This is a genomic window from Pseudomonas sp. H2_D02, from assembly GCF_054677635.1.
Genome location: NZ_CP162816.1, coordinates 1,730,001 through 1,787,671, shown reverse-complemented (window position 1 = coordinate 1,787,671; position 57,671 = coordinate 1,730,001). Strand labels below are relative to the sequence as shown.

The 57,671-nt window shown below is 58.9% G+C and carries 39 protein-coding genes, 4 tRNA genes, 3 rRNA genes and 5 pseudogenes (2 of these 51 cut by a window edge); 28 read left to right on the top strand and 23 right to left on the bottom strand.

Annotated elements, in window-relative coordinates:
- On the bottom strand, positions 1-878 hold the 5' portion of the coding sequence (gene hemA / locus AB4N42_RS08175; protein ID WP_030138580.1) for a glutamyl-tRNA reductase. Its footprint begins 412 nt before the window's first position; 878 of the gene's 1,290 nt are visible here — the first part of the coding sequence; it begins with the start codon at positions 876-878; its stop codon lies beyond the left edge, outside the window.
- A 181-nt stretch (positions 879-1,059) separates the two neighbouring features.
- On the opposite strand from hemA, the gene AB4N42_RS08170 reads away from it, so the two are divergent.
- The 8 genes from AB4N42_RS08170 (at position 1,060) to ychF (ending at position 7,977) form a co-directional block, all read left to right on the top strand.
- Positions 1,060-2,784 carry a tetratricopeptide repeat protein gene (locus tag AB4N42_RS08170; RefSeq protein WP_334598313.1) on the top strand — a complete coding sequence of 575 codons (1,725 nt, stop codon included), beginning with the start codon at positions 1,060-1,062 and terminating at the stop codon, positions 2,782-2,784.
- Positions 2,785-2,788: 4 nt separating this feature from the next.
- Positions 2,789-3,406, top strand: a complete 618-nt coding sequence (lolB, locus tag AB4N42_RS08165) for a lipoprotein insertase outer membrane protein LolB (RefSeq protein ID WP_030138578.1) — start codon at positions 2,789-2,791, stop codon at positions 3,404-3,406.
- A gap of 1 nt (position 3,407) precedes the next feature.
- The gene (gene ispE, locus AB4N42_RS08160) at positions 3,408-4,259 is read left to right on the top strand and encodes a 4-(cytidine 5'-diphospho)-2-C-methyl-D-erythritol kinase (protein ID WP_460116068.1); all 852 of its coding nucleotides are present in this window, start codon (positions 3,408-3,410) and stop codon (positions 4,257-4,259) included.
- Positions 4,260-4,296: 37 nt separating this feature from the next.
- Positions 4,297-4,371, top strand: a tRNA-Gln gene (locus AB4N42_RS08155).
- Positions 4,372-4,418: 47 nt separating this feature from the next.
- Complete coding sequence (locus tag AB4N42_RS08150) at positions 4,419-5,360, top strand: ribose-phosphate pyrophosphokinase (protein ID WP_003171603.1); 942 nt, start codon at positions 4,419-4,421, stop codon at positions 5,358-5,360.
- Positions 5,361-5,501: 141 nt separating this feature from the next.
- On the top strand, positions 5,502-6,104 hold the full coding sequence (locus AB4N42_RS08145; protein ID WP_030138576.1) for a 50S ribosomal protein L25/general stress protein Ctc: 603 nt from the start codon (positions 5,502-5,504) through the stop codon (positions 6,102-6,104).
- Positions 6,105-6,269: 165 nt separating this feature from the next.
- Positions 6,270-6,854 (top strand): aminoacyl-tRNA hydrolase, encoded by a 585-nt coding sequence (pth, locus tag AB4N42_RS08140; RefSeq protein ID WP_030138575.1) that lies wholly within the window; start codon positions 6,270-6,272, stop codon positions 6,852-6,854.
- A gap of 22 nt (positions 6,855-6,876) precedes the next feature.
- Positions 6,877-7,977 carry a redox-regulated ATPase YchF gene (gene ychF, locus AB4N42_RS08135; RefSeq protein ID WP_217860324.1) on the top strand — a complete coding sequence of 367 codons (1,101 nt, stop codon included), beginning with the start codon at positions 6,877-6,879 and terminating at the stop codon, positions 7,975-7,977.
- 54 nt (positions 7,978-8,031) lie between these two features.
- On the opposite strand, the gene AB4N42_RS08130 is transcribed toward ychF, so the two are convergent.
- Positions 8,032-10,107 (bottom strand): calcium-binding protein, encoded by a 2,076-nt coding sequence (locus AB4N42_RS08130; protein ID WP_460116065.1) that lies wholly within the window; start codon positions 10,105-10,107, stop codon positions 8,032-8,034.
- A 389-nt stretch (positions 10,108-10,496) separates the two neighbouring features.
- Between AB4N42_RS08130 and AB4N42_RS08125 the strand changes: the two genes are divergently transcribed.
- The 9 genes and pseudogenes from AB4N42_RS08125 (at position 10,497) to AB4N42_RS08085 (ending at position 23,594) form a co-directional block, all read left to right on the top strand.
- On the top strand, positions 10,497-12,875 hold the full coding sequence (locus AB4N42_RS08125) for a type VI secretion system Vgr family protein (protein ID WP_460116064.1): 2,379 nt from the start codon (positions 10,497-10,499) through the stop codon (positions 12,873-12,875).
- Between the two features lie 32 nt (positions 12,876-12,907).
- The gene (locus tag AB4N42_RS08120) at positions 12,908-15,553 is read left to right on the top strand and encodes a hypothetical protein (RefSeq protein WP_460116063.1); all 2,646 of its coding nucleotides are present in this window, start codon (positions 12,908-12,910) and stop codon (positions 15,551-15,553) included.
- Positions 15,554-15,556: 3 nt separating this feature from the next.
- On the top strand, positions 15,557-15,967 hold the full coding sequence (locus AB4N42_RS08115; protein ID WP_334598322.1) for a hypothetical protein: 411 nt from the start codon (positions 15,557-15,559) through the stop codon (positions 15,965-15,967).
- A 551-nt stretch (positions 15,968-16,518) separates the two neighbouring features.
- The gene (locus AB4N42_RS08110) at positions 16,519-17,085 is read left to right on the top strand and encodes a hypothetical protein (protein ID WP_460116062.1); all 567 of its coding nucleotides are present in this window, start codon (positions 16,519-16,521) and stop codon (positions 17,083-17,085) included.
- Positions 17,086-17,331: 246 nt separating this feature from the next.
- Positions 17,332-17,916 (top strand): lysozyme inhibitor LprI family protein, encoded by a 585-nt coding sequence (locus AB4N42_RS08105; RefSeq protein ID WP_460116061.1) that lies wholly within the window; start codon positions 17,332-17,334, stop codon positions 17,914-17,916.
- On the top strand, positions 17,913-18,683 hold the full coding sequence (locus AB4N42_RS08100; RefSeq protein ID WP_460116059.1) for a hypothetical protein: 771 nt from the start codon (positions 17,913-17,915) through the stop codon (positions 18,681-18,683). The genes AB4N42_RS08105 and AB4N42_RS08100 overlap by 4 nt, the downstream gene beginning before the upstream one ends.
- 48 nt (positions 18,684-18,731) lie before the next feature.
- A complete protein-coding gene (locus tag AB4N42_RS08095) occupies positions 18,732-18,995 on the top strand; it encodes a PAAR domain-containing protein (protein ID WP_258648268.1) in 264 nt (87 codons plus the stop codon).
- 107 nt (positions 18,996-19,102) lie between these two features.
- Complete coding sequence (locus AB4N42_RS08090; protein ID WP_460116058.1) at positions 19,103-20,230, top strand: hypothetical protein; 1,128 nt, start codon at positions 19,103-19,105, stop codon at positions 20,228-20,230.
- A gap of 9 nt (positions 20,231-20,239) precedes the next feature.
- Positions 20,240-23,594: pseudogene (locus AB4N42_RS08085) on the top strand (ImcF-related family protein).
- Positions 23,595-23,754: 160 nt separating this feature from the next.
- Here the strand turns inward: AB4N42_RS08085 and AB4N42_RS08080 are convergent.
- From AB4N42_RS08080 to AB4N42_RS08065, 4 genes and pseudogenes are all read right to left on the bottom strand, one after another.
- Entirely contained in the window at positions 23,755-24,342 is a 588-nt protein-coding gene (locus AB4N42_RS08080; RefSeq protein WP_181289747.1) for a hypothetical protein, read from the bottom strand.
- Positions 24,343-24,346: 4 nt separating this feature from the next.
- On the bottom strand, positions 24,347-24,790 hold the full coding sequence (locus AB4N42_RS08075; protein WP_198796238.1) for a DUF3592 domain-containing protein: 444 nt from the start codon (positions 24,788-24,790) through the stop codon (positions 24,347-24,349).
- Positions 24,791-24,860: 70 nt separating this feature from the next.
- A complete protein-coding gene (locus AB4N42_RS08070; protein ID WP_198796237.1) occupies positions 24,861-27,026 on the bottom strand; it encodes a methyl-accepting chemotaxis protein in 2,166 nt (721 codons plus the stop codon).
- 478 nt (positions 27,027-27,504) lie between these two features.
- Positions 27,505-28,724 (bottom strand): annotated as a pseudogene (locus AB4N42_RS08065) (MFS transporter).
- Positions 28,725-29,046: 322 nt separating this feature from the next.
- Between AB4N42_RS08065 and AB4N42_RS08060 the strand changes: the two are divergent.
- Both AB4N42_RS08060 and AB4N42_RS08055 read left to right on the top strand, forming a co-directional pair.
- Positions 29,047-31,104 carry a methyl-accepting chemotaxis protein gene (locus AB4N42_RS08060; protein ID WP_431144511.1) on the top strand — a complete coding sequence of 686 codons (2,058 nt, stop codon included), beginning with the start codon at positions 29,047-29,049 and terminating at the stop codon, positions 31,102-31,104.
- 103 nt (positions 31,105-31,207) lie between these two features.
- Positions 31,208-31,284: transfer RNA gene (locus tag AB4N42_RS08055), tRNA-Met, on the top strand.
- A 128-nt stretch (positions 31,285-31,412) separates the two neighbouring features.
- On the opposite strand, the gene AB4N42_RS08050 is transcribed toward AB4N42_RS08055, so the two are convergent.
- Positions 31,413-32,738 carry an APC family permease gene (locus AB4N42_RS08050; protein WP_198796234.1) on the bottom strand — a complete coding sequence of 442 codons (1,326 nt, stop codon included), beginning with the start codon at positions 32,736-32,738 and terminating at the stop codon, positions 31,413-31,415.
- A gap of 221 nt (positions 32,739-32,959) precedes the next feature.
- Positions 32,960-33,781 (bottom strand): carbon-nitrogen hydrolase family protein, encoded by an 822-nt coding sequence (locus AB4N42_RS08045; protein ID WP_198796233.1) that lies wholly within the window; start codon positions 33,779-33,781, stop codon positions 32,960-32,962.
- Positions 33,782-33,906: 125 nt separating this feature from the next.
- On the opposite strand from AB4N42_RS08045, the gene AB4N42_RS08040 reads away from it, so the two are divergent.
- On the top strand, positions 33,907-34,707 hold the full coding sequence (locus AB4N42_RS08040; protein WP_181289754.1) for a helix-turn-helix transcriptional regulator: 801 nt from the start codon (positions 33,907-33,909) through the stop codon (positions 34,705-34,707).
- Between the two features lie 107 nt (positions 34,708-34,814).
- Positions 34,815-36,653, top strand: coding sequence for a gamma-glutamyltransferase (gene ggt, locus AB4N42_RS08035; RefSeq protein WP_431144508.1), 1,839 nt, complete (start codon positions 34,815-34,817; stop codon positions 36,651-36,653).
- Here ggt and AB4N42_RS08030 read toward each other — a convergent pair.
- The 4 genes and pseudogenes from AB4N42_RS08030 to AB4N42_RS08015 all read right to left on the bottom strand — a co-directional run.
- Positions 36,635-36,868 (bottom strand): helix-turn-helix domain-containing protein, encoded by a 234-nt coding sequence (locus AB4N42_RS08030; RefSeq protein ID WP_258648279.1) that lies wholly within the window; start codon positions 36,866-36,868, stop codon positions 36,635-36,637. The two genes, ggt and AB4N42_RS08030, sit on opposite strands and share 19 nt — an antisense overlap.
- 7 nt (positions 36,869-36,875) lie before the next feature.
- On the bottom strand, positions 36,876-37,430 hold the full coding sequence (locus tag AB4N42_RS08025) for a DUF2975 domain-containing protein (RefSeq protein ID WP_217860336.1): 555 nt from the start codon (positions 37,428-37,430) through the stop codon (positions 36,876-36,878).
- A gap of 95 nt (positions 37,431-37,525) precedes the next feature.
- A pseudogene (locus AB4N42_RS08020) lies at positions 37,526-37,957 on the bottom strand (methyl-accepting chemotaxis protein); the annotation flags it as partial.
- 108 nt (positions 37,958-38,065) lie between these two features.
- Positions 38,066-38,752, bottom strand: a pseudogene (locus AB4N42_RS08015) (PAS domain-containing protein); the annotation flags it as partial.
- Between the two features lie 310 nt (positions 38,753-39,062).
- Here AB4N42_RS08015 and AB4N42_RS08010 point away from each other — a divergent pair.
- The 3 genes and pseudogenes from AB4N42_RS08010 (at position 39,063) to AB4N42_RS08000 (ending at position 42,457) form a co-directional block, all read left to right on the top strand.
- Positions 39,063-40,482 (top strand): annotated as a pseudogene (locus AB4N42_RS08010) (short-chain fatty acid transporter).
- Positions 40,483-40,592: 110 nt separating this feature from the next.
- Positions 40,593-41,753, top strand: coding sequence for a hypothetical protein (locus AB4N42_RS08005; protein WP_323155796.1), 1,161 nt, complete (start codon positions 40,593-40,595; stop codon positions 41,751-41,753).
- Between the two features lie 176 nt (positions 41,754-41,929).
- Positions 41,930-42,457: an SET domain-containing protein gene (locus AB4N42_RS08000; RefSeq protein ID WP_217860340.1), complete on the top strand. Its 528-nt coding sequence runs from the start codon at positions 41,930-41,932 to the stop codon at positions 42,455-42,457.
- Positions 42,458-42,467: 10 nt separating this feature from the next.
- On the opposite strand, the gene can is transcribed toward AB4N42_RS08000, so the two are convergent.
- A complete protein-coding gene (gene can, locus AB4N42_RS07995; RefSeq protein ID WP_181289760.1) occupies positions 42,468-43,112 on the bottom strand; it encodes a carbonate dehydratase in 645 nt (214 codons plus the stop codon).
- Positions 43,113-43,245: 133 nt separating this feature from the next.
- On the opposite strand from can, the gene AB4N42_RS07990 reads away from it, so the two are divergent.
- Positions 43,246-43,650 carry a serine kinase/phosphatase gene (locus AB4N42_RS07990; RefSeq protein ID WP_217860341.1) on the top strand — a complete coding sequence of 135 codons (405 nt, stop codon included), beginning with the start codon at positions 43,246-43,248 and terminating at the stop codon, positions 43,648-43,650.
- A 173-nt stretch (positions 43,651-43,823) separates the two neighbouring features.
- Here the strand turns inward: AB4N42_RS07990 and rimI are convergent, their stop codons facing one another.
- Both rimI and AB4N42_RS07980 read right to left on the bottom strand, forming a co-directional pair.
- Positions 43,824-44,276 (bottom strand): ribosomal protein S18-alanine N-acetyltransferase, encoded by a 453-nt coding sequence (gene rimI, locus AB4N42_RS07985; protein WP_039594544.1) that lies wholly within the window; start codon positions 44,274-44,276, stop codon positions 43,824-43,826.
- Positions 44,269-45,054: an energy transducer TonB gene (locus AB4N42_RS07980; RefSeq protein ID WP_258648283.1), complete on the bottom strand. Its 786-nt coding sequence runs from the start codon at positions 45,052-45,054 to the stop codon at positions 44,269-44,271. Before AB4N42_RS07980 ends, rimI begins: the two co-directional genes overlap by 8 nt.
- 181 nt (positions 45,055-45,235) lie before the next feature.
- Between AB4N42_RS07980 and mksB the strand changes: the two genes are divergently transcribed.
- From mksB to mksF, 3 genes are read left to right on the top strand one after another with little or no spacing between them, the layout of a single operon-like run.
- Entirely contained in the window at positions 45,236-46,516 is a 1,281-nt protein-coding gene (gene mksB / locus AB4N42_RS07975; RefSeq protein WP_217860343.1) for an Mks condensin complex protein MksB, read from the top strand.
- Positions 46,506-47,207, top strand: coding sequence for an Mks condensin complex protein MksE (mksE, locus tag AB4N42_RS07970; protein ID WP_014340217.1), 702 nt, complete (start codon positions 46,506-46,508; stop codon positions 47,205-47,207). The genes mksB and mksE overlap by 11 nt, the downstream gene beginning before the upstream one ends.
- Positions 47,204-50,044, top strand: a complete 2,841-nt coding sequence (gene mksF / locus AB4N42_RS07965; protein ID WP_460116057.1) for an Mks condensin complex protein MksF — start codon at positions 47,204-47,206, stop codon at positions 50,042-50,044. Before mksE ends, mksF begins: the two co-directional genes overlap by 4 nt.
- 64 nt (positions 50,045-50,108) lie before the next feature.
- Here mksF and AB4N42_RS07960 read toward each other — a convergent pair whose 3' ends face one another.
- The 8 genes from AB4N42_RS07960 to AB4N42_RS07925 form a co-directional block, all read right to left on the bottom strand.
- Positions 50,109-52,412: a PqiB family protein gene (locus AB4N42_RS07960; protein ID WP_258648286.1), complete on the bottom strand. Its 2,304-nt coding sequence runs from the start codon at positions 52,410-52,412 to the stop codon at positions 50,109-50,111.
- Entirely contained in the window at positions 52,405-53,028 is a 624-nt protein-coding gene (locus AB4N42_RS07955) for a paraquat-inducible protein A (protein WP_217860346.1), read from the bottom strand. Before AB4N42_RS07955 ends, AB4N42_RS07960 begins: the two co-directional genes overlap by 8 nt.
- Complete coding sequence (locus AB4N42_RS07950) at positions 53,015-53,674, bottom strand: paraquat-inducible protein A (RefSeq protein ID WP_217860347.1); 660 nt, start codon at positions 53,672-53,674, stop codon at positions 53,015-53,017. Before AB4N42_RS07950 ends, AB4N42_RS07955 begins: the two co-directional genes overlap by 14 nt.
- 148 nt (positions 53,675-53,822) lie before the next feature.
- A 5S ribosomal RNA gene (gene rrf, locus AB4N42_RS07945) occupies positions 53,823-53,938 on the bottom strand.
- Between the two features lie 156 nt (positions 53,939-54,094).
- Positions 54,095-56,986, bottom strand: a 23S ribosomal RNA gene (locus AB4N42_RS07940).
- A gap of 242 nt (positions 56,987-57,228) precedes the next feature.
- Positions 57,229-57,304: transfer RNA gene (locus tag AB4N42_RS07935), tRNA-Ala, on the bottom strand.
- 10 nt (positions 57,305-57,314) lie between these two features.
- A tRNA-Ile gene (locus AB4N42_RS07930) sits at positions 57,315-57,391 on the bottom strand.
- Between the two features lie 123 nt (positions 57,392-57,514).
- A 16S ribosomal RNA gene (locus AB4N42_RS07925) occupies positions 57,515-57,671 on the bottom strand; it runs 1,380 nt beyond the window's last position.
- The 16S, 23S and 5S rRNA genes sit together here with 2 tRNA genes alongside, the layout of an rRNA operon.

Below are 57,671 nucleotides of genomic sequence, written 5' to 3'. Positions count from 1 at the left end.
ACGTCGTCCAGTTCGCCGACTTCCGGCTCGATGTCACGCGGCACGGCAATGTCGACCATGAAGATCGGCTTGTGCTTGCGCAGCTTCAAGGCGCTTTCCACCGCGCCCTTGCCAAGAATCGGCAACTGGCTGGCGGTGGAACTGATGACGATGTCGCTGTGTACCAGCTCGGCGGGAATGTCGGACAGCAGCACCGCGTGGGCGCCAAACTGTTCGGCCAGGGTGCTGGCGCGCTCCAGCGTGCGGTTGGCGACCACGATGCGTTTCACGCCCAGGTCATGCAGGTGGCGGGCAACCAGGGTGATGGTCTCGCCGGCACCGATCAGCAACGCCTGGCTGCGCTGCAGGTCACTGAAAATCTGCTTCGCCAGGCTGACCGCGGCAAACGCCACGGACACCGGGTTCTCGCCAATGGCGGTGTCGGTGCGCACCTGCTTGGCGGCATTGAACGTGGCCTGGAACAGCCGCCCCAGCAGCGGGCCGACGGTGCCTGCCTCGCGCGCCACGGCGTACGCCGATTTCATCTGGCCGAGGATCTGCGGCTCGCCCAACACCAGCGAATCAAGCCCCGAGGCGACGCGCATCATGTGACGAACGGCCGCATCATCTTCGTGCACATAGGCGCTGGAGCGCAGCTCTTCAAGACTCAAATCATGGTATTCGGCCAGCCAGCGCAGCACTGAATCGGCCGAAACGTGATCCTGTTCTATATAAAGTTCGCTGCGATTGCAGGTGGAGAGGATCGCAGCTTCGCGGCTGTCGGTGAGTCGGCAGAGCTGCTGCAGGGCCTCAACCAGCTGCTCAGGCGTAAAGGCCACGCGCTCGCGGACGTCTACTGAAGCAGTCTTGTGGTTAATACCAAGTGCAAGGAAGGCCATTCAAGGTCGCTGATGGTGACGTGAAGCCGGCAATTGTCCTACTTCGCCAGATCCAGAACAACCACCCCCGACTATTGTCACAATTACCTGTGCCTATAAAGCATCCGCCGAGACTCGGTTATGTTTGACCGATGGCTTGTGTCATGATGATCCGACCGCAGGTTAGTCGTCCTCTTCCTATATGAATAGATCCTTTGCGTTGCTCCTCGCTTTTGCCTTCCTCGGCGGCTGCCAGTCCATGGCCCCCGTTTCGACGGACGGTACGCCACCGGTCGAAGACAGTTCCCCGACCCCCGAAAAGCCCAAGGTCTACGGCTCGTTCAGCGAGGAGACCATCTTCAGCCTGCTGAGTGCCGAGCTGGCGGGCCAGCGCAATCGCTTCGATATTGCGCTGGACAACTACGTCACCCAGGCCATCAATACCCAGGACCCGGGGATTTCCGAGCGCGCGTTTCGCATCGCCGAATACCTGGGCGCTGACCAGCCTGCATTGGATACTGCGCTGATCTGGGCGAAGAACGCCCCGGACGATCTGGAAGCGCAACGCGCTGCCGCCATACAACTGGCACGTGCCGGACGCTATGACGATGCCATGACGTATATGGAAAAAGTCCTGCAGGGCAAGGGCGACACCCATTTCGACTTCCTCGCGCTGTCCGCGGCCGATACCGACCAGGAAACCCGCGCCGGCCTGATGAAGAGCTTCGACCGCCTGCTGCAGCGTCATCCGAACAATGGGCAACTGATTTTCGGCAAGGCATTGCTGCTGCAACAGGACGGCGACTCCCAGGGCGCCCTCACCCTGCTGGAAGACAACCCGCCAGAGGCAGGCGAAGTAGCGCCCATCCTGTTGCGTGCACGGCTGTTGCAAGGCATGAATCGCGGCGACGAAGCCCTGCCGCTGATGGAAAAAAGCATCAAGAAATATCCGGACGACAAACGCCTGCGCCTTACCTATGCGCGCATGCTGGTCGAGAACAACCGCATGGACGACGCCAAGGTCGAGTTTTCCAGCCTGGTGCAGCAGTACCCGGAGGATGATGACCTGCGTTATTCCCTGGCACTGGTCTGCCTGGAAGCCAAGGCTTGGGAAGAGGCCAAGGGCTACCTGGAAGACCTGATCGCGCGGGAAAGCCATGTCGATTCGGCCCACCTCAACCTCGGTCGCATCGCCGAGGAGCGCAACGACCCCGAGAGTGCCCTGATCGAATACGCCCAGGTCGGCCCGGGCAATGATTATCTCCCGGCGCAGTTGCGCCAGGCCGACATCCTGATGGGCAACGGCAGGACGGCCGAGGCCCAGAGTCGCCTGGCCATCCAGCGCGACACCCAGCCGGATTATGGTATCCAGCTTTTCCTGATCGAGGCCGAGACCCTGTCGGCCAACAACCAGGGCGACAAGGCCTGGGGCGTGTTGCAACAAGCCTTGAAGCAATACCCGGACGATCTGAACCTGCTGTATACCCGCGCCATGCTGGCGGAAAAACGCAATGACCTGGCCCAGATGGAGAAAGACCTGCGCCTGATCATCCAGCGCGACCCGGACAACGCCATGGCCCTCAACGCCCTTGGCTACACCCTGTCGGATCGCACTACCCGCTACGATGAAGCCAAGGCGCTGATCGAGCAGGCCCACCAGATCAACCCGGAAGACCCGGCGGTACTCGACAGTCTCGGCTGGGTGAACTTCCGCCTGGGCAACCTCGACGAAGCCGAACGCCTGTTGCGCCAGGCGCTGGAGCGCTTTCCCGATCAGGAAGTCGCCGCTCACCTGGGTGAAGTGTTGTGGGCCAACGGCAAGCAACGCGAAGCCCGGCAGATCTGGGACAAGTTCCTCAAGGAACAGCCCGACAGCCCCATCCTGCGCAGCACCATCAAACGCCTGACCGGATCAGAGACTCTTTAAGATTATGTTTTTGCGCCATTTCATCGTTTTCAGTTTCATCGCCCTGCTCGCCGGTTGCGCGGGCTTCGGCGCCCGTGAATCCGTCCAGGGCCAGGGCAACCAGGCCCAGTGGCGCGAGCACAAGCAACAATTGAGTGGCCTCGATGGCTGGCAGATCGACGGCAAGATCGGTATTCGCGCGCCGAAGGATTCGGGCAGCGGCACCTTGTTCTGGCTGCAGCGCCAGGATTACTACGACATTCGCCTCTCCGGGCCGCTGGGCCGTGGCGCCGCACGCTTGACCGGCCGGCCGGGCCAGGTTTCGCTGGAAGTCGCCAACCAGGGACGCTACGAGGCGCCAACGCCTGAAGCGCTGCTGGAAGAACAATTGGGCTGGAAACTGCCGGTGTCGCATCTGACCTGGTGGGTTCGCGGCCTGCCGGCACCGGACAGCAAAAGCCGCTTGACCCTCGACGCGGACAGTCGCCTGTCCAACCTGGAACAGGACGACTGGCAGATCGAATACCTCAGCTATGCCCAGCAGAACGGTTATTGGTTGCCGGAACGCATCAAATTGCACGGCAGCAACCTCGACGTCACGCTGGTCATCAAGCAATGGCAGCCGCGCAAGCTGGGGCAATGACATGAGCGCGACACGCCTGACGCTCCCCTCCCCGGCCAAGCTCAACCTGATGCTGCACATCCTCGGCCGGCGACCGGACGGTTACCACGAGCTGCAAACGATCTTTCAGTTCCTGGACTACGGCGACGAGATTACTTTCGCCGTGCGCGACGATGGCGTGATCCGCTTGCACACCGAATTCGCTGGCGTTCCCCACGACAGCAACCTGATCGTCAAGGCCGCAAAACAACTCCAGGAACAATCCGGTTGTTCGCTGGGCATCGATATCTGGATCGAAAAAATCCTGCCCATGGGCGGCGGTATCGGTGGCGGCAGCTCGAATGCGGCGACAACTTTGCTGGGCCTGAATCATTTGTGGCAACTGGGCTGGGACTTGGATCGGCTGGCGGCCCTGGGCCTGACGCTAGGCGCCGACGTGCCGGTTTTCGTGCGGGGCCACGCGGCTTTTGCCGAGGGCGTGGGGGAAAAACTCACGCCGGTAGAACCCGAAGAACCCTGGTACTTGGTGCTGGTGCCGCAAGTATCTGTAAGTACAGCAGAAATTTTTTCAGATCCACTGTTGACACGTAACTCTCCTCCCATTAAAGTGCGCCCCGTTCCCAAGGGAAACAGTCGAAATGACTGCTTACCGGTGGTAGCAAAGCGTTATCCAGATGTTCGTAACGCATTGAATTTGTTAGGTAATTTTACCGAAGCAAAACTCACCGGAACTGGAAGTTGTGTGTTTGGGGGCTTCCCAAGCAAAGCTGAAGCTGATAAAGTCTCGGCCCTTCTGACAGAGACCCTTACAGGGTTTGTAGCAAAAGGAAGCAACGTTTCGATGTTGCATCGCAAGCTGCAAAGCCTGCTCTAAAAGGAATCGAGTGCTGGGCACTCGCAGCAACAGATACAGGGGCGTCGCCAAGCGGTAAGGCAGCAGGTTTTGATCCTGCCATGCGTTGGTTCGAATCCAGCCGCCCCTGCCATTTTCCTATACTCATCCAGGTATACCCTCAGCCTTCAGGTACTGCGCGTGTCCAAGATGATGGTCTTTACGGGGAACGCCAACCCCGATCTGGCTCGGCGTGTCGTACGTCAGCTGCATATCCCTCTCGGTGACATTTCTGTCGGTAAGTTCTCCGACGGCGAAATCACTGCCGAGATCAATGAAAACGTTCGCGGTAAAGACGTCTTCATTATTCAGCCGACTTGCGCTCCGACCAACGATAACCTGATGGAACTCGTCGTGATGGCTGATGCCTTCCGCCGCTCCTCGGCTACTCGTATCACTGCTGTTATTCCTTACTTTGGTTATGCCCGCCAGGATCGCCGTCCGCGTTCCGCACGTGTGGCTATCAGCGCGAAAGTCGTCGCCGATATGCTGACCGTAGTCGGCATCGATCGTGTACTCACGGTCGATCTGCATGCTGACCAGATTCAGGGCTTCTTCGATATTCCCGTGGATAACATCTACGGCTCCCCAGTCCTGGTGGATGACATTGAAGATCAGCGCTTCGAAAACCTCATGATCGTGTCCCCGGATATCGGCGGCGTCGTGCGTGCACGGGCCGTTGCCAAATCCCTGGGCGTTGATCTGGGTATCATCGACAAACGCCGTGAGAAAGCCAATCACTCCGAAGTGATGCATATCATTGGTGACGTCGAAGGGCGTACCTGCATTCTGGTCGATGACATGGTCGATACCGCCGGCACCCTGTGCCACGCGGCCAAGGCCCTGAAAGAGCATGGCGCTGCCAAGGTCTTTGCCTACTGCACACACCCAGTGCTGTCCGGTCGGGCGATCGAAAACATTGAAAATTCCGTGCTGGACGAGCTGGTGGTGACCAACACCATCCCGTTGTCCGCTGCAGCACAAGCCTGTGCGCGTATCCGTCAACTGGATATCGCACCGGTGGTTGCCGAGGCGGTTCGCCGCATCAGCAATGAAGAATCGATCAGTGCGATGTTCCGCTAAGGGCCCTGCCCTTTCCTGAATGTCTCGTTGACGAAAAGCGCCCCGCCCCAACACTCATGTTGGGGCGGGGCTTTTTTTGCCCATACCGCTTTGGCGTCGGTCGCAGACGTCATTCGGAAATGGCTATTTTGGAGATACAACATGAACGATTTTACTCTGAATGCTGAAGTGCGTTCCGACCTGGGGAAAGGTGCGAGCCGCCGCCTGCGTCGTCTCGCAAGCCTGGTTCCAGCTGTAGTCTACGGTGGCGAAAAAGCCCCTGAGTCCATCAGCATGCTGGCCAAGGAAGTTGCCAAACTGCTCGAAAACGAAGCGGCCTACAGCCACATCATCGAGCTGAACATTGGCGGCACCAAGCAAAACGTCGTGATCAAAGCCCTGCAGCGTCACCCGGCCAAAGGCCACGTGATGCACGCTGACTTCGTCCGCGTTGTTGCCGGTCAGAAGCTGACTGCTGTTGTTCCAGTGCACTTCATCAACGAAGCTGCCCCGGTCAAGAAAGGCGGCGAGATCTCGCACGTGACTTCGGAAATCGAAGTTTCCTGCCTGCCGAAAGACCTGCCTGAATTCATCGAAGTCGACCTGGCTGACGCCGAAGTCGGCACGATCATTCACCTGTCCGACCTCAAGGCTCCTAAAGGCGTTGAGTTTGTTGCCCTGGCTCACGGTGATGACAAGGCTGTTGCCAACGTCCACGCTCCACGTGTTGCTCCAGAAGCTACTGAAGAAGGCGCTGCAGAGTAATTTCACTCTGTCGCCGGAGTGACCGGAAACATCGCGGACTGGAACGTAGCGAGACAACGGGCAAGAACGCGAAGTTTACTTAACGGTAGATCCGCAATTTTCGTTCGTTGTCGCCACACCGTCTGACGCGACATGTTATCCACCACTCCAGGAAGGGCCCCTATCGTGACTGCCATCAAACTGATCGTTGGCCTGGGTAATCCAGGCACCGAATACGAACAGACCCGGCATAACGCAGGGGCCCTTTTTGTTGAGCGCATCGCGCACGCCCAAGGCGTCAGCCTGGCCGCCGATCGCAAATATTTCGGCTTGACCGGGCGCTTTTCGCACCAGGGTCAGGATGTTCGCCTGTTGATTCCCACCACCTACATGAACCGCAGCGGCCAGGCCGTGGCGGCATTGGCCGGTTTCTTTCGCATCAAGCCGGAAGAAATCCTGGTGGCCCACGACGAACTCGACCTGCCTCCGGGCGTCGCCAAGCTCAAGCAGGGCGGCGGCCATGGCGGTCACAACGGGTTGCGCGACATCATCGCGCAACTGGGTAATCAGAATACCTTTCACCGCCTGCGGCTCGGCATAGGCCACCCGGGCGTTGCCAGTATGGTTTCAAACTTTGTCCTGGGTCGTGCGCCTCGCGCCGAACAGGAAAAACTCGATGCCAGCATCGACTTCGCCCTCGGCGTGCTGCCGGATATCCTCGCCGGTGAATGGAACCGCGCGATGAAAAACCTGCACAGCCAGAAGGCCTGACACTTATCCGAGGGGAAACACCATGGGATTCAATTGCGGCATCGTCGGCCTGCCTAACGTCGGCAAGTCCACCCTGTTCAACGCCCTGACCAAATCCGGGATCGCGGCCGAGAACTTCCCCTTCTGCACCATCGAGCCGAACAGCGGCATCGTGCCGATGCCCGATCCACGCCTGGAAGCCTTGGCGGCGATCGTCAATCCCAAGCGTATCCTGCCGACCACCATGGAATTCGTCGACATCGCTGGCTTGGTGGCCGGTGCGTCGAAAGGCGAAGGCCTGGGTAACAAGTTCCTGGCCAACATCCGTGAGACCGATGCCATCGCCCACGTGGTGCGCTGCTTCGAAGACGAGAACGTGATTCACGTTTCCAACAGCGTCGACCCAAAACGCGACATCGAAATCATCGACCTGGAACTGATTTTCGCCGACCTCGACAGCTGCGAGAAACAACTGCAGAAAGTCGCTCGAAACGCCAAGGGTGGCGACAAGGACGCCGTCGTCCAGAAAGGCCTGTTGGAACAGCTGATCGCCCACTTCACCGAAGGCAAGCCTGCGCGCAGCCTGATGAAGAACATGAGCACCGACGAGAAACAGGTGATCAAGGGCTTCCACCTGCTGACCACCAAGCCGGTCATGTACATCGCCAACGTCGCTGAAGACGGTTTCGAGAACAACCCGCACCTGGACGTGGTCAAGGCCATTGCCGAAGAAGAAGGCGCCATGGTCGTTCCGGTCTGCAACAAGATCGAAGCGGAAATCGCCGAGCTGGACGACGGTGAAGAGAAAGACATGTTCCTCGAGGCCCTGGGCCTGGAAGAGCCTGGCCTGAACCGCGTGATTCGCGCCGGCTACGAAATGCTCCACCTGCAGACCTACTTCACTGCCGGTGTCGAAGAAGTCCGCGCCTGGACCGTTCGCGTGGGTGCTACCGCCCCGCAAGCCGCCGGCGTCATCCACACCGACTTCGAGAAAGGCTTCATCCGCGCCGAAGTCATCGCCTACTCGGATTTCATCCAGTACAAGGGCGAAGCGGGCGCCAAGGAAGCCGGCAAATGGCGTCTGGAAGGCAAGGAATACATCGTCAAGGACGGCGACGTGATGCACTTCCGCTTTAACGTCTGAAGTGAAAAAAACCGCGTGGCAGCGTCTGTCTGCCACGCGGTTTTTTTGTGCCCGTCAACTCAGCAAATGCCATTGATCGACATCTGGCGCCACCCCGATCAGGCCTAATTCGGCGTCGGGCGTCGCTGCGGGAGCAAAGACCATGTTGTCTTCGCCAAGGCTTTCCCGCCAGTCCCCAGCCAGTGCGATCTGGAACGAATGGCCTTGGGCGTCCGCTTCCGCATCCTTCAGGTAAGTGCGGTCCAGTGCCTCGTTGTAAACCAACTTCAGCGTAGTGTCCGTACCCTCTCCGAAACCGGTGTAGCCCAGCGCCGACACATCGATCTTGTCGTCAACCGTGAAGCCTTCGATCAGGTCGGCAAAGCTCTGGCTGTCAGTCCGGTAGCTGTCCTCGGTGGAGAGATAGCGGAACACGTCGGCATTTTCCCGATTGTCCGTCCACAACGAAATGTCGGCCCGGTCTCCGCCGTTGAGACGGTCGGCGCCCGCGCCACCGATGATGACATCCGCTCCGGCGCCGCCGTTGATACGGTCATTGCCGTCGAGGCCACGGATGATCTCCGACAAGGCAGAACCGCTGATCGTATCGTTGGCAGACGTCCCTTCGACGGTGGGCGCGGTAAACACCAGGTTGGTGCTGTTCAACTGCCCGACCAGATTACCGTCCAGGGCCAGTTCAAAACGTTGCCCGGCGGCATCGGCGTCGAAGCTCTTGAGGTACGTGCGAGTGCCGTCCGCGCTGGCCTGGATGGCCAACGTACCGTCATGCCCGTCGCCAATCCCGGTGAAGCCCAAGCCGATCAGGTCAATGCGGTCCTCAGAGACATCGAAGTCCTGGATGCGGTCGCTGTTGTTCAATGTGGCGGTGCGGAAACTGTCGCCCAATTCGGCAAAACGGAAAATGTCCGCGCCTGCGCCACCTTGCAACACGTCACGTCCGCCGTCGCCCTGGAGCACATCGTCGCCCGCCAGGCCATGGATGATTTCGGCGGCATCGGTGCCGCGCAGGATTTCCTCGCCAGCGTACCCATCCACGTGGAGCTTGCCATCCTGGCTGCCGAAGCTGGTGTCCAGGCTGCCGTCGGCGTTCAGGCGGATGACATTGAAATCTCCGCTGTTCGTGCCGGCAGCCAAAATCCGGCCATCCGCTTGTACCGTCAAAGCCACCGGCGTGTCGGCCTCGAAGGTCACCAAGCCATTGCTGCCAAAGCTGCTGTCGAAGGATCCGTCAGCGTTGAGCCGCGCCACGGTAGCCAAGCTATCGCCCTCGCCATGGCCCATCACGATAATCTTGCCGTCAGCCTGCACGGTGACCACCGAGTCTTCGCCAAACCCCATGGTGGCGTTCAAATGCAGGACGCCATCATCACCGAAACGGGTGTCCAACTGACCGTCGGCGTTGAAACGCTGCAAGGCGAACGTCGGATCGCCCACACCAGCGGCGTTGTAGGCAGCCCCGACCACGACGCTTCCATCCGCCAGCACGGCAGTTGAGATCCCGCCGTTGAAGAACGGATCTTCGGAAATATCGACGGTCAGCACGCCATGGTTGCCAAAGCCGTCGAACAAGCTGCCGTCATTGCCAACCTTGGTCACGGTCGCCTGGTCAAACCCGCGGGCACTGACCTGAAAGGTGCCGTCCGTATTGGCCGTCAGGTCGATATCCTTGAAGTCATGGCCGATGTCGACCGTCATGACGCCGTTCTGACCAAAGCCAGCATCGCGCGTCCCGTCGCTGTTATAGCGCTCCACCTGTATGCCGGTGTTCAGCGCCACAGCGACAAGCACCTTGCCATCGAACTGCACCGCCGTCAGCTCATAGCGGGACGCTGGCGCTGTCGTGGCCGGTACCATGTCGACGCCACCGTCATGAAAGCCGGTATCCAGGCTTCCATCCGCATTCAGGCGGATAACGGAATGGTTCTGTTCGTAACCGTAGCTTTCCTCACCTGGCGCCCCGGGGTATCCCCATGCCAGGTACTCGGTATAGCCGCCAATCAATATCTTGCCGTCCGACTGGACAGTGATGCTCTGGGCATCATCGAACTGGCCGGTGAGGTCGACCTGGACAGTGCCCGGGCCGGTTCTCACGGTATGGGAATCCACTTTCGTACTATCGAAGGTTGTCATGGTTTAGTCCTTTAAATAAATGCCGGATTCGTCACTCTGGAAGAGCCACAACGCTTTGCACGCTTCCGATCATTGGCTTGACCGGTGGCTTGCAGCCGTCAGCAGGCTGGATGGCCCTTTTGCTCGGAGGCATCAACGAGCGGCAAGTTCACTTCTGGCTGGGGGATGACGACAGATGGCCAATAACCCTCCCCTTCCCACTTATTTCCCTAGGCAATCGGCTCCCCTGTAGGCAACTTCCTAAGGAAGAGGAACGCGCCTTTATAGGACGTTTCTGAATTTTCAGAACGGGCGGTTTGCCTATGGTATCTGCCCTTCGCCGTGAGCCAATCTGGTCCCCTCGACAACAAAAAACCACGCGCCATGAGCGTGGTTTTCCAGGGGCATCCATGACTAACCCACTCCCGACCTTCTTCGACCACAGCCGCCACACCCTGCGAATCTCCGGCGTCGACACTCACCTCGACGTCCTGGCGTTCACCGGCGAAGAACACCTGAGTCGTCCCTACCTCTACCGCATCGAATTCACCTGCACCGAGCGCGACCTGGCGGCCACCGACGTGCTCAACCGGTGGGGTTATTTCAACCTGTACGCCGTGCCGCCACCGCCGACGCCCAAGGGCTTCACGCCGCCGGTGATCAAGCCGCTGCGCGCCTTTCATGGCGTGATCTCAGGCTTCAAGCGCCTGTCCGGTTCCAACGACGAAGCCCGCTACGAAATCACCCTGCAACCGCGTTTCGCGCGGCTTGGGCGCGGCAAGCAATTTCGCATCTACCAGCAGCAGTCGGTGCCCGAGATCGTCGAGCACATCCTGCGCACGCGCCACGATTTTCGTGGCGAGGAGTTCTATTTCAACCTGGTGCGCCAGTACCCCCGGCGCGAACAGGTGATGCAATACGACGAGAGCGACCTGGCCTTCGTCGAGCGCCTGCTGGCCGAGGTCGGCATCTGGTACCGCGTCACCAGCGACGATCGCCTGAACATCGACGTGGTGGAATTTCACGACGATCAGCGGCACTACCAGCGCGGCGTCACGTTGCCGTGCCGCCCGCCGTCGGGCTTGTCCGCCGATGGGCAGGATGCGGTCTGGAACCTGCAGACCGCCCACCGGATGGTCGAGCAAAGCATCAACTTTCGCGCCTACCATCACCGCGAGGCCCACGCCTTTCTGGACGGTGAAGTCGACCACACCCGAGGCGCCAAGGGCACCTACGGCGAGGCCTATCACTACGGCGAACCCTACACGGTGCTGGGCGAGCGCTACGCCCTGGACGAAGACCTGCAAAGCGAAAGCGGTTTCTTCTACGCCCGCCTGCGCCACGAGCTCTACCTCAACGACCAGACCCGCCTCAGCGGCACCACCAGCAGCGCCATCCTGGCCCCGGCGCAGCGCCTCGACATCACCGGCGGCGCGCCGAAGGCCTTCGGGACCGGCGCGGTGATCGTCAGCCTGCGCACCGAAGCGGCCCGCGACCGCAGCTTCGTCGCCCACTTCCAAGCCATTCCCTACTCGGAAACGGTGTGCTTTCGCCCAGCGCTGCTGCCCAAGCCGCGCATGAGCGGCACCATCCCCGCCCGCGTCAGCCACCCGGTCGTCAACCCGCCGTACGCCGACCTCGACTTCGAGGGCCGCTACAAAGTGCGCTTCCTGTTCGACCGCGACACCTGGCAACCCGGCCGCGAAAGCGCCTGGCTGCGCCTGGCCCGACCCTACGGCGGCGACACCCACGGCCTGCACTTCCCGCTGCAGGCCGGCACCGAAGTGGCCATCGCCTTCGAACACGGCGACCCCGACCGCCCCTACATCGCCCACGCCCTGCACGATGACCGCCACCCCGACCCGGTCACCGCCCGCAACGAACGCCGCAACGTCCTGCGCACCCCGACCAACAACAAACTGCGCCTGGACGACACCCGCGGGGAGGAACACATCAAGCTCAGCACTGAACACAGTGGCAAGAGCCAGTTGAACCTGGGGCATCTGGTGGACGCCGCGCGCAAGAAACGTGGGGAAGGGTTTGAGTTGCGCACCGATGGCTGGGGCGCGATTCGGGGTGGCAAGGGGGTGTTTATCAGTGCGGATGAGCAGGTCCGTGCCCAAGGCCAGGTGCTCGATATGAGCGAGGCGACAGGTCGGTTGCAACAGGCCGCCGATCAGTTGGAAAGCCTTTCCAATGACGCGCAGGCGAGCCAGGCCGACCCCGCCGACGTGCAGGCGCAACTGGCCTTGCTCAGGCAAGACCTCGAACAACTCAAGTCCTCCGTCCTGCTGCTCAGCGCCCCGCAAGGCATCGCGCTGACCAGCGGCAAGCACCTGCAACTCGCCGCGCAACACAACCTGATGCTCAACGCCGGCGGCCAGGCCGACCTCAGCGTGGTCAAGCGCCTGTTCATCGGCGTGGGCCAGGGGGTGAGCCTGTTCGTGCGCAAACTGGGCCTCAAGCTGATCGCCAACCAGGGGCCGGTGATGGTGCAGGCGCAGAACGACCGATTGGAACTGATGGCGCGTCATGGGCTGGACATCAGCAGCACCGAAGACGAGATCCGCATCGTCGCGAAGAAAAAGATCACCCTCAACGCAGGCGGCAGCTACATCACGCTGGATGAGGGCCTCATCGAGTCGGGGACGCGGGGGGACTTTGTCGTGAAGTCGGCGAATTTCGAATATGTGCAAGAGGCTGCCGAACAGGCCGCACCGCTGAAAACACTGCCTGAGCTGGCTGAACACGACGCCAGATCCGCAGCGCTAACGGACTTCTCCGGTTGATCCCCTCCACGAAACCAAAGGCCAAATAAACCATGCTCAACTCACTGCTTCGCCTTTTCGAACGCTCCGACAATCGCAGGGGTTCAAGACCCGATCAAGCGGGTCCTCCCATCTGGCCGACGCCGGATACCAGGCCCATCAACGCCCCTTCGCCGCTTGAACATCAGGATGTCGGGCTGTCGCCAGTCAACACCTGGAGCCATCCCTTCAAGGACAGAAACCACCCATTGCTGCACTTGACTCAACTGGCCAAGGCCACGGCGGGTTACTTCCCACTGGGGCGCAATGGCCTCTGGCATGGCGGCGTGCATTTCGACGCGGGCACCGCAAGCCAGTTCGATCAATCCAGCGTGCACTGCCTGGCCGACGGAGAGGTGGTGGCGTATCGCATCGATCGACACGCACCGACCACGGCCTACCAATTCAACAAGCTCGTCGTGAACAAACCCTTCTCGCGAAATTTCGTGCTCGTGCGCCATCTTTTGCAGCCACCGAAAATCAAGGGCAGCCCGGACACACCGCCCAGCCTGATCATCTACAGCCTGTACATGCATTTGCAGGACTGGGCGGCTTACCAACAAGACCCAGCCCTGACGCGCCCGGGTTTCTGGCCTGAGGGGCAGACCCGTTGGGTGAAGGAAACGGTACAAGACATATTCTACGGTCGCTCCGAACAACGCGGCCTGAACGTGCGCAACATGGCCCGTCAAGGCAAGGTGCTGACATTCCTGCCCGCCGGCGCCGCGGTAACTGTCAGCGGCGACGGTGAATTCCGCAAACTGGAAAACACCCTTGGACCGGAGGTTTTGATCGATGCCGAAGGTGCGCTGCGCGGCTACCTTTCTGCCTATTTTCTGGAACTCATTTCTGCGAATCAGTATCGCGTCAGGAGCCGTAGCCCGCTGAATGTGCGTGCCGAAGCGAATCTCCTCAGTGAAATTCTTTTGGAATTGCCACCGGGCACCGAAGTGACGATCAGTGGCGAAGGCGAATTCCGAAAGCTGGAGCGCGTCAACCAATACATCCATTACCCCTCGTTGCGAGGGGAGCTGGAACCGCTGGCGCATGATCGAGTGGTGGTGCTGGACGAACCGGTGCCTATCAAGGCCGGTGATCTGATCGGCCACATCGGCGAGTACCAAAGCTACAACGCGGATCGCCCGGAAAACAAACTGCACCTGGAAGTATTCAGCGAACAAGACGCGCGCGCCTTCCTCAAAGCCAGTCGCGCCTGGGCCGAACGGTTGCCGAAGCATGACAAGACTTGGCTGAAGCTCGCCAAGGGCACCCCCGTATTGCCGCATCAAGATGATTACAACACCACGCGCCCCCCACATTTAGCAAGAGCCAACCGCTTCAGCGACGCCGACCTGTTGGTTCCCAAAAGCCTGCTCGATGACTTACCGGACAAATACAAGATCGCCGTCTTCGCCACGCCTGAACGAAAAGCACAAAACTGGTACCGCCTCGATGGCCTGCTGAACGATGGCGACAACGCTGCGCTGGACGGCTGGGTGTGCGAAGAAGTTGGCGTGACGCCGTGGGTCAATCCCTGGTCATGGGACGGCTACGAAGTGATCTTCGACTACTCGTCCCCCCGAGAACACCTGGCCTCCTTCCACCGCGCCGTGGACCGTTTCAGCGGCGCGCAACTGGAACGCTACGGCCCGATGGCCGACGCGGGCGACAAAGGGCCGGTCCAGCGCCGACTGTTCGACATCATCGACCGCAACCACGACGGCAAGGTGACCGCCGAAGAGCTGCAAACAGCCCTCAACGTACCGGCCCACGCCCAATCGATCTCACAACTGATCGTGCTCAAGGAAAGCGAATGGTTCCACCGCCCGCAAAAGTGGGATGCATTGGACGAACTGCTCGGCCATAGCGGCTCGACGCCGCATGTGAACTGGTTGGCGGAGAAAGAACGGATCAAGGCGTTGTGTTGGTGGGATGAGGTGATGGAGAAGGTTGGGCTGCCGGAGGACGGGAAGGTTTATCACTTTCATCCGGTGGGGGTTGGGGGCAATTTTACGGCAGCAATTGATGACAATGATCTCTCGTGGTTGAAAGTGCCTTTTGGGCAGCTCACCTTCGACGTAGAAGGTAACGACATCGAGGACCCGAATAATCCTTTGTATCGATACTTCAGTCGAGTAGTCCATTGGCCAGGCGGTGCGTCGGGCATAACGATTGGTCGCGGATATGATCTTGGGCAAAGGCCGAGACCCTCTATGGACTTGTCGGCAGCAGGTATAGAAGAGCCTTTGCGATCATGGTTAATTAGGGCTGGCGGACTGAAAGGTCAAGCAGCAAAAGACTATTTTGATATAGCTGACGCGGACATAAAGGCCGCTACCATATCTAGAAAACAGCAACACGACCTATTTATTCCAATATATGAATCAATGAGGAATGAAGTAATTAGAATCTCTCGAAAGACCGACGTAAGCAGTATGTATGGGCATATCAAATGGGAAACGCTTGACAAAAAAATCAAAGACGTGATGATCGACCTCAGATATCGAGGAGATTACACAAGTGACGCTAGAAAAATTGTGCAAAAATATATAGTAGACAATGATTTTGCGAACTTCTCTAAGGCTATCTCCTCGCGCGAAAATTGGACCTCAGTACCTGAAGATAGATTCAATAAACGCTTCAGATATCTAGAGGACTAACAAATGAGACGATTAGCTATTGCGTTGTTTATTTTGAGCACCATTGACTTCTCGAATGCTGCTCCCGTTAATTATTCAGCGGTGGCAGAGGCCAACTCTGGAAGATCCGGCAAAGAGCTGGTTCGATATTTAAGAATATTTGAAGATGCATGTCTTTATATCGAAACATTGAGTCTCGACGGCAATTGGAGCGCGACGTCACGAGCGAGCGTGTGCGATCTTGAAGGTCAATTGTTCTCATCCGACTTTACTTATGTTGGATTTCAAGACATATCTTTCGAGATAGATGGGATACACCTCACTTTAAGCACTACGCCACTCGAGCCTATAGGAGAAGAAACAAGAAAATGCTTTATCCCGATCACAAATGGGCAAATCGGTAGGCTGCAGTGCTCAAAGGCGGAAAGCGCATAGGCATAAAAATTTCCGGAATGACCAAATGAAAGTAACCCAACTCTTTGGCGGAGCACTCTTAGCCATGTCTTTAACGTGTATAGCTGACATAAACTACATGCGCGCCGCGACGATAGTCTCACATCGAAGCAATGAAGTGGTATACAGATATGTGCGCCTATATGAGGATCCTTGCATATACATTGATACTTTGGCGCCCCGAAAAAACTGGAAAATCGTAAGCACCAAAACGATATGCGCATATGAGGGTAAGGATTTCCACCAAGGATACACATTTGCCGAGCCCAGCGATCTAAACATTCGAGATGGGATTTTTTATTTTAAACTTAAACTTGTAACTCTTCCGCCTATTGAGATGAAAAAATTGAAATGTCAAATCAACCTTGATAACAAAGGCAGCCACTCCCTAAAATGCACGCCGCAAATTAAGTAGCGAATAGGTAAAAACGATGATGACAAGAAAAAAGGAGGTTACCCAAGAAACTTAGGGCGCCTATTTCTGCGCAAAAGATTATTTACACATACCATTAGCCAAACAAACTAGTGAGAGCATGACCCAAACAAACAAAGCAGTATCCGTGCTTCTTAAGCTATCAACTGAACTGCCCAATGAGACAGCCGAACGAGCTTGTCGACTCTCTGCCGGGCGAAAAATCATCTCAATAAGAAAAAAGCAGCCCCACATAAAACGATTCCTACCACTCGCAAAAAACACAGTAATACTGTCAATGGTATTTTCCTTTTTTTCTAACGAGCCACGAGCAGAATACGTTAATCCCTATGAAAAAATATCGCACGCACTTAACGGCAACATCCTAAAATACTCGCTAAACAAAAGAGGTGACTGTGCCATTTTTCAAGTTCTTGACACAAAAGCTCTAAATATAAAGTCCACAAAAAGAATGTGTAGTTTCAGAGGAGCTTCTTTTTGGGATCAAGTAGCAGACGCACATTTCTACAACATTTCGTTCTCTGGCACCGGAATAAAATTCCATCTCAGCATCACCCCTCTTTACCCAGTAAAAGAAGAAATATTTGAATGTATCGTACCCATCAAAGCGAGCAAGCTATTACCTATAATATGTAGCCCCTTCCCAGAACAATCATTGGTGCACTGAGATGGAGCGCATACCTTCGACCTGCTTCAATGTGAAAGACGATTCAAACAATAATCAACGGAAGATTTTCAGAGCGATAAAACTAAAGAAAGTATCTTCAAAGCTCTTTCAAACGCAGGTAGGCAAGCAGCAAAAAATATTTAGTAAACATTCAGCCTTAGGAAATTTATTAGATGAGAGAACCAAGCATTATCTTGATTTCATCCAGCCAGAGGAAGAAGCAAAAACTCTCGAAAAGGGGGTAGCATGCGATTGTTAGCATTGATTTCCTTTATTACGCATTCGCTGTACTCATCAACTCTTTCCGCGAGCGAACGTTGCGTTCCGAACGACACCACTACCAGAGGGATTTTAGGATGTGTAGCTATCTCCTATGAAAAAATCGACAGAAACCTCAATCAACAATACCTATCACTATTAAAAAGCTCAGACTTTCATCACCACAAGCTTCTCATTAAGGGACAGCGGACCTGGATCAAATATAGAGATCTAAAATGCGACACTGTCTTTAATGGGATAAATCCAGGAGAAGAGGCAGAAATAGAAAAAACAGGTTGCCTTGCCTCTTTGACATCGTCGCGTTTGTCCGAGCTGATTTACATTGAAACAGGCATAAGCAACGATAATTTCTACACCATGCTTTCAATTATAGGTAAGGACCTGTCAAAAACTCGATCAGAGCTTCTGCAGCACATCGATAATATTGTTCACAGCTTTGAAGGTTTTGAATATGCCAAACAGAATTGTGAATTGATAAATTCCATTCATCGCGAGGATTTGATGTTCTGCGAGGCGCGCATCAAGTACAAAGACATTGGCTTAATTAAATGAGAGAGTTCGTTGCCACCGTCTTGTTTCTTACTGCTTTGGAACAAGCCAGCGCACACGCTTGTGACGGCCTCGGCTTGGACTCGGCCTATCGTTCTATAAGTATGGAAGGAGTTACAGCATGTTTCCTCTACACAAAAACAAACAAGCTAGAAAAAAACCAGCTATCTATTGATCCTGACGGATTGACTCTTTACTCCATCTCTGAATTCCAGAAGCCCAAGCTGATTTACGAGTTTCCGTACGCCGGAACAAAGGGTGAGATACAAGATGCATTTATTGCCAGTGTAGACGGCGGGCCAGACCGAAGGCTATTCGTGATACATCGCATCGAAACACCTTCTTCATGGGAAAGCACAAGCGAAATTTATGACGTAATCGCTATAAAACTTGAACATAATATTTTAACTTTAGATAAACATGTCTCGCGTTTTTTTGACATGGGAGGCGACCTCATTGACTCGTCAGGCAACGTTATATATCGATACCCTTACAAAAACAAGGCGAGCATAAAAACAGCACTTAATTCATCGTTATTCAATGCTGCGAATAGCGCTTCTCAATTGGAAGGCGTTATACGCGAAAACACATTTCTTTATGAGGGTGATCACGCCCCGGCTATTCAAGACCGAAGCAAGATTTATTTGACAAAGGGGGACTTGGTTGTATTGAAAGACTCGGTAGCAGGCTGGTGCAAAGTCTCGCATGCAGGAAAAGTAAAAACGGTAGAGATGTGGGCCCAATGCCAAGCGATAGCCTTTCAAGGATAGGCAACAACAAGACACCAATAAGAAATCGGTTTTAACAAGGAGCAAAACATGAAAAACATCATCCGAATCGGCGACAAAAACTCAGGAAACGGCACCGTCCAATCAGGCTCAACCGTCATGAAATTCGGCGGTATCGGTGTCGCTCGGCAAGGCGATCCGGTGGATTGCCCGGTGCCGGGGCATGGGCGGACGGTCGTTGCCGAAGGTCATCCGACGTTCAAGGACAATGGCGTGCCCGTCGCCTTTGCCGGGCATCTGTGCGCCTGTGGCTGTGCACTGATTTCATCCATGCCTGGCGTGGGGGCCCGTTAATCATGCCGGTGCGAATGGATGACATCCCGGTCTTGGCGCCTAGGCCGGTACGGCCACGGGCCAGGCTTTGGCTTGGGTTATTGGTGTTTTGTCTGTTGTTGGGAGCTGTGGGCGTTTTGTCGCTCGGCCCCGAAGCGTTGCACCAGAATCCTGAAGTTTCCTGGGGCCTGGCTTTGGGCGTGCCGTTGCTGGGGTGGTGTGCCCTGGGTTTCGGGCGGACGTTGCTGTATCTCGGCGAACAAGCGGTGGCCGATGGTTGGGATCAGGCGCGACAGGCGGACCTTGTCCAAAAAAACCGTCAAGGAAGGCGATTGCTACAGGTGTTGAAAGTCGACTTGCATACCGCCCTGCGCGCCCCCGGCGACGAACCTGCAGTGCAGTTGGAGGCTTTGCAGAGTGGCATCAAGGCGCAAACGATGCAGCCTTCGAGGCTCGTTTCGTCATCGTCATGCCACAGTCGTTTACCGGGCGATGGGGCTGAAGATCTCGAACCGTTGTTGCTGCGAACGTTGCAACAGGTATTGGAGGAATTGGCCCCTATCCTGGCCCAGTTGCCTGACTATACGCGGCTGGGGCTGCTGTTGGACGTCGATAGCGGCTTGTCGCGTTCCGGGTGGGACCGGACGTGGGAGCAGGCATGGCAAGCGTCCGCTATCCGCCAGGCACCGGTTCTACTCGAAGGCAATGGCTTGGATGCGTTGGATCAATGGCTCGATCAGCGCTTTTATGAGGAAGCTGTGCTGCTGGTCATCGGATTGCAGTTTGCACCGAGACAACCCGAGGGCACGGCGGAAGTGATCGCCGGTTTGTTGCTCGGCAATCAGCTGGCGCAAACCAACGTGGCACCCGTGGCTTTGCTCCACCGCCCGGAGCAGGAGCGCCAACCTTGTCCCGACGCGCTGCATGCTGCCGCGACACAGGCAAGTGCCTGGGTACCGGTAGAGTTCAAGGCGATCCGGCAGGTCTGGCGGGCGGGTATTGATGCGCAACGTCATACAGCCGTGGACAGCGTATCCACCCAGCTATCGATACCGATGCAGCATGAGCATGGTCTCCATGACTTGGACGCAATGCTGGGGAACCCAGGCAAAGCTTCGCCATGGCTGGCGATTGTCGCGGCGACGCAAGCCATTCAGGTTGGCGCGGGGCCGCAGTTCATTTTCAGCGGCAATGGCCGCGCTGACGCCAGGCTTTGGGGCATGGCATTGACGCCTGCGCCTTCCCTCCCGGAATAGGAAATTCGAATGCAGCTGCGAAGTTCTATACGTGTGTGGACGGTGGCCAGCGGGTTGTTGCTGATTTGCGCAGCCTTGGGCGCTGTGATGTGGCGATACCCTCAGTCGCTGGGCGTTCAGCCTGATAGCGACCTTCAGGCGCTCGGATTGCTGGGAATATCCACGATGGCGCTGGTATTGGTGTTGTTCCTGGGTGGATTCAATTTTCTAGGCAACGTCTGGGGTCGTTCGGCTTATCGAAAATATCAGACGGACACCAGCCCGCCACCGACGCTCAATAAGGTCGAGCCCAATTCGATGAATGAAAAGTCGTTGATTGAGCTCCGCGAAACCCTCCACCACCAATACGGCCCCCTCTGGCGCCACAAAGTCCGCCTGCTGCTCATCGTCGGCGAACCCACCGAAATCACCGCCATCGCCCCGCAGCTGGCGGATAAGAAGTGGCTCGAAGGCCAGCGCACCGTGCTGTTGTGGGGCGGCAGCCTCCAAGAGAGTCTGGAAAATCCTGTGCTCGACCCGTGGCTCAACCTACGCCGATGGCGCCCCTTGGACGGGGTAGTCTGGGCATTGACCCCCGAGCAGATCGCCGATGCAGTGCCGCTGGCCAAGGGCATGCGCCATTTGCAGGGGCTGGCTCGTCGAATGCGGCGGCAGGTGCCGTTGCATCTCTGGCAGGTGTGCGAAAGCACCTGGTCCCAGGAGGGGCGCGAGCGTCAGCCGGTGGGTTGTCTGCTGCTCGGCGAAGGTCACCCCAGCGATGCTGGAAGAATGCCTGGAGGAACTGGTCGAGCCTTTGCGTCACCAAGGCATCGTGCAGATGAAGCTCAAGAAGCAGCTACACCACGATTTCCTGCTGCGTTTGTCGCGGGATTTGCAGGCCGATGGCATCGCCCGTTGGCGTCAAGCGCTGGCGCCGTCGTTGAGTGGGTTCAATCCGGGAGTGAGGCTGCGTGGGCTGTGGTTCAGCCAGCCGCTGCGCGAGATCCGGAGCGCTGACGGCGAGCATTTCTGGTGGCCGGATCCGGTGTGGCAGGGCGTGCAGCGCGACAAGGCGGTTGGCGCGCGGCTGGGCTGGGGGGCGCCGCGGGTCGTTTATGCGTTGTGCCTGGGTTTGGCCGTGGTGTGGGGCGTGGGAATGGCGCTGTCCTTTGTTGGCAATCGGGCGCAGATCGTTCAGGTGCAAGCGGTGTTGGCGGGGCTGGACGCGTCGTCGCGGGCCGATGAGCAATTGCTCGCCTTCAACGAGCTGGTCCACGTGCTGGCGCGCCTGGATCACCGTGCCGTGGCCGGTGCGCCATGGCATCTGCGCTTTGGCTTGAACCGCAATCCCGTCCTGCTTGAAATGCTCTGGCCGCGTTACGTCGAGGCCAATAATCGCCTGGTGCGCGACCCGGCGGCGGCGCGGTTGCGCGAGCAACTGGAGGCGTTGGTCAAGTTGGCGCCGGGCAGTGCCGAGCGCGTCGAGCGCTCGGCGGTTGCCTACGATCAGCTCAAGGCGTACCTGATGATGGCGCGGCCGGAAAAAGCCGAGGCGGAGCTTCTGGTCAAGACGCTCGCCCATGCCGAACCCACCCGGGAAGAGGTTGCCCCCGCGCTCTGGCGAACGCTGGCGCCCGGCTTCTGGCAGTTCTACGCCGAGCAGTTGGCCGCGCACCCCGACTGGCGCATCGAGGCCGATCCTCGGTTGGTGGCGCAGGTACGCCAGGCCTTGCTCGATCAACTGGGCCAGCGCAACGCCGAGGCCAGCCTGTACCAACAGGTGCTGGATGACGCCGGCCAGCATTATTCGGCCCTGGACCTGGCGCAGATGGTCGGCGACACCGAGGCCGCCGGGCTGTTTTCCAGCAAGGCCAGCGTGCCGGGGGTGTTCACGCGCCAGGCCTGGGAGGGTCAGGTGCGCCAGGCCATCGACGACATCGCCCAGGCGCGGCGTGAGGAAATCGATTGGGTGCTCAGCGACAGACCCGGCGAGGTCGACCCCCGGTTGACGCCGGACGAGCTGAAGACGCGCCTGACTGAACGCTATTTCCAGGATTACGCCAGCGCCTGGCTCGGGTTTCTCAACAGCCTGCGCGCCCGCCAACCGAAAAACCTGGACGGGGTGATCGAGCAACTGACGCTGATGAGCGACGTGCGTCAGTCGCCGCTGATCGCGTTGATCAATACGCTGGCTTACCAGGGGCAGGCCGGCACTCGCGGTCAGGCCTTGAGCGACTCGCTGATGAAGTCCGCGCACAAGCTGATCGGGCCGGACAAGGCGCCGGTGATCGATCAATTCGTGGATCGGCCCGGTGGACCGCTGGACGCCACCTTCGGACCGTTGTTGACGCTGCTGGGCAAGGGCGCCGAAGAGCGAAACGCCAGCGACCATCTGAGCCTCCAGGCCTACCTCACCCAAGTGACCCGCGTGCGCCTGAAGCTGCAACAGATCAGCACCGCCACCGACCCCATGGAAATGACCCAGGCGCTGGCGCAGACGGTGTTCCAGGGTCGCGGCATCGACCTGACCGACACTCAGTCCTACGGCCGATTGATGGCTGCCAGCCTTGGCGCGCAATGGGCTGGCGTTGGCGAGACGCTGTTCGTCCAGCCGCTGGATCAGGCTTGGCAGCGGGTGCTGCAACCGTCGGCGGCGGGCCTCAACAGCCAGTGGCAGCGCTCGATCGTCGAGCACTGGAACGCGGCGTTCGCCGGGCGTTATCCGTTCGCCGCGACGGCCAGCGATGCTTCGTTGCCGATGCTGGGGCAGATGATCCGCGCCGACACGGGGCGCATCGAGCGCTTCCTGCACAGCCAATTGAGCGGCGTGCTGCGCAAGGAAGGTAACCGCTGGGTGGCCGACCCGCGTCATGGTCGCGGCTTGCGGGTCAATCCGCAGTTCCTGACGGCAATCAACCAACTCGGCGACCTGGCCGACGTGCTCTTCACCGACGGCGGCCTGGGCCTGAGTTTCGAGCTGAGCGGCAAAGGCGTGCGCGATGTGGTGCAGACCACCTTCATCCTCAACGGTGAAAAACACGAGTACTTCAACCAGAAGGAACGCTGGCAGCGCTTCGGCTGGCCGGGGCGCAGCGACTATCCCGGGGTCAGCCTGACCTGGACCAGCGTCCACACCGGCGAGCGGTTGTTCGCCGACTACGCCGGCACCTGGGGGCTGATCCGCTTGCTGGAACAGGCCAAATTTACGCCGCTGGACGATGGCGACAGCCGCTACCGCATGGTGCTCAAGGCCCCCGATGGCCTGGGCCTGACCTGGCACCTGCGCACCGAACTCGATGCCGGGCCGATGACGCTGCTGAAGTTGCGCGGGTTCAAGTTGCCGGGGCGGATATTTCTGGAGGGACGCGAGGCGGCGGAGGGATAGGCTTACACTCGGTGGCGAGAGCGCTTACGCCCGCCGGGCCCGTGTGGGGCGACCCGCCGTGCACCACTGCTGCGTGCACGGCTTGGGTTCGAGCGCCGGGTATCAATCCTTATCCAGACGCACTGAATCCTGTCCGGACGTTACCTGCGCCCAGCCGCAACTAGAACAGATAGCCCATGTAGATCGCCGCGCCGCCACCGGCCTGCAGACCGGCGTTCACGCCGGCCATGACCACTGCGCCCTTGGCCGAACGTGCCAGTTGCCGGTTGACCGTGGTCGACGCGATGAGCGAGGTCGCCGGATTGGAGCTCAAGGCCACCGACAGTGCCAACAGCTTGGGATCGAGTCCGAACAGCAGCGCTGTGGCCGAACCACCGACCACCAGGCCCACGCCCACTTCGGTGTACATGCAAGGGCCGGTGATGTCGTCGCTGGTCAGGTCGCGATCGACCAGGGCATCGCTGACAAACACCTTGCCGGTGCTGGGGAACGCCTCTGCCGCACCCGCCCCACTTACGCCCTTGCCTTTGATCTGGATATTGATCTTGCCGAAACGCGGCAGCCGCGCACCAAATCCGACACCCACGCCGACGCCGCCATAGCGGTAGCTGACGTCCTCGCCTTGGGGCGAACGCAGGATGATCGACCCGCCGCTGCCCGCCACCATGACCACGGTCAGACCGCCACCGCTGGCGGTCTGGTATTGCCAACGACTTTCATTGACCGGAATAGGGATGTTGTAGCTCATGCGTTCAAAGTCCTTTAAGTGAATGAGCCGCGCCGCGACCGCGCTGGCGGGTGACTTTCAATAGTCCTACCAGAGTGAATACCAAACCGATGCCGCCCAATAATGCCGAGGTCCCCCACAAGGCACCCCGATCATCGACGATGGCGCTGCCGGCCGGCTGCTCGGGCGAATAGTGCACCCGCACCGGCTGGTCTTTCTGATAACCGAAGATAAAGCCGCCCTGAGGGTAGGAAATCTTTTCGCCGCTTGCGGTGGTGAAGGCGATCTCGGGATGCGAACCACCGGCATTCAAGTGGCTGACAATGCCATCAGCCATTTCGGCGCGAGCAAGAAACTCGCGCCGATCGAGCGCCAGATTGAAGGCGGCGCCCAACAAACCAATGCCAATCAGCGCGAAAAGCAATCCCAGCAGTGTCTGTCCGATGCGTGACGGCGTGTCGTTAGCCATGGCAGGTCTCGGTATTCGTCCGTGAAGAAGGGCCCGCAGGATAGCAAAAAGCCTCCCCGCTGACCTTTTTTTACCTTGAAACTTTCACCTTGAACCGCCCAAGCACACGCTGCATCAACGAGGCTCGCTCGGAGAGATCCTTGGCGGCGATGGCACATTCGTGGGAGTTCGACTGGTTCTTCTGGGTCACCTCGTCGATCTGTTCGAGCCCGATGCTCGCCTGTTGCAAGCCTGAAGCCTGCTCGCTGGAGGCCTGGTAGATCAGCGAAACCAGGCTGGAGACTTCGCTGGTCCCGCTGACGATATTCTTCAGCGATTCGGCGGTACGGCCGGCGATGATCATGCCGCGCTGGGTCTTGCTCGAGGAATCGGCGATCAGCGCAGCTGTCTGCTGGGCCGCCTCGGCGCTGCGGGCGGCCAGGCTGCGCACTTCGTCCGCCACCACCGCGAAACCACGGCCGAGTTCACCTGCCCGCGCAGCCTCGATCGCCGCATTGAGCGCGAGGAGGTTGGTTTGCGCGGCAATGTTATCGATGGTGGTGATGATGGCCGTGATGTCCTTGCCCGAGTTATCGATTTCGGCCATGGCGGCGATCAGCTCACTCATCAGCTTATCGCTCTCCCCCGCATCGGCGCGTGAAGCCTGGGATTGCTCATCGGCTTTCTTGGCATTGGCGGCGTTGTCCCGGGTCTGGGCGGCCATTTGCGTCATCACCGCACTGATCTCGGTGATGGACGAGGCGGAATTGGAGGCGCCCTCGGACAGTGACTGGCTCAGGTCGGTCACCTGCGTCGAGCTGCCGGTGATCTGGGTGGCGCTGGCCTGAACTTCGGAAATCAACTGGTTCAGGTTGCTGACCATTTTCTCCAGCGACTTGCCCAACGTGTCCTGGGGCGAAGACAGCCGGACCTGCAGATCCAGGTCACCTTCGGAAATGCGCTCCGCCACCCTCACCTGCCGTTGCAGACTCTCGGACATATCGTTCAGGGCGGCCGACAACTGCCCGACTTCATCTTCGGACTGCTGCACCAGTCGGCGCGAAAAATCCCCGAGGCTGATGGTCGCGGCCAAGGCAGCCGCCTCGCGAATCGGCCCGACGATCTTGGCGGCGGCATACCACAGGGCGGCCAGGGCCAACAATGAAATGACCAACCCTACCGACACCTGCCAGATACTGTTGTCGAGGCTGCGCGCCTGCAGCTCCTGCTCCAAGGCGATGGCCTGGCTCATGACCACGGCCTTGGGCAGGCGAATCAACACCGCCCAGGGTTTGCCGGTACGGCCGAGCACAATCGGCATCAGCACTTCGATATTCTGGGTTTGCGCATTCAGCAGGCCATCCCCTCGACCGCCCTGGATATCGCCTAGCACCTTTTCCCAGGAATCGGGCAAGAGGGCCTTGATAGGCTGGCCGATCAGGTCGGTACGCTGGCTGTCCGCGACCACCAGCCCCTGGTTGCTCAGGATCGATACCGTGCCTTTGCCGCCATAGAGGTCGGCAGACATCTGCTCGCTGAGTTTCTGGATGAAGGCGATGTCGAAGTCAGCGCCAACCACCCCGTAGAATTTCCCTTCGGAGACGATGGGCACCGACAAGGTGGTCAGCCAGACATTTTTCCCCTGCACCACGTAGGGAATGGGGTCCAACACGCTTTCCTTCAGGGTGTCGCGCGGGCCGCTGTACCACCCGCCCTTGAGCACACCATTGGCATGGCGGTCGGCCGAGTCATACTCGACCAACGGTTGCACCGCGACATGACCATCGGCGCTGCGCGTCCAGTAAGGCGTAAAACGTCCGGTCACGGGGTTGTTGCCGTCTTGTGCGTTGCGGAACCCGGGGTCCTGCCCGTCCAGCGCATTCGGCTCCCAGCAGGAATAGGTGCCGTTGAAGTCAGGGTTGTCCTTGAGCACATTGAGCAGCACGCTGTTGATCTGTTCACGGCCCAATGCCAGGGGGCTTTGCGAAGCCTTGCTGGCGGCAAAAGTATTGGCCATTGTGCGTGCTGCATCCAATGCATTCTGCAGCTTGGCCTGGATGGCGTTGGCACGGGATTCGGCCAGGTTCTGGATTTCCCGGATGGTTGATTTTTCAACCAGCGCACTGACCTCGCTCGCGACATATTGCTCATTCGACCGGGCAGTAAAGAGCCCGTAGACAACCAGGCTGACAGACGAAACAAACAGGCATGCGCCCGCCGTGACACAAATGCGTGCCTGCAACGACGTGAACTTCATATCATTCCCCACCCGATTCTATTTTTCGCGCCGCCATGAAGAACATGCGGCAGCCACCGCGTGCACGACTCGGCGAATACGACTGACGCTGCTTACGTCATGCACCGAAGTGGATGGCCGGGCATGGCGATACAGCTGGTTATTGGTTGAACGTGGGGAGATGGCGCGCAGATTCACTCTATGCGTCCGAGGGACGATAAAGGACATTCAACGTCAGGAGCCGAAGACTTCCGGAAACGAAGGCCTTCGCGGAAAGAATGTGAATCCGCTATCCAGTCACCGTAAAGCGACCCCTGGATATTTGCCGCAGAGTCCATTCCAACCATTTGCCACGCAGGCAAATTAGCACGAGCGGTATTTGTACAAGAGCCAACTTAAGGCTCATGTAGATCGAGACTTTAGTACCGGTTATTCATGACTCGAGCCGCCAAGAGCTCGGTGTTTCCCAAGAACACCGAGCCGTCTGGCTGGAGGCTGCTCAGGCCTTTTTTGTCCTGGGCAAAAAGATCGCCAACACCCCAAACAACGGCAGGAACGAGCACAGCCAGTACACGTATTCAATGCCACGAATATCTGCCAGATGCCCCAGCAGCGCGGCGCCAATCCCGCCGAAGCCGAACATCAGGCCGAAGAATACGCCTGCGATCATCCCGACGTTGCCCGGCACCAGTTCCTGGGCATACACCACGATCGCGGAGAACGCCGAGGCCAGGATGAAGCCGATTACTATGCTGAGAATGCTGGTCCACAGCAGGTCGACGTGAGGCAGGATCAGGGTGAATGGCGCCACGCCGAGGATCGAGAACCAGATCACCGCCTTACGCCCGATCCTGTCGCCGATCGGGCCGCCAAAGAACGTTCCCGCCGCCACCGCGCCTAGGAACAGAAACAGGTGCAACTGCGAAGAGGCCACCGACAGGTCGAACTTCTCGATCAGGTAGAACGTGAAGTAGCTGGTGAAACTGGCCATGTAGAAGTACTTGGAAAACACCAGCAGCCCGAGCACCACGAGCGCACTGAGGACACGCCCCTTGGACAACCCGTGGGTCGCCGCCTGGCCTTGCTTGAGCTTGAACAGGTTCAGGTGGTTGGCGTACCAGCGGCTGATGCGGTACAGCACGAACAAGGCAAACAGCGCGAACAGGCCGAACCAGGCCACGTTGCCTTGCCCGTAAGGGATGATGATCGCCGCCGCCAACAGCGGGCCGAAGGCAGAGCCGGCGTTACCGCCCACCTGGAAAGTCGACTGGGCCAAGCCATAGCGGCCCCCGGAAGCCAGCCGGGCCACCCGCGACGCTTCGGGGTGGAAGGTCGACGAGCCGATGCCGATCAACGCGGCGGCCAGCAGGATCAAGGCAAAACTGCCCACCATCGACATCATCACGATGCCGACCAATGTGCACACCGTTCCCATGCCGGCAGGAGCCAGGGCTTGGGATGCCGATCGGTGTGATAACCCACCCAGGGTTGCAGCAGCGAAGCGGTGAGCTGAAAGGTCAACGTGATCAGGCCAACCTGGGTAAATGTCAGGCCGTAGCTCTCCTTGAGCATCGGATAGATCGACGGCAAGACCGCCTGGATCAGGTCGTTGATCAGATGCGCCAGCGCCACCGCACCAATGATGCGCATGACCAGTGGGCTGCTTTGGGGCGTCGCGGCTGCCGACGTCATGTCGGCCTGGGTATTGCTGATAGCCATGGGAGTTTCCATACGGCGGGTGGGTGCACGAGGCAGGCGCATCAATGTGCCATTTTTCACCGTGGCAAGGCTATCCCCTTAGCTTGCTATCGACCTATAAAAAACAAGGTGATAGCGCAACGCCATGGTCTGAATCTTGCCTTGCTAATGCTCTAAGACGTGATCCCCTTACAAAGGGGATCGAGAATGGGAAGTTTCGCTACAGAGCAGGCCTACAGAGCCAGCCTGGACAAGCTTTCGAGGCCTTTTAAGAGGACACCCGTTTCAGCACCTGTGTAAAAACGCACAAATTCGGTGCAAGGGTGTTCAGGGGAGTATGGGCATGCAGGCTTTTCTATCACCGGGGATCCGGTTGCTGGGGCATTTTGGTTTCGCCCGTAAATTCCAGCTGTTGTTCCTGTTATTCATCCTGCCGCTCATGGGCAGCTTGTGGCTCATCGGCCAGGATTACCGCGACAAGCTCAGCCTGATTTCCGGGGAGCGCGCCGGGGTGCGTCAATTGCTGGCGCTGGATAACCTGGACAATCTGCTGACCGCCCAGCGCAATCGCGCGGCCCGTTGGCGCGCCACCGAAACCAATCGACAACCCACTCCCGCGACGCTGGCCGCCATGGCGGCGTTCGACGCCGTGCAGCCGGCGCTCAACCAGGCCGCCACCGACCTGGGCGCCACTTTGCAAACCGAAGGCGCCGAAGCCGACACCCTCGCCCGCTACCAGGCTTTGCAAACCAGCCTCAACGGCCTGGATTCCAAAAGCCTGGGCAGCGTGGGCTGGTGGCCGGACGGCTATGACCGCTTCACCGCCGCCCTTGGCGCGTTGCAAGCCCTGCGCGAACAGATCGTCATGGACAATCGCCTGACGCTCGCGTCCTGGCTGGAAACCTATCTGCTGACACAAATCTCGACCCAGCAGACACCCGACCTGATCGAACGTGTCGGGCGCCTGGCCAGCGTCGGCCAAGCCTCGGTGGTGTCAGGCCAATTCACGCTGCAGAGCCGCTTGCAACTGCGTGACCTGCGCAGCCGCATTGGCGACGCACGGGACCAGTTGGTCAAGACCGGTGCCCTTCTGGAAACCCGCCTGCCGAGCGAATTGCAAAGCTGGGCTGGTCAATTCCAAGGTAGCCTCAAGAATCTCGACAGCGGTTTGAAAGTCTTGGATGACGGCGTGTTCGGCGGTTCCATCAACCTCAAGCCGGAAGGCTTCGAGAAACACATGGACGCCCTCCTCGCCGACCTCGCGACCCTGCGCCAGCAGTCATTGGTGGCGCTGGATACTCGGCTGGACCAGTATCATGGCTCGGCTATCCGCCAATTCACCTTGGTCGCCGTAGTGCTCGGCTGCCTGCTGCTGGCCGCGCTGTATCTCTTCGTTTGCCTGCAAGCATCCATCCGCCGCAGCGCCAGTGGCATCACCCTGCTGGCCGAAGCCTTGCGCGATGGCAACCTGAGCCTGCAAGTGCCGGTGCAGGGCCGGGACGAACTGGCGGCGATCAGCACCGCCCTCAATGTCGCCGTGGTCCAGTTGCGCAACAGCCTGTTGGGCGTGGATCACGAAACACTGCAACTGAGCGATGCCGTGCGCACCCTCAACACGCATTCCAGCGGCGCCCTGGGTGAAGTCGAGGCGCAGCAGATGCAGATCAGCCAGATTGCCGCCGCCGCGACACAACTGGCCGCGACCTCCCAAGGCGTCGCGAAAAGTTGTGAACAGGCGTCAGACAGCGCCCAGCAGACCCGCCGCATCGCGGCCGACAGCAGCCGCGACAGCCAACGCACCACGGCGAGCATCCAGCAGCTCAACCAGCGGCTCAACGAGACCGCCGCCGCGCTGGGCCGGGTCAGCGAACAGGGCCAGCAGATCCAACTGGTGGTCGACACCATTCGCGGCGTCGCCGAGCAGACCAACCTGCTGGCGCTCAACGCCGCCATCGAAGCCGCTCGCGCCGGAGAACAGGGCCGCGGCTTCGCCGTCGTGGCCGACGAAGTGCGCAGCCTGTCGCAACGCACCCAGTCCTCCACGCAGCAGATCGCCGGCACCGTCGACAGCCTGCGCGCGACGGTCAACGAAGCCGTCAGCCTGATGGAAGCGGCCTGCGGCCAGGCCCAGACCGACGCCCAAGCGGTCACCGGCCTTGGTGAACGCCTCGGCGAAATTGCCAGCGCCGTGCAAAGCGTGACCGATACCCTGGCGCAGATCGCCACTGCGGTTGATGAGCAAGCCAGCACGGCTGACGAAGTCAGCGGCAATATCCAGCAGGTCGACCAGGCCGCCATGCGCCTGCTCGAAGGCGCCCGCGCCGTGAACCTGGCGGCGGATACCTTGAGCCAAGGCAGCCAGGCCTTGAGTGCAAACACAGGGAGATTTCAACTCAGCTGACGGGCATTTGCAGCGAGGGCGGATAAGCGGTTGAAAGTGCAAAGAAATATTTTAGGTTTGCGCTTGACACATCTCCACCGCAAGGGAATAATGCGCGCCACTTGGCTACATAGCTCAGTTGGTTAGAGCATAGCATTCATAATGCTGGGGTCCGGGGTTCAAGTCCCTGTGTAGCCACCAAGTCCTGTTCAAAGACATTCTTGAATGTCTTTGAACAACAAGAAGCCCGCCTAGTGCGGGCTTTCTTGTTTCTGGGGTTCCCTGAATGCCCCCGCAAGATTTCAACTGATCCCACGGGGCGCAAGGAGTTACGCGGCTTCCTGGAAATCCATCTCCGGTGGCTGGCGACGGAAGCCTCCGGTCAGCACCGCCAGGTACACCACGCCAATCGCCAGCCAGCTCAGGCCCAGGTAGATTGCTGAGTGATCGAGGCTGACCATCAGCCATACATCCGCCGCCAGGCCGATAAACGGGAACAGCAGGAACAGCACGAGTTCACGCAGCCCCTTCCTCTCTGCTCCAATCCAGTAATGAAAGATCACTGACAGGTTCACCAGACTGAACGCGAGGAACGCGCCAAAGTTGATGAATGAGGTTGATGTAGTGACGTCCAGTTTCAGCGCCAGCAAAGCGACCACGGCGCATAAAAGAATGCTGTTGACCGGCGTACCAAAGCGCTCATGCAAGGTACCGAAGAACGATTTTGGCAGCACGCCATCACGGCCCATGGCGAACAACAGCCGCGAGCCGCTGGCCTGGGCTGACAGCCCCGACGCGAACTGGCCGACGATCAGGCCGATCAGGAAGATCGACACGAACAGGTCGCCACCGATGTTGCGGGCAATTTCGTAGGCCGCCGCGTCGACGCTGTCGAACTGGAACGACGGGTGCGCGATCTGCACGAAGTACGACACGCTGACGAAGATCAATCCGCCGATCAGGGTAATCAGCATGATCGCTCGCGGGATGGTACGGCGCGGGTCGCGGGTTTCCTCGGTCAAGGTACTGACCGCGTCAAACCCGAGGAACGAATAACAAGCGATAGCTGCACCGCTCATGATCAGCGGCATCTGCATGTCACCGTTGAAGAACGGCTTGATCGACCACAACGGTGTGCTCGCGTCCCCTGCGACGTAATGGACGCACAGCGCAACGAAGGCGACCAGGACCAGGAACTGCACCAGCATCAACAGCGCGTTGATGCCATTGGCCAATTTCAGACCGACAATATTGATCGCGCTCGTAACGCCGATGAACACCAGCACCCAGAGCCACTGTGGCAAGGCCGGGAACGCGGAGTGCAGGTAGGCCGCGCCGATCAGCCAGATCGCCATGGGCAGGAACAGGTAATCGAGCAATACCGCCCAACCGGCGATGAAACCCAGTTTCGGGCTGATCGCCTTGCGCACGTAGCTATAGGCCGAACCGGCGACGGGGAACGCCGCAGCCATTCGGCCGTAGCTCATCGCGGTGAAAAACATCGCCACCAATGCCGCCAGGTAAGCGGCGGGGACCATGCCTGTAGTGGATTGCGCGAGGATGCCGAAGGTACCGAGAACAATGATCGGTGTCATGTAAGCGATGCCGAACAGCACCACCGACCCCAGTGACAGGGTGCGTTGCAAATGAGCCATGAGCGACTACTCCGAATTATTAGATTTATGGCAGAGCCGAGTTCGGCACAAGGTTTTCGGGTGTTACGTTGTTGTTCTGGTTTTGGCCAACAGGAATGTGTTGCTTGTCAGGGCCTCTTCGCGGGCAAGCCTGCTCCCACATTGGATCTCGGGCATTCTTACAACCGGGTGGGAGCGGGCTTGCCCGCGAAGGCGTCAGCCCCGGCAACACAGGATCAGGATCAACGCGAAGGAATCAGTAGCTCCCGCACTCCGCAGGCATGCTCGACAATCTCCCCTGGCATCTTCAGCCGCTGATCATCGAGGTACCGGTAATCACGCCGCGCCGCCGTCAGCTGGTTCAGGTCCAGTTCCACCGAGAACTGGCCTTGATCACGCCCCGCCTCGAACAATAAGGTGCCGAGCGGGTCGACCAACGCACTGCCGCCTGCAAACACCAACCCGCCATCGCCCTCTTCCACGCGATTGACCATCAGCGCAAACGCTTGGTTTTCCTGGGCGCGGGCCATGATCGCGGTGCGGTGAGTCGGGCCATAGGGGTCCATGTTGCCGTTGGTGACGATCAGCAGCTCGGCCCCCAATTGCGCCAGGGCGCGGGCAGTTTCCGGGAATTCGATGTCGTAGCAGATCAGCAGGCCGACCCGCACACCATTCCACTCGCATGTCGCGTAACGGTCACCGGCCTCGAATACTCCGCGATCCGACGCCCAGAGATGCGTCTTGCGATATTTCAGGGCAATGCCCTCTGGTGTGATCAACAGCGTGGTGTTGTAGAAACGGCCGCGATCGTTCTCGGCCACGCCGATCACCACGGCAATATCACGTTCCCGGGCCGCAGCAAGCACCGCACTGACGGTCGGTCCGTCCAGCGGCTCGGCGGTTTCGGCCAACGTCTCGACCGACGGAAAGCCCATCAGGTGGGTTTCGGGAAACACGATCATTTGCGTGTCGGCAGCACAGGCGGCAATCGCCGCAAGCGCGCGTTCCAGGTTGTAGGTCGTGTCGTTATCACGGCCCGCCAATTGGGCGAGTTCGACTTTCATGGGTATTCCTTGTTCTTGACCAGGCTGGCGGAAAGATTGCCCGGACGGTGTCTGTGCGCCAGTATGCGCAGCAAGCCCAGGGCCGGGAAATCACGCCGCTGGGGTAACCCGATAGGGGTAGAGGCATGACACTTTCATTAGACGACATCGCGTGGCACCGCTCGGTCGGGCAACTGATCGACGCCTTGGACAAGCCCAATTTCTGGACGCAGCTGGTCCGTTTGCTGGATCAGTACGTACCCTTCGACAGTTGGGTGGCACTGCTTTTCAGCGCCGATCAACGCCCGCAGGTTTTTGCCGAATGCCCGGGCGCGGATGGCAGCCCCGATCAGTTGTTCCAGGACTATCTGCGCGGGTTGTACCTGCTCGATCCGTTCTACATCGCTTGTCGCGAGCAGTCGCGCACCGGGCTGTATCGCCTGTCGGAAGTGGCACCGGAACATTTCGAGTTGACCGAGTATTACCAGCGTTACTTTCGCCTGAACGTTGTATCCGACGAAGTCCAGTTCAATTGCCAGCTCGAAGGCGATCGCACGCTGTGCCTGTCGTTGGGCAGCAAGCAGCGGTTCAGTGGCCAGCAGCTTGCCTTGCTGTCGCTGATCCAGCCTTGGGTGCTCGGCCTGTTGCGCCAGCGCCTGCCTTACGAAATCAACGAAGTGGTGGCGCTGGCGCCAGCGCCACCGCAGGTCGACTGGCGCGTGCAGTTGGAAGCGTCGGTGCAACAGCTCAAAGGCACACAGTTGACCGCACGGGAACTGGATGTCGGACGCTTGATGCTCAGTGGTTGCTCAAGCAAGGAAATCGCCCGCAAGCTGGAAATCTCTGCCGAAACCGTGAAAGTCCATAAAAAACACATGTACAGCAAGCTGGGGATCAAGTCCCAATCCGAGCTGTTTTCGATTTTCCTCCAGGCGCAGAATGCCTGACGTTTCCTGTGGGGCGAAGCCGAACCGCCTCCCCCACTGATTTGCACCCCACGCCTCGTATCGCTACAGTCGGCCTCAATATCCCTGGCCCACGGATGGAGCGACACGTGCTTTCAGACCTCAGACCGAATCTTAATCGCCTGTCAGCCGTTTCGCTGTTGGCTGTCGCCCTGACACTCGCCGCCTGTAAGACTCCGCTCTCCTCCACGCCTCCCTTGCCCAGCGCACCGGAGATCGCTTCCGGCTACCGCACCGATCTGCAGACTCGCCACGCAGATAAACACATGGCCGCCGCGGCGAACCCGCTGGCTGCCGAGGCTGGCCGGGAAATGTTGCGGCGCGGCGGCTCGGCCATCGATGCGGCGATTGCGATGCAAGCGGTGCTGACGCTAGTGGAGCCGCAGTCTTCCGGCATCGGCGGCGGTGCGTTCATTGTGCTGTGGGACGGCAAGGCGGTGCGCACCTATGACGGTCGCGAAACCGCCCCGGCCGGCGCCAGCGAAAAGCTGTTCCTTCAGGCCGACGGCAAACCCATGCCGTTTACCGCCGCGCAGATCGGCGGACGCTCGGTGGGCACGCCGGGCGTGTTGCGGGCGCTGGAGCTGGCCCACCGCAAGCATGGCCGCCTCCCGTGGGCGACGTTGTTCGAACCGGCAATTGCCCTGGCGGACCAGGGTTTCAAGATTTCTCCACGGTTGCACTCGATGATCGCGGCCGATGCTTCGTTGCCAGGCTCGCCCGACATGGCCGCGTATTTCCTGAACGCCGATGGCAGCCCCAAGGCCGCCGGCACATTGCTGAAGAATCCGGCATTGGCTCGTGTCTTCAAACGCATTGCCAGCGAAGGGCCGAATGCCTTGTATGAAGGGCCAGTCGCCGAAGAGATCGTCGCCAAGGTCCAGGGTCACGCCAACCCCGGCAGCCTTTCACTGAAAGATCTCAAGGGCTATGCCGCCCGGGAACGTGCGCCGTTGTGCACCGACTACAAACGCTGGCAAGTCTGCGGGATGGCGCCACCGTCGTCGGGTGGAATCGCCGTGGCACAGATCCTCGGGACGCTGGAAAGCCTCGAACATCGTGACGCCCGCTGGGCACTCGCGCCGTTGAAGCCGCACACGTCCGACAAACCCGCCGGCATCGAGCCCGCACCCGAAGCGGTGCACCTGATCGCTGAAGCTGAACGCCTGGCCTACGCCGACCGCGCCCTGTATGTCGCCGACTCGGACTTTGTCCCGGTGCCGGTCAAAGGGCTGGTCGATCCGGGCTACCTGGCCAGCCGCGCCAACCTGATCGGCCCGCGCAGCATGGGCGTAGCCAAACCCGGGACGCCGCCGGGCATCCAGGTTGCCTACGCGCCGGACCGTTCGCCGCTGCGCATTTCCACCTCGCAAGTGGTGGCGGTGGATGACCAGGGCGGCGCCGTGTCGATGACCACCACCGTGGAATCGGCGTTCGGATCGCATCTGATGGTCCAGGGTTTCATGCTCAACAATCAGATGACTGACTTTTCGTTCATACCCGAAGAAAACGGGCAGAAAGTCGCCAACCGCGTCGAACCCGGAAAACGCCCGCGTTCGTCCATGGCGCCGACGCTGGTGTTCGACCGTCAGAATGGCGAACTGCTGGCTGCCGTCGGTTCTCCAGGAGGCTCGCAGATCATCGAATACGTCGCCAAGTCGGTGATCGGCCTGCTGGACTGGAACCTCGATCCGCAAGCCGCTATCAACCTCCCCAATTTCGGCAGCCGTAATGGCGCGACCGAGCTGGAACAAGGGCAGTTCAGCCCGGCGCTGGTCCAGGCCTTGAAAGACAAAGGCCACACGGTGGGCGAAATCGACATGACCAGCGGCACCCAGGCGATTGTCCGAGTGCGTGATGCACAAGGAAAAGCCTCGCTGGCTGGCGGGGCCGATCCAAGGCGCGAAGGTCAAGCGCTGGGCGACTGATCAGGCTCGATTTGCGGCTGGTAAACCAGCAGGTCTCCAGGCTGGCAATGCAAATAGCCGCAAATGGCTTCAAGGGTCGCCAGGCGTATGCCCTTGACCTTTCCTTGCTTCAACAAGGAAAGGTTGGCCTCGGTGATGCCAATGGCGGCGGCAAGGTCCTTGGACTTGACCTTGCGCATCGCCAGCATCACATCAAGTTGAATAACAATAGGCATGGGTATCTCAAACGAAAGTTCGGTTTTCTGATTCGACTTCACTGGCCTGGGACAATATCCGGGCGATGATCGCAATGCACCCGGCAATAAACAAAGCGACAAAAGAAGGTGCGGTAATGGAGATGCTCAGTATGTGCTGGCCGGCGGGGGCATTCATCGTAACCCACAGGCTCAGCAGCGGTTCGCACAGGAAATCCAGAAACACCCATAGCGCTACTGCACGACCGGCTTTGCCCAGCAGATTGGCAGCTTCGCTGGAGAAATACTGTCCCTGCGCATAGCGGTTGAAGAGCTGCCGCAAATTGACCAACCCTGCCGCCAGCGCCAACAACGGGATACTCGACAGGAGGATCGCGCCGAGGCTTTGCCAGCCAGTCATCGACATTGCGTCCTCGGACAGACTCGACAACATACGTCGGGACAGCGAAAAACCCAGGCCGTACTCTGATTCGATATCAGGGAATAGCCAGATCACAGCGTTGATAATCATCATGGCAGCAACAAAGATCAGCGTAACGGCAGCCATGCGTTGGCTATAAAGAGCAAGGCGATTCGAAGGCATGTGTGGCTCCAACAGAACGAAAGGAGCCCAAAACATAACCAATTAATTATCAATTTACGATAATTAATTGGCGCATAACAATAATCTGAAACACATTACGTCGACAATTGATTGGCAAACTGGCTCACCGCATCCACCACCTTCTTCGCCCCATCCTGAATCTCGACGATCACGCTCCCCGCCTCGGCCGCCAAGGCCAGGCCCTGTTCGGCCTGGTGCTGGCCGTCGGTCATCAGCGCCACGGCATTGCGGGCCATGTCCTGGTTCTGGCGGACCACACCGACGATTTCATCGGTGGCCTGGCTGGTGCGCGAAGCCAGTTGCCGCACTTCATCGGCCACCACGGCGAAGCCCCGGCCCTGTTCACCAGCCCGGGCGGCCTCGATGGCGGCGTTGAGCGCCAGCAGGTTGGTCTGCTCGGCGATGCCGCTGATGGTCTTGACGATGGTGCCAATCACCAGGGATTGCTCGTTCAGCGCTTCGATGCCTTGCCCGGCGGTCTGCATGTGCCGGGCGAGGTCGCGCATCACGTCCACGGCCTGGGTCACGACGGTAGTGCCGCGCTGGGCGCTATTGTCGGTCTGCAGGGAGGTGCTGTAGGCAATGTTGGCAGCATCGGCGACGGCTTTTTCCTGATTGACCTGGTCAGTGATGTTGGTGGCGAACTTGACGACTTTGTAGAGGCGATCGTTAGCATCGACCACCGGGTTGTAGGACGCTTCCAGCCACACCTCGCGGCCGTTGCTGTCGATACGCTTGAAGCGTCCGGCAACGAACTCGCCGCTGTTCAGGCGCTTCCAGAAATGTTGATAGGCCGGGCTGTTGTATTCCTCGGGCTCGCAAAATGTACGATGGTGCTTGCCCTTGATCTGCGCCAGGCTGTAACCCATCGCATTGAGGAAGCGGTCGTTGGCGGTCAGGACGTGTCCGCCCAGGTCAAATTCAATCACCGCCGTCGAACGCACCAAGGCACCGATCAGGTTCTCATGCTCGCGGGAATTTTCGATGGTGCGGGTCAGGTCGTTGGAGTACATCGAAAAATAACGAACTCGTCCCTCAGCATTGCGCACCGGCTGAAGGATCGAGCGCAACCAGGCCTCTTTGCCATCGCCTCTTGTCAGGCGAACGGCCCCGGAGAAGTGCTCACCGCGGGTCAGCGCGGTCTTGAAACGAATCTGGAATTCATTGGACTTCAGGTAGGCCGGCACCAAGTCTTCGATGGATCGCCCTATCAGGTCTTGGCTCTTGTAATGCATATCGTCGAGAAAGTTCTGATTGACCGACTGCACCCGGCCTTCCGCATCCAGGGTCAGGCCGAGCATTTCACGGTCCAGGCTCTCTTTCACTTGCATGAGACTGGAAAGTTCTTGGCGAAGAGCAAGCAGCTCCTGCTTCAGGCGATTGTTGAACATGGCAAGCTCCGGCAGGCAGGAGAAATTCTGCTATTCCCTTTGCCATCGGCCCGGCGATCTTTTTCTAAAGAGTGCCGCCGGTCGGTCTGGAAAATAATCAGGTCGTGCTCGAACGCCGCTCCGTCTCCCATGGTCATTGGATTGTTCTATTGTTTGCGCCTGACCGCCGATGCTTCGTCGCTCCAGATACCCATAACCATAAAAAATCGAGGTAATTGCCGTGACCACCGACATTGAAGACAGCCGTTCCGCCCGCTTCGCGCTGCGCTGTTCCAGTTTTGCCGAGCGCTGGTTCCCTGACTCCTGGGTGTTCGCCGCGCTGGCGGTGCTGGTGGTCGCGCTGGCGACACAGCTCATCGGCGCCACGCCCACCGCGGCAGCCATGGCCTTCGGCGATGGGTTCTGGAGCTTGATCCCGTTCACGATGCAGATGGCCTTCGTGGTGATCGGCGGTTACGTGGTCGCCAGCTCGCCACCGGCCGTCAAATTGATCGATCGCCTGGCGCGCATTCCCAAGAATGGCCGCAGCGCCGTGGCCTGGGTCGCGCTGATTTCCATGATCGCGTCGCTGCTCAACTGGGGCTTGTCGCTGGTGTTCGGCGGCTTGCTGGTTCGGGCCCTCGCCCGTCGCGCCGACTTGAAGATGGATTATCGTGCCGCGCGGCGCTGCCGCCTATCTGGGCCTGGGAGCGGTGTGGGCGTTGGGGTTGTCTTCCTCGGCCGCTCAACTGCAGGCCAACCCGGCCAGCCTGCCGCCGTCGATCCTGTCGATTACCGGCGTCATTCCGTTTACCCAGACGATCTTTCTCTGGCAATCCGGGGTGATGCTGCTGGCGCTGATCGTGATCTCGGTAATCATCGCCTACGCCACCGCTCCCGGCCCCAACAGTGCCCGTGACGCCGCTGCCTGCGGGATCGACCCCAGTTTCAGCATCGCGGCGCTGCAACCGCGAACCCGACCCGGGGAATGGCTGGAACACAGTCCGCTGCTGACGATTGCGCTGGTGCTGCTGGCCGCCGGCTGGCTGTTCCATGAGTTTTCGACCAAGCCGGCGATCAGCGCCATTTCCGGACTCAATACCTACAACTTTTTGTTCATCATGCTCGGGGCCTTGCTTCACTGGCGGCCACGCAGCTTTCTTGACGCCGTGGCCCGCGCGGTGCCGACCACCACGGGCGTGTTGATCCAGTTTCCACTGTACGGCTCGATCGCCGCGCTGCTGACCACGGTCAAGGGCAGCGATGCGCAGACGCTGGCCCACCATATCTCGACCTTTTTCGTACAGATTGCCTCCCATGACACCTACGCCTTGTTGATGGGCGTCTATTCGGCGGTGCTGGGCTTTTTCATTCCCTCCGGCGGCGGCAAGTGGATCATCGAGGCACCTTATGTGATGCAGGTGGCCAACGATCTCAACTATCACCTTGGGTGGGCGGTGCAGATCTATAACGCCGCCGAAGCGCTGCCAAACCTGATCAACCCGTTCTACATGCTTCCGTTGTTGGGCGTGCTCGGCTTGAAAGCCCGGGACTTGATCGGCTTTTCCTTCGTGCAGTTGCTGGTGCATACGCCGCTGGTGCTGGCGCTGCTGTGGGCATTGGGGACGACGTTGAGTTATCTGCCGCCAGTGATGCCATAAAGCCATAAAAAAGGGCCGATTTTTCAATCGGCCCACTTCTTCTTCGGCTCCGTCTGTTTCAGTATGGATACACCCTGTTTCGAGGGGCCCACGCTGAAAAGGATCTGAGCATGTTCAAACTCGCCGCACTTCCTCTTGCCGCCCTGGCCTTGAGCGCCACCGCCCAAGCCGCCGACATCGACGTCAACCTTGGCAGCACCGAACGCGTCACCCGTCTCTTCGCTTATCCCAACAACTGCAACGTCATTTGTTTCCGCAACTGGACACTCGAGCAGACCGTCGAGCATTACCTGACGCAAAGCGTCCAGCGTGACGGCTACGACGCGGCCAAGGTCAGCGTCAAAAGTGACAACGGCACCGTCTATGCGAATATCAGCGGCGTGCCGAAGAGCTACGGCCAGCCGCTGAAGAACCTGCTCGATGCCGGGGACTTGGCGTACAACGGCGCCAGCAAACTCAACAATGATAAAAAATGGGCCTACAACTGGTACCTGTTCCTGCCGTTGGGCATGGCCCTGGACAACCGCAAGAGTGTCGAACTGCTGCACTTCCCGCCGGATTATTCCCTGACCCAGGCCCAGGATTACCTGGAATCGGCCACCACGGATCGCTGGGCCACGCTGCTGACCGCCAACGGTATTGCCGCGCCGAACACACCGGCTTACCAGACCATCATCGACATCGCGCCCATCGCAGCCCCGTCCAATGCCGGCAGTACGCTGGCAGGGCTCTACAGTTACTTCAACGATTACCAGACCACCATGGTCAAGCAAGTCACTCAAGGTGCCAAGGGCACGTCGTTGCCAATGGTGGCCTTCGGCGCGCCCGTCCGGGACTGGATCAAGACCCAATACGGCCAGACCGTCGCCGTGCTCGGCCTGGCAACCATCGAGCCGGCTCCGGGCGCCAAGGTTCCGGTCCTTGGTTCCAACCATCCCAGCTATATCTGGTACGCCGCTGACCCGGCCAGCTACGACGGCGACGAAGCCAAGGCAGATGCTGCGGGCTTGAAAGTGATGGGCCAGGACTTGAGCGCCGCCTGCTGGCAGGCCGGCATGGGCAGCAAGCCAGGCACCGACCCGAGCACACTCTTGAACCAGTGCACGCAAACCTGGCAGGTGACGCAAAAAGAGAAAACCTGCGAGTTGTTCTACACCTCGGTTCGTAAACTGAGCGAGGCGGACGCACAGAAGAAATGTGAGACACCGCCAGTCAAGTCGGAACTGCAACAGCTGAAAGTGCCAATGCCATTGCCCGCAGAAGCCGTATAACCCCTGACAAGCCCTCCCGTGCAAGCCTGCGCTCACACGGGGAGGCGCTTACAGCACCTGTCAGAGTTGACAGTAGAAACAACCCACGGTTTGGAGGAATCTATCGGCGTTCTCAACGACCGTTGGCAGGACGCCTGCGCTGAAAAGTCGAGTGCTTGGCACCGACAAGGACTGTCATGACCCAGTTCAAAGCTGATCGCACTGGCCCAGGGAATCGGGACTGCGTTTACCTGGAAACCCAGCTCAGCAGCCACCAGGGCTACCCCTCAATGCACGATTTTGAAGTGCACCAGACGAACGATGGGCGCGGCAACGGAATTGTCGCACGCAAGCAGTTCGCCTCCATGACGCGGATGTGCAGGGTGTCGGGACTGCTGGTCAGTCGCCGACGCCTGCACACCTTGCAGATTCTGCCGAATGTCCACATGTATGACCCACACTTCGCCGGGCTGCTGCTGCATTCATGCAACCCGAATGTCTTCCTGGACATGAGCGAACTGTGGTTATGGTCACTGACCGACATCCGCGAAGGCGATTGCCTGACGATGGACTACGCCAGCACCGAACAGAAGCTGTATCGGCAATTCGCCTGCCGGTGTGGTTCGTCCAACTGTCACGGCTGGATCACCGGATATGACGAATCGCCCAACGAGCAAGGAATGGAGTTCCTTCGGCACTGGCGGCGTCGCTGTCATCGCAACTGAAACGCCCTGTTCAGGGTGCGTCTACCGGGCGCAAGCGATACTGCGGCGGCAGTTGTTCGAAACCGCTGATCGTCGTGTCCAGGCTTTTCCAGCGTCCATCCTTGATGCCGTAGATGCAGCCGTGGATCGACAGGCTTTGTCCCCTATGCCAGGCATTCTGCACGATGCTGGTATGGCCGACGTTCGCCACCTGCTGGATGACGTTGAGTTCGCACAAGCGGTCCACGCGCTCTTCTTCGGTGGGCAGCTTGGCCAACGCATCGCGATGTTCGTAGTACAGGTCGCGAATAGAACGCAGCCAACCGTCGATCAGGCCCAACTGGCGATCCTGCATCGAGGCACGTACGCCGCCGCAGCCGTAGTGGCCCGTCACCAGGATGTGCTTGACCTTGAGCACGTCCACCGCGTACTGGATGACCGAGAGGCAGTTCAGGTCGGTGTGCAACACCACGTTGGCGACGTTACGGTGCACGAACAGATCACCCGGCAACATACCGACGATTTCGTTGGCCGGCACCCGTGCATCGGAACAGCCGATCCACAGGTATTCGGGGGTTTGCTGACGAGCCAGCTTGGCGAAGAAGTCAGGATCCTCCTGCTTGATCGCATCGGCCCAGCGTGCGTTGTTATCAATCAGATCTTGTAATTCATTCATGCTGTCCAGCCTCGATAGAGAGTGCGCAACTGTGACAGACGACCGCCGGTCGAGGTCACGTCGGCGACGCATTGGAATTCCTGGCCGCGCAGCCGGTCGACTCTTAGTAAGGCCCACAGTATGAGGAATTGCCATGAATGATTCACGACGTCCCTTCGATGCGACGCAACCGGAGCCTATCGATGACAATGAAGACCGCATGGGCTCGATGCGTGAGCTGGAATTCGACGATGACGAATACGATGCCCGGATCGGTGATGAATTGCCGGAAGATGAGCGCGAGCATCTGCTACCGGAGGAGCGTGTCCGTGAGGCCGGTATGACAGGCGCCTCGATGGATGACCGCCAGCCGACCGACGATGACATGAGCCCGGAAACCCTGATCCATGAAGACGGCGCCCGGGACGCACATGAAGCCGGCGAGGATGAACAGGCCGATTGGGACCTGAGCGTCGTTGGTGAAAACGATATTGGTGGAGGCGATGGGCTGGACGAAGCGGAAATGGCCGATATCGATCCGCTCGATGGCAAGCGTTGACTCGACCCTGTGGAGGCGAGCCTGCTCGTCCAGTTGCATTTATGTTGGATGTAGCGCCGCCATCGCGAGCAAGCTCGCTCCCACACGGGTTTTGTGGTTGACCTTAAACCTGACAAACGCCGCCAATCCCCTGTGGGAGCGAGCTTGCTCGCGATGGCGGCAGTCCGGTCGACTTAATCCACCAAGGTACACGCCATGACCACCGCATCCTCGCGCCCGCCCACAGCCGGGTAATAATCGCGCCGCCGTCCAACCTCGTTGAAGCCATAGCGCTCATAAAGCCGAAACGCCGTGCGATTGCTGTCGCGTACTTCCAGGAAGCATTCCCGGGCCTCGGCCTTGTAGGCGATCGACATCAGGTGTTCCAACAGCCGCAGGCCAAGGCCCCGCCCTTGGTTTTCCGGTTTGACCGTGATGTTGAGCAGGTGCGCCTCATCCAGAATGATCTGCACCACGCCGTGACCGACCTGCTGCTCGCCTTCGAACATCAGCCAGATCTGGTATTTGCCCAGCCCATCAAGAAATATCCCCCGGGTCCAGGGGTGGCTGTAGGCTGCATATTCAATCTTCAGCACAGCGTCGAGGTCCGCCTCGGTCATCGGGCGGAACGATACAGCGTCACTCATTCGATTCTTTCCAGCGCGCCATCAGCCGGCGCATGGCTTGCCAGACGTCAGCCTTGTGCCGTGGCGTTTCCATTAAAAGTTCCAGCCCGGGCAACGCCCAGGCCGAGCCCAGGCCTTCGACCTGCAGTTCGCGGTTGAACGCCTCGGCATCCGCCTCGCCGGCAAACCTCACCGCCGGCAAGCCGATCAGCCACAGGCACACGCAGGGTTCGTCTTCGAGCCGCGCCGAAACGAATCCCTGGACGAAATCCCGCGCCGCCTCAGGCCCCTGATCCATCGTGCCCCGTGACAACAGCGGCCAGCGCACCGGTTCACCGATGATCTGCGGGCTGTCCGGCAGGCCGGCGGCGCGCAGCATGTCCTTGAGCAGCAGGTAAGCGGGATCGCGGCTTTGGAACGGATCACCTGTGGGTAATTCCACCAGTAACAGGCAGCGCCCGGCGCGCAGCAACTGCAGGGCGAAGCGCGGCGGCGGTACGTGGGCAACCTTGACCGGGGCCGGCGTTTCGTCGGCCTCTTCTACCGGTTTGGCATTCGTACGGGTCGAGGCCAGGCTCGGACGCGGAACTTCGATTTTCGGCCGCTCGGCGACAGGCGCCACCGGTTCGGCAACGGTCTTGGCCGCAGGCGCCACTGGTGCCGGCGCGATCGCCACCGGCTCAGGCGCTTCCAACAGCTCAGGCCGCGACGGGGCGGCAAAGGGCAATTCGGTACGCGGCAGCCAGTTGACCACCTGCATGGCGGTCAGATAGGCGCGGCGACGAGACTCGATAAGCAAGGGTCGGCCACTTGTGGATAACTGAAAGTGGCAGCGATTCTACCGCCCTTCGACGCGGATCGCTTCCCTGTCGCTTCATTAGTTGTTCAATACACGACGACAGTCCGTCCAAGGGGTGAATCGCAACCGGCCCGATGCAGTACAATCGCCGCTTTTAATTGCCAACCCGACGGCCATTGCGATGATCGAACCCAAGCGCGTCTTGCGCGCCCTCGCCGAACACTGGGCATTGCTGGAACCTTTGTGCGAGCACTTCGACCAGGGCACCCTGAGCCTCAACGAATTGCGTTCACAGCTGGCCGCCCAACAACTGGACAGCACGCCCCAGGACATCACCAACCTGCTGGACGTGTGGATCCGCCTGGACATCCTCGTGCCGGTGGCGAAAAGCCCGAACCGTTTCGAGCTCAACGCCCAGATCCATGATTTCCTTGCATACCTGCGCCGCGAACACCGCCTGGGCCTGTGCCTGGAGATCGAAGCGTACCTGCGCCACCTCGAGCGCCTGGCCGGCTACATCCAGGACGCCTTCGACGTGCGCGACGGCAACGACCTGGCCCGCCAGTTGCGCCTGCTGGACATGCGCGTGCGCGACGTCCTCAAGAAACTCGCCAACGACGAACAGGCGTTGGTCGCCGTCGCCGAACGGGCCAAGACCAGCGACCGGCAGATCCCGCTGCGCCAGCGCTATGCCGAAGTGCTGGCGACCTGGGACGAATACGTCGAGCCGATGATCCAGTTGGTGAACGCCGACGGCGCCTTCGAGCAAGGCGTGCGCAAGGTCGAGAATGTGCTGTTGCGCATGCTCACCGAACAGCAGCGCCTCGGTCACCTGGTGGACGACGACATGTTGCTGCGCACCCACGCGCGCATCCTGGAAATGCAGACCAGCGCCCAGCTGACCCTGCGCCATGCCCGGGAACTACTTCTGCCGCTGCGCGAAGAGGCTCGCCGCCACAACGCCGTGACCCGTGGCGCCGCCCTGGCCCTGGCCGCCATTCGCCGCAAAGGCATCGACGCCGTGCCACAAGCGGCCATGCCGCTGTTCACCCGGCCGCAAAGCACCTTCCTGGGCAGCGCCAGCCAGGTTGAAGCCTACGTCTATGCCCTGGCCCGCTTCGAACCGAAACCGGCGCGCTTCCCCAAATCCCACAAGACTCACAAGGGTGGCGAAGCCCCGCGTGCACCACGCACCGTGCGCGAGATGGTCGAGCGTTGCGAAGACGCCCTGCCGATGCCGGACTTGATGACGTGGCTGCTGGAGCAGGAACCGGACGGCGCCACCGACGAATTGCTGTACTGGTTCTCGCGCCTGTCGCGGGAAAAACGCTTCAAGCGCGAGCGTCTGGAACGCCGCGACTACCATACTCACGAGCATCAGGTCAGCCTGCGCTCCTTCGCCCTGCTCTCGGCCGGCGACACCGCCACCGAGGATTCTGCGAGCATCCCCCATGCATCTTGATCTATCCGAACTGTCCCAGCTGGCGCCGATCTTCCGCGAGCTGTTCAAGGGGTATCACGTCAGCCGCCGCGACCCGGAGCTGTACGCCCAACTGTCGAACTTCCAGGACCAGTACCGCACGCTGTTCAAGGCCTTGGGCTTCGAGCTGGTGTGCGACACCCGTGGCTTCTACTACTTCGTGCCGGACCTGGCCGCCGCCGCGGTGAACAAGACTGCCCAGCGCCTGGCCCTGTTCACCTTCATCCTGGTCGAGCACCTGGCCGACCAGGGCCGCGACCCGATCGCCGTGCTCGACGGCGGCAGCCTGGGCCGCGATGAGCTGCCTTCGCTGCTGGAGAAATACCGCGACCTGTTCATCCAGGCCGAGGTACAGACCCAGGAAGAGCTGGAAGAAAAAATCATGCGCCGCATGACCCAACTGGGTTTTGCCAGCGAAGAAAACGGCGTGTACCGCTTCCTGCCGCCGATGCATCGCTTCCTCGACGTCTGCCTGTCAGTCCAGCAGGACCGCGACCTGGCCGCCAGCCTGCACAGCGTATTGCCGCTGCCGGCGCCAGTGCTCATCGATGAAGACAGCGACGAAAAACTGCTGCAGACCGATGATCCGCTGGACCTCAGCGAATTTGAAGGTGAAAGCGAAGAAGACGCACTGGCCCGCGCCATTGCAGAAGAACAGGAGACCGACGCATGAGCAAGGAACGCTACGGCATCCGCCGCTTTGCCCTTTTGAACACCGCCGGCTACAGCCTCGGTTTGTTTCCCCTGGAAGAACCGCTGTCGGTGTACGGCGCGAACAACCTCGGTAAATCCGCCTCGATCAATGCCTTGCAGTTCCCGATCCTGGCGCGCATGTCTGACATGAGTTTCGGCAAGTACAGCCTTGAACAATCCCGGCGCTTCTACTTTGCCTCGGACACCAGCTATATCCTCGTGGAAGTCGCCCTGCCCCATGGCCCGCACGTGATTGGCGTGGTCGGCCGCGGCCCTGGCGGCGGTTTCGGTCACCAGTTCTTTGCCTATGCCGGCAAACTGGACCTGGCCCATTATCAGAAGGACGACACCTGCCTGCGGCAGAAAGAACTGTTCACCAACTTGGAACGCGAAGGCCTGAAAGCCTACGAACTCAAGCCGGATGAACTGCGCCGCCTGCTGGTCGGTGGTCACACCTCGATCCCGCTGGACCTGACGCTGATCCCGCTGCGCTCCACCAGCGAGCAAAGCCTCAAGACCTTCCGCGCCCTGTTCATCAACCTGCTGCATATGCGGGAAATCACCGCGGCCAAACTCAAGCAACTGTTCCTCGATGCGTTCGAGCACAGCCTGCGCTCGGGCAGCGTGGACTACATCGCCGCGTGCGAAGAAGCCTTCCGCGACGTACGACGCATGGAGCAGGACTACAACTCCCTGGTGGCCGCCGGTCCGCTGGTGGAAGCCCTGGCCAATGGCGTGAAGCAGCGCGATATCCTGCGCGGCAAATTGCATCGCCTCTCGCCGCTGCTCGACTCGCTGCTGGGCACTTGGTCGGACTACGCCAGTGCGCGCAAGGAAGAGCTGACCATCCAGGCCGAGCACTACCGCAACGAGCAGGATTCGCTGCAGAACGACCAGCGCGGCGGCACCCAGGAGCTGATGCGCCTGGAGCGGGAAATCAGCGGCATCCAGCGCTGGATCGGCGAACTGTCGGTGCTCAAGAACCGCTTTGCCCTGGTGGATGACGTTAAGGTGCTGGAACAGGCATTGCTTGCCGCCAAGGACGCCCACGACGAATTGGCCGGCGCCTTGGCCCAGTCCCGGCAATTCAGTGCCGAAGATTTGGAAGAGCGCCTGCGGGACCTGGAAAAGCGCCTGAAGTCGGTCAAGCAACAACTCGATCACGCCGACAACAACAGCTACGCCCGTCTGCGGGAAGAATTCTCCCAGCAGGACGTGGAACGCCTGATGCGCCTGTTCAACAGCGCCCTGTTCAGCCTGCCGTTGGGCGAGCACGGTATCGCGCTGGACGAGAATGGCGACTGGGTCAAATCCATGGAGCTGATCCTCGACGGCTTCAAGGGCGAGCGTTTCGAAGTGCCGGGCCTGTCCATCGACCTGTCCCACATCGAGCCTCCGGCCCTGCAAGCCTTGGCCGACCGTGCCGCGCTGCGTGACCAGAAAGAGCGTCTGGAAAAAGAACTCAAGCAGCTCAAGACCCAACAAGCCGTGGCCGCCGACCGCGCCGCGAGCAAGACCCAGACCGAGGCGCTGTACCAGCAGGTCCTCGATGCCCAGAAAGCCCTGGAAGATTTCCGTCGCACCCAGACCTTGAGCGCCGAAGAAGGCGAGAAACTCGAGCAACTGGCGCAGATGGAAGCCGCCCAGGACGAGCTCAAGCGCTCCAGCGATGCCTTCACCGAGCGCGTCCAGCAATTGTCCGCCAAGTTGCAATTGGTGGGCCGGCAGATCGCCGACATGGAAGCCAAGCAACGCACCCTCGACGACGCCCTGCGCCGTCGTCAATTGCTGCCGGCGGACCTGCCGTTTGGCACCCCGTTCATGGACCCGGTCGACGATTCCATGGACAACCTGCTGCCGCTGCTCAACGACTACCAGGACAGTTGGCAAGGCCTGTTGCGGGTCGACGGCCAGATCGAGGCGCTGTACGCGCAGGTGCGCCTCAAGGGCGTGGCCAAGTTCGACAGCGAAGACGACATGGAGCGGCGCCTGCAACTGCTGATCAACGCCTATGCCCACCGCACCGACGAAGCCCTGACCTTGGGCAAGGCGCGCCGTGCGGCGGTGACCGACATCGCCCGGACGCTGCGCAACATCCGCAGCGACTACGACAGCCTCGAGCATCAACTGGCGCTGTTCAACCGCGAGATCAACAAGCGCCAAGTGTCCAACCTGCAGAGCTTCCGCATCGTCCTGGCGCCGAACAAGGAAGCGCTCAAGCACATCGACCAGATCATCCACAGCGCCGGCCAGTACGAGGAGGGCGAGACGCTGTCGGTATTCGACCTCAGCCAGAGCGCCGAGCAGGACAACAAGAACGAAGAAGCCAAGGAATACCTGGCGCGGCTGGTGGCGGCGAACCACAACCAGCTCGGCCTCAAGGACCTGTTCGAACTCGCATTCGAGATCACCAAGGTCAACGGCCAGCCGGTGATTCATACCGACATCGACGGCGCGGCGTCCAACGGCACCACCATGACCATCAAGGCGCTGACCAACATGTACTTGTTGCTGCACCTGATGGACCGCGAACAGGCCGGCCGCGTACGCCTGCCGTACTACCTGGACGAAGCGGCGGACATCGACGAGAAGAACCAGGCGGCACTATTGGAGACCAGCCTGCAGTTGGGCTTCGTGCCGATCCTGGCGAGCGTGAAGCCGCAGGTCTGCGCCAGTGTCGCCATCGACCTGGAAGGCGGCAGCGGCCCGAACGGCATCTACATCGATGAAGCGGACTGGAAGTACATCCGTCGTCACGATGCGGTGAAAGCTACGATGAATGTACAGGCCGATGAGCCGGAGCTGGATTCGGTGTGATGTGATTAGCTGGATGTGAAAAGGCCGCGATCCAATGGATCGCGGCCTTTTTGTTGCAACAAGCTTACTTGCCGAGACTGATCTTCGGCGCCCAGGTCAGCCATTCATCTTCGAACTTGTCGAACAGCGGGAACGTCTGCTCCGGCCTGGCCGGGTTACCCATCCGCTCGCCATCCGGCGTCGCAAAAGCAATACCGCCCTGGATCAGCGTCTCCAACGACTCGGTCCGCACCGTCGCTCCCTTGAACAGTCCGAAATCCAGACCGAACCCGCTGCTGTTCCAGAAACGCGTACCGCTACGCACCAGTGGCGCGTACTTGGGTTCTATCAGGATGTGGATAAGCACCCGGTCCGCCGTCTGGCCCAACTCGTAGCCCGTCACTTTGCCTACCGTAATCTCGCGGTAAGTCACTGGCACGCCAATCTTCAACGACCCCCGTCGAGCAGCGCTCAACACCAAGCTCAAGCCGGCCTCCGGGATGGCACTCTCGGGTGGTTCGGCCAAGGCTACGAAGTTTTTCTGCGGCCCGAGGTTTTTCACGGCAGGCTGCACTTCGATGTACTGGCCGGTCACCAGGGTTTCCAGGTTCGAGGTCTTCATCAAACCCAACTCCGGCTTGACCACCCAGAACTGAGTCCCGGTGCGGGCGATACGCTCAGGCACTTCGGTGATGCGTGCGGTGACCAGCACCGACTGCATGTCGGCGCTCAGGTCCACGCCTTCAATCTTGCCCACATCCAATCCCTTGAACCTGATCGGTGTACCGCTGCGCAACCCGTCGGCGCGATCGACCTTGATCGTCACAACGGTGCCCCTCTGCTGCGCGGCTTCGCGGTCCGCATGCAAACGGAACCGTGGGATGCGCCTTTTCAGCGGCACGTTCGGCTCCGGTGTTTCGAAAGCGATGCCACCGGCCATCAAGCTTTGCAGCGATTCGCTCTTGACCTGGATCCCGCCCGTCAAACCACCCGTGAGCGTGACGCCGCTGGCGTTCCAGAATCGCGTCGAACCGTTGACCAATCCCTCATATTCCTTCTCGATATGCACACCGATGATCAGTTGTTTCTTCTTCCGGGAAAACTGATAGCTCTGCACCGATCCGACCTTGACCTGCTTGTAGAGAATAGGACTGCCGACCTCCAACGAACCGAGATTCTCGGTCAACAAGACCAGATGCAGCCCGGGTGAACGCAGATCCAGCGGCGGCGCCTTCGCCCTGGCCTCAAACTCGCGCTGAGGGGCGCCGCCCTTGTCGCCGGGTCGCACCGCGATGTAGTTACCTTTCACCAGCGCTTCCAGGCCTGTGATACCCGCCAGGGAAATCGACGGCTTGACCACCCAGAACTGAGCACCGGCCACTAGGTAATCTTCGGCCAACGGATCGAGCGTCAGCTCTGCGCTGGCACTGGCCAGGTCAGGATCGACTTTCAACGTCTTCAAGCTACCGACCTGGATGCCCTTGTACATCACCGGCGTACGGCCAGCCTGCAGCCCTTCGAAGTCACTGAGCTTGACCTTGACGCGGATCCCGGCAGCGGCCGCATCGAAATCCTCGTACAGGCGAAACGGCAGGCTTGGGTCGGTGGGAGGGCTGTCCTTGCGGTTCTCCGGCGTGGCGAATGCGATACCCCCGGCGACGATGCTGGCCAAGGATTCGCTACGTACCTTGACCCCCGACAGGTTGGCATCGATGCTGATGCCGCTGGCATTCCAGAACCGCGTGTGTTTGCGGACCAGGCTGGCGTAGGTCGGCTCGATGAAAACCTTGATCTCTACAGTGCGTTGGTCTTCGGACAGTGAGTAACTTTTCACCTGGCCGACTTGGATCTGCTTGTAAAATACCGGACTGCCACGGTCCAGCGAGCCCAGTCGGTCGGCTTTGATCGTCAAGTGCAACCCCGGTTTGGCGTCCGACAACGGTGGCTCTTCGGCCAAAGCCTTGAACTTGCGGGTCGATTCACCCTCCCCAGGACTGATCGCAACATAGTTGCCTGAAACCAGCGTCTCCAGTCCGGTAATCCCTGCCAGGCTCACGCTTGGCTTGACCAGCCAGAAACGGGTGCCGGTCTTGAGGTATTGCTCGACATCCTTGTTCATCTCGATGGTTGCAATGACGCCCTTCGAGTTGCCTTCATCGTCGAGCGTGAGGTCTTTCACTTTGCCGACCGTCATGCCTTTGTAGACGACCTCGGTCTTGTTGACCTGAATACCCTCACCGCTTTCAAAACGCACATTGATTTCGATACCGGTATCGTTGTAAGCCCGCCAGCCGAGCCAGCCGCCGATGATCAAGGCGATCAGTGGCAATACCCAGATGGCCGACCAGTTCGAAGCCGGTCGGGTTTTAGCGGTAGGCAAATCATTCATGGTCGTCATCCGACTCCGTGTTATCCCAAATCAGTCGGGGATCAAAAGTTACTGCGGCAATCATCGTGAGAATCACCACACTGGCAAATGCGATGGCACCGAGACCGGCTTCGACACTGGCCAACCTCCCGAAATTCACCACGGCCACCAGGATGGCGATTACGAAAATATCCAGCATCGACCAGCGGCCGATGAACTCGATAAAACGGTACATGAGGATGCGCTGGCGCGCGGACATGGGTTGGTGACGTTGCACGGAAAAAAGCAACAAGGCGATGCCCACCAGCTTGAAGGTGGGCACAACAATGCTGGCAACAAACACCACCGCAGCAATCGGGATCATGCCGTGCTGAACCAGTTCGATGACCCCGGACATGATGGTGCTGGGCGCACCTTGGCCCAACGAGTTGATCGTCATGATCGGCAGGACATTGGCGGGAACGTAGACGATCGCTGCCGTGATCAATAGCGCCCAGGTCCGCATCAGACTGTTTGGTCGACGAGGGTGGATTCGGGCACCGCAACGGGTGCAAGTCTGTTTATCAGCGCCCGATTCCTGTCGATTCAATTCATGACACTCCGTGCAAATCAGGATGCCTGCATCAATTGCTCGCATGGGTATCCCCTCCTGACAATGCCTGCCAGATCTGATGCGGTGACATCACCACCTCCAGCCAGACCTGAACCAGCAACAAGCTGACAAAACACACCAGGCCCAGTCCCACGGTAATCGCCGCCATATCCGCTAGCTTGACGATGGCAACCAGCACGCCCATGAGATAAACCTCGAGCATCCCCCAGTCCCTGAGATGGTGATAAATGCGATACAGCAACAAGCCGTAACTTCGTCCGATGTTCCAGCGAATGGTCAGCAGCACAACCAACTGGCAGAGCAGCTTAAGCAGTGGGATCCCCATGCTGCTGAGGAAAACCACCACCGCTACGCCCTGCATCCCTGTATCGAACAGACCGACCACGCCGCTCCAAACGGTGTCCTGGGAGGATTGCCCGAGTAAATTGAGCTGCATGATGGGTAGGAAATTTGCCGGTATGAACAACAGCAGCGCGGCGATAACCAGAGCGAGACTGCGCTCCACTACATTGTGCCGGTGAGCGTAGAGCTCATATCCACAGCGAGGGCATTCGGCTCTTTCGCCATGGGCCAGCTTAGGCTTGCGCATCAACAGATCGCATTCATGACACGCGACCAGATCGTCCAGCGGCAGATCTGACAACCTATCAACGTCTGACGAATCGGGCATAAAGCGCTCTGGCTCAACTTAGGTGCGGCTATTCTAGTGCTCCAGCTCGAAAATAACTGTGCAAATTTATTACGAGCTTTCGCAGGCTTTTATAACGAGCAAAACAAAACCCCTACCTGCGTCAGCAGATAGGGGTTTCGGAATTTAATCTTGACGATGACCTACTCTCACATGGGGAAACCCCACACTACCATCGGCGATGCATCGTTTCACTTCTGAGTTCGGGATGGGATCAGGTGGTTCCAATGCTCTATGGTCGTCAAGAAATTCGGGTACTGAGTCGTGGCCTCGCGGCCTCGCTTCAGCAAATTGGGTATGTGACAGCTTTCGGTGTTTGGTGAGTTTCGAACTTTCGGTTCATCTCGTCTTCACACACCGCAATCTGGCCTCTTTCGAGTCTACAGATTGCTTGGGTGTTATATGGTCAAGCCTCACGGGCAATTAGTACAGGTTAGCTCAACGCCTCACAGCGCTTACACACCCTGCCTATCAACGTCGTAGTCTTCGACGGCCCTTCAGGGGACTCAAGGTCCCAGTGAGATCTCATCTTGAGGCAAGTTTCCCGCTTAGATGCTTTCAGCGGTTATCTTTTCCGAACATAGCTACCCGGCAATGCCACTGGCGTGACAACCGGAACACCAGAGGTTCGTCCACTCCGGTCCTCTCGTACTAGGAGCAGCCCCTCTCAAATCTCAAACGTCCACGGCAGATAGGGACCGAACTGTCTCACGACGTTCTAAACCCAGCTCGCGTACCACTTTAAATGGCGAACAGCCATACCCTTGGGACCGGCTTCAGCCCCAGGATGTGATGAGCCGACATCGAGGTGCCAAACACCGCCGTCGATATGAACTCTTGGGCGGTATCAGCCTGTTATCCCCGGAGTACCTTTTATCCGTTGAGCGATGGCCCTTCCATACAGAACCACCGGATCACTAAGACCTACTTTCGTACCTGCTCGACGTGTCTGTCTCGCAGTCAAGCGCGCTTTTGCCTTTATACTCTACGACCGATTTCCGACCGGTCTGAGCGCACCTTCGTACTCCTCCGTTACTCTTTAGGAGGAGACCGCCCCAGTCAAACTACCCACCATACACTGTCCTCGATCCGGATAACGGACCTGAGTTAGAACCTCAAAGTTGCCAGGGTGGTATTTCAAGGATGGCTCCACGCAGACTGGCGTCCACGCTTCAAAGCCTCCCACCTATCCTACACAAGCAAATTCAAAGTCCAGTGCAAAGCTATAGTAAAGGTTCACGGGGTCTTTCCGTCTAGCCGCGGATACACTGCATCTTCACAGCGATTTCAATTTCACTGAGTCTCGGGTGGAGACAGCGCCGCCATCGTTACGCCATTCGTGCAGGTCGGAACTTACCCGACAAGGAATTTCGCTACCTTAGGACCGTTATAGTTACGGCCGCCGTTTACCGGGGCTTCGATCAAGAGCTTCGCGTTAGCTAACCCCATCAATTAACCTTCCGGCACCGGGCAGGCGTCACACCCTATACGTCCACTTTCGTGTTTGCAGAGTGCTGTGTTTTTAATAAACAGTCGCAGCGGCCTGGTATCTTCGACCGGCGTGGGCTTACGCAGCAAGTGCTTCACCCTCACCGGCGCACCTTCTCCCGAAGTTACGGTGCCATTTTGCCTAGTTCCTTCACCCGAGTTCTCTCAAGCGCCTTGGTATTCTCTACCCAACCACCTGTGTCGGTTTGGGGTACGGTTCCTGGTTACCTGAAGCTTAGAAGCTTTTCTTGGAAGCATGGCATCAACCACTTCGTCACCCAAAGGGTAACTCGTCATCAGCTCTCGGCCTTGAAACCCCGGATTTACCTAAGATTTCAGCCTACCACCTTAAACTTGGACAACCAACGCCAAGCTGGCCTAGCCTTCTCCGTCCCTCCATCGCAATAACCAGAAGTACAGGAATATTAACCTGTTTTCCATCGACTACGCTTTTCAGCCTCGCCTTAGGGACCGACTAACCCTGCGTCGATTAACGTTGCGCAGGAAACCTTGGTCTTTCGGCGTGGGTGTTTTTCACACCCATTGTCGTTACTCATGTCAGCATTCGCACTTCTGATACCTCCAGCAAGCTTCTCAACTCACCTTCACAGGCTTACAGAACGCTCCTCTACCGCATCACTTACGTGATACCCGTAGCTTCGGTGTATGGTTTGAGCCCCGTTACATCTTCCGCGCAGGCCGACTCGACTAGTGAGCTATTACGCTTTCTTTAAAGGGTGGCTGCTTCTAAGCCAACCTCCTAGCTGTCTAAGCCTTCCCACATCGTTTCCCACTTAACCATAACTTTGGGACCTTAGCTGACGGTCTGGGTTGTTTCCCTTTTCACGACGGACGTTAGCACCCGCCGTGTGTCTCCCATGCTCGGCACTTGTAGGTATTCGGAGTTTGCATCGGTTTGGTAAGTCGGGATGACCCCCTAGCCGAAACAGTGCTCTACCCCCTACAGTGATACATGAGGCGCTACCTAAATAGCTTTCGAGGAGAACCAGCTATCTCCGAGCTTGATTAGCCTTTCACTCCGATCCACAGGTCATCCGCTAACTTTTCAACGGTAGTCGGTTCGGTCCTCCAGTCAGTGTTACCTAACCTTCAACCTGCCCATGGATAGATCGCCCGGTTTCGGGTCTATTCCCAGCGACTAGACGCCCTATTAAGACTCGCTTTCGCTACGCCTCCCCTATTCGGTTAAGCTCGCCACTGAAAATAAGTCGCTGACCCATTATACAAAAGGTACGCAGTCACCCAACAAAGTGGGCTCCCACTGCTTGTACGCATACGGTTTCAGGATCTATTTCACTCCCCTCTCCGGGGTTCTTTTCGCCTTTCCCTCACGGTACTAGTTCACTATCGGTCAGTCAGTAGTATTTAGCCTTGGAGGATGGTCCCCCCATATTCAGACAAAGTTTCTCGTGCTCCGTCCTACTCGATTTCACTTCTAAGATCCTTTCGCGTACAGGGCTATCACCCACTATGGCCGCACTTTCCAGAGCGTTCCGCTAAAATCAAAGAAGCTTAAGGGCTAGTCCCCGTTCGCTCGCCACTACTAAGGGAATCTCGGTTGATTTCTTTTCCTCAGGGTACTTAGATGTTTCAGTTCCCCTGGTTCGCTTCTTGCACCTATGTATTCAGTACAAGATAACCATCTTATGATGGCTGGGTTCCCCCATTCAGACATCTCCGGATCAAAGTCTGTTTGCCGACTCCCCGAAGCTTTTCGCAGGCTACCACGTCTTTCATCGCCTCTGACTGCCAAGGCATCCACCGTATGCGCTTCTTCACTTGACCATATAACCCCAAGCAATCTGGTTATACTGTGAAGACGACATTCGCCGAAAATTCGAATTTCTCAACTAAGAGAACTCACAAATTTTACCTTAGCCTGATCCGTTACCAGTGAAAGTAACGTTCAGTCTATCTTTCTATCACATACCCAAATTTTTAAAGAACGATCTAATCAAAAGACTAGAAATCAACATTCACCATCACCTTGATGGAATGCTCATTTCTAAGCTTTCAGAAGCAGTTTATGGTGGAGCCAAGCGGGATCGAACCGCTGACCTCCTGCGTGCAAGGCAGGCGCTCTCCCAGCTGAGCTATGGCCCCATTACAAAATTGGTGGGTCTGGGCAGATTCGAACTGCCGACCTCACCCTTATCAGGGGTGCGCTCTAACCAACTGAGCTACAGACCCAATTTCGAGCTTGTAACTGTTAGCTGTGAGCTATCAGCTTGGAGCTTAAAGCTGCTTCTATCGTCTTCTTCAATGAATCAAGCAATTCGTGTGGGAGCTCATGAAGCAGCTGCGGTCGTCGATTAAGGAGGTGATCCAGCCGCAGGTTCCCCTACGGCTACCTTGTTACGACTTCACCCCAGTCATGAATCACACCGTGGTAACCGTCCCCCCGAAGGTTAGACTAGCTACTTCTGGTGCAACCCACTCCCATGGTGTGACGGGCGGTGTGTACAAGGCC

Excerpts from the sequence above, each read along its gene's own strand:
- AB4N42_RS08170 (WP_334598313.1), top strand. The coding sequence starts at position 1,060 with ATGAATAGATCCTTTGCGTTGCTCCTCGCTTTTGCCTTCCTCGGCGGC.
- lolB (WP_030138578.1), top strand. The coding sequence starts at position 2,789 with ATGTTTTTGCGCCATTTCATCGTTTTCAGTTTCATCGCCCTGCTCGCC.
- ispE (WP_460116068.1), top strand. The coding sequence starts at position 3,408 with ATGAGCGCGACACGCCTGACGCTCCCCTCCCCGGCCAAGCTCAACCTG.
- AB4N42_RS08145 (WP_030138576.1), top strand. The coding sequence starts at position 5,502 with ATGAACGATTTTACTCTGAATGCTGAAGTGCGTTCCGACCTGGGGAAA.
- ychF (WP_217860324.1), top strand. The coding sequence starts at position 6,877 with ATGGGATTCAATTGCGGCATCGTCGGCCTGCCTAACGTCGGCAAGTCC.
- AB4N42_RS08130 (WP_460116065.1), bottom strand. The coding sequence starts at position 10,107 with ATGACAACCTTCGATAGTACGAAAGTGGATTCCCATACCGTGAGAACC.
- AB4N42_RS08125 (WP_460116064.1), top strand. The coding sequence starts at position 10,497 with ATGACTAACCCACTCCCGACCTTCTTCGACCACAGCCGCCACACCCTG.
- AB4N42_RS08120 (WP_460116063.1), top strand. The coding sequence starts at position 12,908 with ATGCTCAACTCACTGCTTCGCCTTTTCGAACGCTCCGACAATCGCAGG.
- AB4N42_RS08115 (WP_334598322.1), top strand. The coding sequence starts at position 15,557 with ATGAGACGATTAGCTATTGCGTTGTTTATTTTGAGCACCATTGACTTC.
- AB4N42_RS08110 (WP_460116062.1), top strand. The coding sequence starts at position 16,519 with ATGACCCAAACAAACAAAGCAGTATCCGTGCTTCTTAAGCTATCAACT.
- AB4N42_RS08105 (WP_460116061.1), top strand. The coding sequence starts at position 17,332 with ATGCGATTGTTAGCATTGATTTCCTTTATTACGCATTCGCTGTACTCA.
- AB4N42_RS08100 (WP_460116059.1), top strand. The coding sequence starts at position 17,913 with ATGAGAGAGTTCGTTGCCACCGTCTTGTTTCTTACTGCTTTGGAACAA.
- AB4N42_RS08095 (WP_258648268.1), top strand. The coding sequence starts at position 18,732 with ATGAAAAACATCATCCGAATCGGCGACAAAAACTCAGGAAACGGCACC.
- AB4N42_RS08080 (WP_181289747.1), bottom strand. The coding sequence starts at position 24,342 with ATGAGCTACAACATCCCTATTCCGGTCAATGAAAGTCGTTGGCAATAC.
- AB4N42_RS08075 (WP_198796238.1), bottom strand. The coding sequence starts at position 24,790 with ATGGCTAACGACACGCCGTCACGCATCGGACAGACACTGCTGGGATTG.
- AB4N42_RS08070 (WP_198796237.1), bottom strand. The coding sequence starts at position 27,026 with ATGAAGTTCACGTCGTTGCAGGCACGCATTTGTGTCACGGCGGGCGCA.
- AB4N42_RS08060 (WP_431144511.1), top strand. The coding sequence starts at position 29,047 with ATGCAGGCTTTTCTATCACCGGGGATCCGGTTGCTGGGGCATTTTGGT.
- AB4N42_RS08050 (WP_198796234.1), bottom strand. The coding sequence starts at position 32,738 with ATGGCTCATTTGCAACGCACCCTGTCACTGGGGTCGGTGGTGCTGTTC.
- AB4N42_RS08045 (WP_198796233.1), bottom strand. The coding sequence starts at position 33,781 with ATGAAAGTCGAACTCGCCCAATTGGCGGGCCGTGATAACGACACGACC.
- AB4N42_RS08040 (WP_181289754.1), top strand. The coding sequence starts at position 33,907 with ATGACACTTTCATTAGACGACATCGCGTGGCACCGCTCGGTCGGGCAA.
- AB4N42_RS08030 (WP_258648279.1), bottom strand. The coding sequence starts at position 36,868 with ATGCCTATTGTTATTCAACTTGATGTGATGCTGGCGATGCGCAAGGTC.
- AB4N42_RS08025 (WP_217860336.1), bottom strand. The coding sequence starts at position 37,430 with ATGCCTTCGAATCGCCTTGCTCTTTATAGCCAACGCATGGCTGCCGTT.
- AB4N42_RS08005 (WP_323155796.1), top strand. The coding sequence starts at position 40,593 with ATGTTCAAACTCGCCGCACTTCCTCTTGCCGCCCTGGCCTTGAGCGCC.
- AB4N42_RS08000 (WP_217860340.1), top strand. The coding sequence starts at position 41,930 with ATGACCCAGTTCAAAGCTGATCGCACTGGCCCAGGGAATCGGGACTGC.
- can (WP_181289760.1), bottom strand. The coding sequence starts at position 43,112 with ATGAATGAATTACAAGATCTGATTGATAACAACGCACGCTGGGCCGAT.
- AB4N42_RS07990 (WP_217860341.1), top strand. The coding sequence starts at position 43,246 with ATGAATGATTCACGACGTCCCTTCGATGCGACGCAACCGGAGCCTATC.
- rimI (WP_039594544.1), bottom strand. The coding sequence starts at position 44,276 with ATGAGTGACGCTGTATCGTTCCGCCCGATGACCGAGGCGGACCTCGAC.
- mksB (WP_217860343.1), top strand. The coding sequence starts at position 45,236 with ATGATCGAACCCAAGCGCGTCTTGCGCGCCCTCGCCGAACACTGGGCA.
- mksE (WP_014340217.1), top strand. The coding sequence starts at position 46,506 with ATGCATCTTGATCTATCCGAACTGTCCCAGCTGGCGCCGATCTTCCGC.
- mksF (WP_460116057.1), top strand. The coding sequence starts at position 47,204 with ATGAGCAAGGAACGCTACGGCATCCGCCGCTTTGCCCTTTTGAACACC.
- AB4N42_RS07960 (WP_258648286.1), bottom strand. The coding sequence starts at position 52,412 with ATGAATGATTTGCCTACCGCTAAAACCCGACCGGCTTCGAACTGGTCG.
- AB4N42_RS07955 (WP_217860346.1), bottom strand. The coding sequence starts at position 53,028 with ATGCGAGCAATTGATGCAGGCATCCTGATTTGCACGGAGTGTCATGAA.
- AB4N42_RS07950 (WP_217860347.1), bottom strand. The coding sequence starts at position 53,674 with ATGCCCGATTCGTCAGACGTTGATAGGTTGTCAGATCTGCCGCTGGAC.